Raw genomic sequence first — 57,671 nt, forward strand, 5'->3', positions numbered from 1 at the left:
CCGGCGACAACAAGAGCGTCGGCGCCCCCGCCCTCCGGGCACAACGCACAACGGCACCTCCGCAACGGTGGAACCGTCCCAGGCCCTGTGACCTCCTCTTATGGGGAATGCCTGGGATGCCGTCCCGGGACGGCAGGCGGGGAACCGCAGTTGTGCGGCGCTCGCACGGCGCCAGGGCGTGAACGCCCACCAGAGGAGGCCGCCGACCCCGCGCCCCTGGCACAGGCGCCGTAGCGCGGCTGTCGTGACCGCGACCATCGCCTCTGTGGGTTGCCTGTCCCTGCTGCTGTCCGGGCACTCCCGGACCGCCCGCAGCCGACGCGCCCCTCACCTGGTCCGCGAACTCCCGGCTCTGGGCTATCGGTTGCGATCACGACCACGTCATCGGCAAGGCACCCCCGCAGGACGGCGGCCCATGGGCGCGTACGCAGGGAGCGGTTCACGGCGGCCGGACGCCGGTGGGCATCACCGCGTCCTGGAGGCAAGGGCATCGTCTGCGCCGCAGACCAGGGCTGCGGCAGCGACATGCGTCCCCGCTCCTTCGCCGTGGACCTGGACAGGGACCGGCCGGTCGCCTGTCCGGTGCCCGGCATCAAGAACGGCGCCGGAACCGGGTGTCCCTGAAGGACCCCGAGGTGCTGCCGGCCGACGGCCGCAACGGCCGGACCCCGCTCACGAACCGGGCAGGGCCGACACCCGTCCCACCGGGCCCGCGCGTCCGCACGAACGATCTAGCCGCGGCCGCGGGGCGCGTACAGCACCGCTCCGTCCACGGTTCCGACCCGGGTGTAGCCGTCCTGCGCGAGGAGGTCGCGGAACTCGGGGACGGCGGCGGCGCCGTACGGGGCGCCGCGCGAGTCGTCGACGACCAGGGCGGGGGCCGCCGCGGCGAACTCCTCGCGCAGCACGTCCCAGGCCCCGGGGACGGCGTAGCGGGCGCCGACCCGGGCACCGCCGCGGCCGCCGCTGAAGTTGGTGAGGAAGCCGGCGGTGAGATAACGACAGGCGGGGGCGCGGTCGGCGAGCCAGTACTGCTCCGGGTGCATGCCCCACAGCAGGACGGTGTCCTGCGGGCCGCTGCGGTCGCGGACCGCCGCGGCGACCGCCTGGGCGTGGTCCAGTTCGGCGCGCGGCGCGGCGAGTCCCCAGGCGGTGAAGACGGCCGCCGCCAGCAGCGTCCAGGCCGCGGCGAGGCGGCGGGCCGGTCCCCGCGAGGGCAGCCCGCGCACCGCCGCGATGCCGATGAGCACCAGCGGGGGCAGCAGTTGCAGGTAGTAGTGGCCGTAGAACTGGAAGCCCGCGACGACCGCGCACGCCGACCCCAGGAGCCACACCCACAGGTCCCCGTCGGCGAAGGGCCGCCGCAGTGCCCACCACAGCGCGGGAACCAGCAGACCGGCACCGGCGGCGAGCAGGATCGCGGCGTTGCCGAGGCCGCGCCCCGCGCCGAGGAGCCAGGCGCCCTGCGGGGACATGTAGGTGCTGGAGCCGGTGAGCGTCCAGAAGACGAAGTGCCGTGTCCCGGTCGCCGCGGCGACCACCGCGACGGGCAGCACGCATCCCGCCAGCAGGCGCGCCCAGGCGCCGGCCGTCCCGGCGGTGTACCTGCCGAGGGCTCCGCCGTACGCGGCTCCCTGTCCTGGGCGCGGCAGGACACCGGGGCCGGCCGCCGCGCGCAGCAGCATGCCGTCCGTGCGGCCCGCGGCCCAGGACGGGGTCAGTGTGCGCAGCCGCAGCCCCGAGGCCGGGGGCGGGGCCTCGCGCCCGGCCCGCCAGAGCGACCAGGCGGCGGGCAGCAGCACCGCCGCCCCGGTCTGCTTGGTGAGTGCCGCCCCGGCCACGGCCAGCCCCGCGAGTCCCCACCGCCGCCGGTCGGCCAGCAGTACGGCGGCGGCGGTCCAGGGCAGTGTGAAGACCTCGAAACTGGCGGCCTGGGTGTCCTCGGGGGCGAGGCCGACGGAGAGCAGCACATAGGCGGCGCCCGCGGCAGCGCCCCACCGGTCGCCCCAGCGGCGGCGCGCGAGGGCGGCGAGCAGCGCGGCCGTCACCACATGGGCAGCGACGGCGGCGCAGCGCAGGGACCACAGCGAGTCGTCGCCGAAGAACGCGAAGGCCCCCTGGTAGAGCCATGGCAGCAAGGGGGGCTTGCGGTCGACCACGGTGTCGTAGAGGACGCCGCCCGCCGCCAGCATCCGGGCCTGTGTGGCGAGGAAGCCCTCGTCGGGGTTCCAGACCGGGCGCAGGAAGGACGGCAGGTGCACCAGGGCGGACAGGAGCGTCAGCAGCGGGAGGAGCGGCAGCCAGAACCGGTCACCCGGGAAGGCCCGTGCCGGCGCGGCGGGTCGGGCGTTGCGGGGACGGCTGGGCACGCGCCCCAAGCTACCCCACGCGGGCGGCCGCCCCCGGGCCCGTCTCAGGCCGCCTCTCGGCGGTCCTGCCGCGGCGCCGCCAGCCGGCTGTGCCGGTGCCCGTAGGCGAAGTACACGACAAAGCCTGCCGCCATCCAGATCGCGAACCGCAGCCAGGTCTCGGCGGGCAGGTTCAGCATCAGCCAGAAGGTGGCCAGCACCGACACGGCCGGCAGCCACGGCACGAGCGGGGTGCGGAAGGCGCGGGGCAGTTCGGGGCGGGTGCGGCGCAGCACGACGACGCCGATGGCGACGACGATGAACGCGAAGAGCGTGCCGATGTTCACCAGCTCGGCCAGTTCGGAGATGCTCGTGCAGCCGGCGACGACCGCGACGACGACGCCGAGCAGCAGGATCGAGCGGTACGGCGTGCCCGCCGTGGGGTGCACGCGGGAGAAGAAGCGCGGCAGCAGCCCGTCGCGGCTCATCGCGAAGAACACCCGGCTCTGGCCGAGCAGCAGGATCATGCACACGGTCGTCAGGCCGACCGCGGCGCCGAAGCTGATGAGCCCGGCCCAGAAGGGGTGGCCGACCGCCTTGAACGCGTCGGCGAGCGGGGCGTCCACGGACAGTTCGGTGTACCTCTGCATGCCGGTGACGACCACGGACACCGCGACGTACAGGATCGTGCAGATCAGCAGCGACCCGAGGATGCCGCGGGGCACGTCCCGCTGGGGGTTGCGGGTCTCCTCGGCGGCGGTCGCGACGATGTCGAAGCCGATGTACGCGAAGAAGACGACGGCGGCCGCGGTGAAGATGCCCATCACGCCGAACTGCGCGGGCTGGTAGCCGGTCATCAACTGGATGAGGGGCGCCCCGAGACCGGCCGCCGGGCCGGTCACCTCCTTGGCGGGCGGGATGAACGGCTTGTAGTTGCCCGCGTTGATGAAGAACGCGCCCACGACGATCACGACGAGCACCACGGCGACCTTCACGGCCACGATCACGGAGGTGACACGGGCCGAGAGCTTCATGCCGGCCACCAGGATGCCGGTCAGCACGAGGACCAGCAGGAAGGCCAGCAGGTCGAAGTGGAACGCGGTGTCCGTGCTGCCGGACAGGGCGGTCGGCAGCTGCCAGCCCCAGTTCTCCATCAGAGAGCGGATGTAGCCGGACCAGCCGACCGACACCACCGCGCATCCCAGGGCGAGTTCCAGTACGAGGTCCCACCCGATGATCCAGGCGGGCAGTTCGCCGAGGGTGGCGAAGGAGAACGTGTACGCGGAGCCGGCGACCGGCAGGGTGGAGGCGAACTCCGCGTAGCACAGGGCCGCGAGGGCGCACACGATGCCGGAGACGACGAAGGCGAGCGCCACGGAGGGGCCCGCGTTGTCCTTGGCCACCTTGCCGGTGAGCACGAAGATGCCGGTGCCGATGACGACACCCACGCCGAAGACCGTCAGGTCGAGCGCGGACAGCGACTTCTTGAGCGCGTGCTCCGGCTCCTCGGTGTCCTTGAGGGACTGTTCGACCGATTTCGTGCGGAAGAAACTGTTCTGCCGCTTTCCGGCTGTCCTGCCGCCGTCATCGCCCAGATCCACCGGCGCACCTCCACGGTTGTTCCTGCATCACAGCACCTGGAGGTGCTTGTGACCGGAACAGGCGCGCCTACACCTGCGCAGACGGGCCGGGCGATCACCCGTAAGGATGGCCGCCCGGCCCGTCGCCGGCGGTGCCTCAGTCGCCGGCCGGCTGCGGGGTGGGCTCGTCGGCGTAACGGCCCTGCAGCCGGGAGACCAGTCCGGTCACCTGGCGGGCGATGTCCGGGGCGGTCAGGCCGATCTCGGCCATGACCTCCTTGCGGGAGGCGTGGTCCAGGAACTGCTGCGGGATGCCGAAGTCCCGCAGCGGAACGTCCACGTTGGCGTCGCGCAGCGCCTGGGCGACCGCGGAGCCGACGCCGCCGGCGCGGCCGTTGTCCTCGACGGTCACCACGACGCGGTGGCGTGCGGCGAGGCCCGGCAGCTCCGCGTCGACCGGCTTGACCCAGCGGGGGTCGACGACGGTGGTGGTGATGCCCTGGGCGTCGAGCAGGTCGGCGATCTCCAGGCACATCGGGGCGAGGGCGCCGACGGAGACCAGCAGCACGTCGTGCGCCGGGGCGTCCGTCTCCCCCGCGGGCTCGTCGGTCCTGGTCGTCGCCTCGCGCAGCACGTCCATGCCGCCGACGCGGCCCACGGCCTTGACCGCCGGGCCGACCGCGCCCTTGGAGTAGCGCACGACGGTCGGGGCGTCGTCGATCTCGACGGCCTCGCGCAGCTGGGCGCGGACCTGATCGGCGTCGCGCGGGGCGGCGATCCGCAGGCCGGGCACGACCTGGAGGATCGACAGGTCCCACATGCCGTTGTGCGAGGCGCCGTCGGTGCCGGTGATGCCCGCGCGGTCCAGGACGAAGGTGACGCCGCACTTGTGCAGCGCGACGTCCATCAGCACTTGGTCGAAGGCCCGGTTGAGGAAGGTCGCGTAGACGGCGACGACCGGGTGCAGGCCACCGGTGGCCAGACCGGCGGCCGAGACCGCCGCGTGCTGCTCGGCGATGCCGACGTCGTACACGCGGTCGGGGAAGGCCTTGGCGAACTTGTCCAGGCCCACCGGCTGGAGCATCGCGGCCGTGATGGCGACGATGTCCTTGCGCTCCTTGCCGAGCTTGACCATCTCCTCGCCGAACACGGAGGTCCAGTCGGCGCCCGAGGCGGCGATCGGCAGACCGGTGTCGGGGTGGATCTTGCCGACGGCGTGGAAGCGGTCGGCCTCGTCCTCCAGGGCCGGGGTGTAGCCGCGGCCCTTCTCCGTGAGGCAGTGCACGATGACCGGTCCGCCGAAGCGCTTGGCCCGCTGCAGCGCGGACTCCAGGGCGGCGATGTCGTGGCCGTCGATGGGGCCGACGTACTTCAGGCCCAGGTCCTCGAACATGCCCTGCGGGGCGATGAAGTCCTTGAAGCCCTTCTTGGCGCCGTGCAGCGTCTCGTAGAGGGGCTGGCCGATGACCGGGGTGCGCTCGAGCAGTTCCTTGGTGCGGGTGAGGAAGCGCTCGTAGCCGTCGGTGGTGCGCAGCGTGGCCAGGTGGTTGGCGAGGCCGCCGATGGTGGGCGCGTAGGAGCGCTCGTTGTCGTTGACGACGATGACCAGCGGGCGGTCCTTGGCGGCGGCGATGTTGTTCAGCGCCTCCCAGGCCATGCCACCGGTGAGGGCGCCGTCACCGATCACGGCGACGGTGTGGTCGCGCTTGCCGAGGAGCTCGTTCGCCTTGGCGATGCCGTCGGCCCAGCCGAGCACCGTGGAGGCGTGGCTGTTCTCGATGACGTCGTGCTCGGACTCGGCGCGCGACGGGTAGCCGGACAGGCCGCCCTTGCCCTTGAGCCTGGTGAAGTCCTGACGGCCCGTGAGCAGCTTGTGGACATAGCTCTGGTGACCGGTGTCCCAGAGCACCTTGTCCTTGGGCGAGTCGAAGACGCGGTGCAGGGCGATGGTCAGTTCGACCACACCCAGGTTCGGGCCCAGGTGCCCACCGGTCTTGGAGACCTCGTCGACCAGGAAGGTACGGATCTCGCCTGCCAGCTCCACCAGCTGCTCTGGAGCGAGCCGGTCGAGGTCGCGCGGTCCCTTGATACGGGTCAGCAGCGCCACCCGTGCCTCCTTGCTGTCGCTTGCCGGGTTTCCCGAGTGTATGTGGTCGTGTTCCGGGCCCCGCACACACCTGTGCCCGGCGCTGGGATGATCTTCCCTGCGCCGGGCACGTCACGCCACTGGTGCGCGGTGCGGACTAGCCGCGGCCGGCCGCCTTCTGGCTCCGGCGGGACACCGAGTCGATGACCACGGCGGCGAGGAGGACCGCGGCGGTGATCATGTACTGCAGTGCGGTGTTCATGTTGAGCAGGTCCAGACCGGTCTGGATGGACTGGATGACCAGCATGCCGAGCAGGGCGGACCAGACGTTGCCGCGGCCGCCGAAGAGGCTGGTGCCACCGATGACCGCGGCCGCGATGGCCAGCATCAGGACGTTGCCGCCACCGGCGCCCAGCGTCGCGGTGAAGGTCTGCGCGGCGAAGAACATGCCGCCGAGCGCCGCGAAGCCACCGGCGATGGCGAACACCGAGATACGGACCAGCGCGACGTTGATACCCGCACGGCGGGCCGCCTCGATACCGCCACCGACCGCGAAGACCTTGCGGCCGTAGGAGGTGCGGCGCAGCACGAAGTCGGTGATGACCAGGGCCGCCAGGAAGACCACCAGGGCGTTCGGCACGCCGCTCGCCTGGTTCAGCACGTAGGCGGCGACGAAGGAGACCACCGCGAGGGCGCCGACGCGCAGCACGATCTCGCTGGTGGGCCGGAACGGGACCTCGGCCGCGCGGCGGCGGCGCTGGTCGATCAGCGAACCGGCGAGCATGGCCGCGGTGCCGAGGCCGGCCAGCAGGTAGGCACCGGCGACGTCCTGGTCCAGGAAGAAGGAGCGCTGGCCCAGGATGTGCAGCGGGCCGTCGTCCGGGATGGAGAGGCTGCCGCTGTCGCCGAGCAGCTGCAGCATCAGGCCGTTCCAGCCGAGGAAGCCGGCGAGGGTGACGACGAAGGCGGGCACGCCGATCTTCGCGAAGAACCAGCCGTGCAGCGAACCGATCAGGACGCCGGTCACGATGGTCAGGAGCAGGGCGAGCCAGGGGTTCATCCCGTGCTTGGTCACGAAGATGGCGAAGAGCGCCGATGCCAGACCGCTGACGGAGCCCACCGACAGGTCGATCTCGCCGAGCAGCAGCACGAAGACCAGGCCGATGGCCAGCATGCCGGTCGCGGCCAGGAAGAAGCCGATGTTGGCCAGGTTGCCCGCGGTGAGGAACTGGCTCGACTGCGTCTGGAAGATGGTCCAGATGATGATCAGGCCGATGATGACCGGGAGCGAGCCCAGTTCACCGCCGCGCACCTTGCGCTTGAACTCCGTGAGGTAGCCCTTGAAGCCTTCCTCACGGACCAGAAGTCGCGGGTCGACGACGGGCACGGCCGCCGAGGACGGGTCCTCGACCGACGCAACCGTCTCGTTCTCCGGCTTGACGGTCTTCGACGTGTCGCTCACTTCGCAACCTCCGTGCGCCGCGCCTGACGGCGGGTCACGGCGTTGTCCGTGGCACCCGTGATGGCGGAGATGATTTCTTCCTGGGACGTGCTCTTGACGTCGAAGACGCCGTTGTTGCGGCCGAGACGCAGCACGGCGACGCGGTCGGCGACGGCCTTGACGTCGACCATGTTGTGGCTGATGAGGATGACGGCGAGGCCGCGCTGACGCAGCCGCTCGACCAGGTCGAGGACCTGGGCCGTCTGCTCCACGCCGAGGGCCGCGGTGGGCTCGTCGAGGATCACCAGCTTGGGGTCGCCGATCAGCGCGCGGGCGATGGCGACAACCTGCCGCTGACCACCCGACAGGGCCGCGATCGGGATGCGGACGCTCGGAATGCGGATCGACAGGGTGCTGAGCAGCTCCCGCGACCGCTTCTCCATCGTGACCTCGTCGATCACACCGGCGCGCTTGAGCTCCCGGCCGAGGTAGAGGTTGGCGACGACGTCCAGGTTGTCGCAGAGCGCGAGGTCCTGGTAGACCGTCGCGATGCCCAGACCCTGGGCGTCGTGCGGCCGGTTGATGCTGACCGCGTTGCCCTCCCACTCGATGACGCCCTCATCGATGGGGTGCACACCGGCGATCGTCTTCACCAGGGTGGACTTACCTGCGCCGTTGTCGCCGACAAGCGCGACGACCTCTCCGGCGTGAACCTCCAGGTCGACATCGGTGAGTGCCTGGACCGCACCGAATCGCTTGGAGGCTCCGCGCAACGCCAGCACGGGCGTAGCGGACACGTGAACCATCTCCTTCGCCGCCTGACCGGCGGGGATGCCGCGCTTGGACAGGCGCGGAGTTTTGTGCGAGTTGCACTGCCTTACATGATGACAACAGAGTGTCTGTCCGGTGCCCGCCCCGTCAGCGGGGTCTGTGGACGGGGCGGGCACCGGACAGGTCTGTGCGGCGGCCTCCGGTGGGAGGGCCGGCCGTGTTACTGGATGCCGGCAGCCTTGCAGGCCGCGGCGAACTCGGCGGTGCAGATCTCGGAGGCGCTGTAGAGGCCGTCCTTGATGACCGTGTCCTTCACGTTCGCCTTGGTGACGGAGATCGAAGGCACCAGCTGCGAGGGGACCTTGTCGCCGGAGCCGCTGGTCAGCGTGGTCGTGGCGAGCGAGGCGATGTCCTTGCCCTCGAGCAGGTTGACCGCGAGCTGGGCGGCGGCGTCGGCCTCCGGCTTGAACGGCTTGTAGACCGTGCTGGACTGCGTGCCCGCGATGATGCGCTGGATGCCCGCGAGCTCGGCGTCCTGACCGGTCAGCGGGATGCCGCTGATGCCGGCGCCCTTGAGGGCGGTGGCGATGCCGCCGGCCATGCCGTCGTTCGCGGCGTAGACGCCGGCGATCTTCTTGGCACCGAGCTGCGTGATGGCCGCCGTCACCTTCTGGTTGGCGACGGTGTCCTTCCACAGACCGCTCTGCTCGTAGGCAATCTTGACCTTGCCGTCGAGGATCTTGTGGGCGCCCTGCTTGAACAGCGCGGCGTTCGGGTCGGCGTCGTCACCGTTGATCATGACAACGTTCGCCGACGGCGTGGCCTTGGAGCCGAGCGCGTCGAGCAGCGCCTGGCCCTGCTGCTCGCCGACCTTCTCGTTGTCGAACGAGACGTAGGCGGAGACCGGACCCTGGGCGAGGCGGTCGTAGGCCACGACCTTGATGCCCTTGTCGACAGCAGCCTGCACGGAGGACTTGATGGCCGCGGCGTCCTGCGAGCTGATCACGATGACCTTGACGCCCTTGGTGATCATGGTGCTCACCTGCTGCGCCTGCTTGGCGGCGTCGCCCGCGGCGTTCGCGTACTGGACGTCGCAGTCGGCGCAGAGCTCCTTGACCTTCGCCTCGAAGAGCGGGTGGTCGAACTTGTCGTACCGCGCCGTGACGCTGTCGGGGAGCAGCAGACCGATGGTCTTGGAGCCGCCGGCGCTGCTGCTGCCGCTCGCGTCGTCCTTCTTGTCGTCGCCGGCCTTGCCGCACGCGGCCACGGAAAGGGCCATCGAAACAGCCGCGGTGCCGATCACGACGCGCCGCATCATTGCGTTCATGTGGGGTTGCCTCCCTGACTGGGCCGCAACACTGCGGCCGAGGTGGACGTGAGTCAACTCGGCAACAGACTTGACGTCAAGAAGTTAATACTTAACGAGATGGCAACGGTGCGTTTCGTTATGTAGATGAACGCAGCGTGATCCCTAGGACACGCCCGCGACCAGGGGTACAGAAGCGTCCAAAAGGGACGAATCTCCGACCTCGCTGAGGGCCAGCGCCAGCGCCCCGAGCACCTCCGCGCGGCCCCCAAGGGCCCCTGAGACCACGGATAGACGGCGGGCGGCACTGGGGATCGCGTACCGGGCCACGGACTCCCGTATGGGCCCCAGGACCAGCTCACCGGCCTCGGCGAGGTCACCGCCCAGCACGACCCGGCTGGGGTTGAGGAGGTTGGCCAGACTCGCCACGCCCATGCCCACGTGCCGGCCCACGTCGCCGATGACGCGGCGGCACCCCGGGTCGCCCTCGCGGGCCAGTTGCACCATCCGCGCCGGCGTGAGGTCCGGTCCGTGACTGCCGCGCAGCAACTCCAGAACATAGCGGGCCGCGGTGAAGGTCTCCAGGCAACCCCGGTTGCCGCAGCGGCAGACCGGGCCCGACTCGTCCAGCGTGATGTGACCTATCTCGCCCGCGGTGCCCCCCGGGCCCCGGTAGATCCGGCCGTCCATCACCAGGCCGGCGCCGACGCCGCTGGCCACCTTGATGTACGCGAGGTCCTTGACGCCGCGGCCGCTGCCCCAGACCAGTTCGCCCAGCGCGCCGAGGTTGGCGTCGTTGTCGACCTGCACCGGCATGCCCAGCCGCTCGGCGAGCTCCTGCCGGGGGTTGAGGCCGCCCCAGCCCGGCAGTATCGCGGTGGAGCCCAGGGTGCCGGTCTCCACGTCGATCGGGCCCGGGACGCCGAGGCCGACCCCGATCACCTTGTCCGCCCCGACGCCGGTCGACTCGATCAGCCGGGTCACCAGCTGCTCCGCCCGGTCGAAGCCCTCGGAGGCCTCGGTGTCCACGTCGAAGGGCTCGGACTGCTCGGCCAGCACCTGGTGGGCGAGGTTGCCGACGGCGACGCGCAGGTGCGAGTGCCCGAAGTCGACGCCGACGACGATGCCGGCGTCGCCGGACAAGGTGACCGCGCGGGCCCGCCGGCCGCCCGAGGAGGTCGGCGTGACCTGGACCGTCCCGCTGTCCCTCAGTTCACGAACGATGTTGGAGACTGTTGCCGCGGACAGCCCCGTCGACCGGGCGATCTCCGCCTGCGTCAGCGAGCCCGCCAGGCGTACGGCCCGGACCACTCGCTCCAGGTTGGCCCGGTGCAGCGACGACTGCGATCCCGGAGTCTCCACGACCATCCCACTCCCGACGACCGGACGGGACCGCACCGATGAGACCCCGTCGTCTACAACATGTGAACTCTAACTTGAGCCTTTGGGCCTACTTCCCGTCAAGGGGGAGAACAACACAGCTGGCGGTATGCCCGAAAACTCCGGAAGCGGCCCCGTCATGTGACGGAACCGCTTCCGGTTCGGGCGGGTCGGCAGCGCAGCGTGCCGGTCCGGTTACTTCAGGGTGCCGGCGGTCAGGCCGGCCTGGACCTGGCGCTGGAAGCTGAGGTAGACCACCAGCACGGGCAGCATGGCGACCGTCATGCCGGCGAAGAGCGCCGGGTAGTCGCCGGAGTAGCCCTGCTGCTGGGCCAGGTTCACCAGGCCCTGGGCGAGCATCGAGCGGTCCGGGTCGCTGCTGCTCTGCTGCTGCATGAGGGTCATCGGCAGGATGTACTGGTTCCACTGGCCGAGGACGTTGAAGATCCCGACGCTGATCAGACCCGGCTTCGCCATGGGCAGCATGACCTGGAAGAACGCCCGGGTGTGCGAGCAGCCGTCGATCATCGCCGCCTCGTGCACCGCCGTCGGCAGCGTCCGGAAGAACGAGTGCATGAAGAAGACCGTGAACGGCAGCGAGTACGCGATGTAGACCAGGATCAGGCCCTGGTAGGTGTTGAGCATGCCCAGGTTGTTGACCATGAAGAACAACGGCACCAGGGCGAGGTACACCGGGAACATCGCGCCCCCGACGAACAGGTAGTAGACGGCCCGGTTGCCCGGGAACTCGTAGCGCGCCAGCACGTACGCCGTCATCGCGCCGAGCAGCATCGTCAGCGGCACCGAGAAGACCAGCACGATCACGGTGTTGACGAAGAACTCACCGATGCCCTTCTCCCAGGCCCGGGAGAAGGCGTCGAAGGACCAGTGCGCGGGCCAGGACCAGGCGCTCGCGCCGATCTCCGAATTGTTCTTGAACGAACCGAGGACGATCCAGCCCAGCGGCAGCAAAATCATCACGCCCCACAGCACGAGGAATCCGTGCGAGAAGACGTTGATCGTCGTGCCGCCCTCGGCGGAGCGCGTCCGGTCCGGGTCCCTGCGGCCGGTCGCCGGCAGCGGGTTCATGAGGGGCACCGGCGTGGGCTGCTTGATGGGAGTGGCCATGGGATGCGCCCCGCTCAGAATTCGACGCGCTCGCGGCGGGTGGCCCGCAGCGCGATAGCGGAAAGGATGAGGGTGAGGAAGAGGATGACGACGCCCATGGCGCAGGCGTAGCCGCTCTTTCCGAAGGTGAGGAAGTTCCTCATCAGATAGGTCGCCATGACCTCGCCGTGGTAGTCCGGGCCGCCGCCGAAATTCGACCCCGGGGTGAGGGTGGAGGCGAGCGCGAAGAAGTCCATCGCGGCGATCGCGAGATAGACCCAGGCGGTCTGCACGCTGTCCCACAGCAGGGGGAGCGTCACCTTGAAGAACGTCTGCAGACGGCCCGCGCCGTCCAGCAGGGCGGCCTCGTAGATGTCCTTGGGAATGGACTGCATGGCCGCCGAGAAAAGCACCAGGTAGAAGCCCACGCCGGCCCAGATCTGCACGCCCAGCAGGCACCAGATGACCAGGTCGGGGCTGTTCAGCCACTCGATCGGATTCTGCGCGCTCTCCAGGTGCAGCTTGATCAGCACGCCGTTCAGCAGGCCGGATCCGTCACTGCGGTAGATCGCCTGGAAGAGCACGATGAGAATGGCGACCGACAGCACCTGGGGGAAGAAGAACACCACCTTGTAGAAGGCGGAGCCGCGGATTCCCTGGACGCCGGTCGTGCCGCCGCGGCCGCCGACATTGAGCATGAAGGCGAAGAACAGCGCCAGCAGGATCGTGATCACCGGCAGGAACACGAGCAGCAGCGCGTTGTGCTGCAGCGCCTGCAGGAACACGTGGTCGGTGAAAAGCGTCGTGTAGTTCTTCAGACCGACGAAGTTCATCGTCTGCGACTGACCCGACCAGTCCGTCAGCGAATAGCCGAAGGTCTGCAGGTACGGCCAGATGACGAAGACGATGTACAGGACGAGCGGAAAGAAGAGAAACCCCACGATGAAGGGGTACTTGCGGTATCGCATGGCACTGCTCCTGCCATCGGACAGACCGTCGCACCGGGGTCCCGGCCCCCCTCGTCCATGAGGGGGGCCGGACTCCCGGTGCGCGAGGGCTGGTGGACGATTAGCCCTTCTTGGCCTTCTCGGCCGCGGCCTTGACCCGCTTGAGCCAGTCGGCCGGCTTGATGCGCTTGGCCATCAGCTCGGCGCTGGCGTTCTGCACGTCCGTGTCGAAGGCGCTCTGCGTGTTGGGGTAGTTGTAGTTGAAGACGTTGGTGCCGGCCGCGCTGAGCGCCGTCACGGTGGACTTGGTGCCCGGGCGGAGCTCGACGTCGGAGCCGACGCCGTCCTTGAGGACGGTCAGCGAGTTCGCGGTCTGGGCGAACTTGCTGGAGCCCTCCTTGGTGAGCATCAGCCGCAGGAACTCCAGGCCGCCGGCCTGGTTCCTGGCCTTCTTCGGCACGATGAAGGGCTCACCGGCGCCGGCGCGGATCGACTCAAAGGGCAGCTTGTCGCCGTCGAGGGAGGGGATCGGCATGAAGGTCATCTCGAAGTCCGAGGGAGTGGCCTTCAGCTGCTCGTTCTCCAGCCACGAACCACAGGGGATGAAGGCGGCCTTGCCCTCGTTCCAGGCGGTCTGGGACTCGATGTGGGTCATGCCGTTGGTGCCCGGCAGCAGGAAGCCCTTGTCCGGGATCTGGTAGACGGCCTCGACGGCCGCCTTGGCGGCGGGCTCGTCCCAGACGGTCGGGTCGAGGCTGTCGATCCGCTTCACCAGGTCGGGACCGCCCTGCTTGGCGATCAGGTCCATGACCACGATGTTGATGTAGTACGGGTACTTGCCCTGGTGGCAGAAGGGGGCGATGCCGGCCTTCTTGATCTCCGCGGACAGCGACATGAAGTCGGCCCAGGTCTTCGGCGCGGTCCAGCCCTTGTCCTTGAAGAGCTTGCCGGAGTACCACAGGCCCCACACGGTGTAGATGTAGGAGAGCTGGTACATCTTGCCGTCGTCAAAGGTGCCGGTCTCGATGGTGCCCGGCTGGAGGACGTCGCGGACCTTCTTGGTCGGGTCGTCGATGTACGGGGCGTCGAGGAGCGGGGTGAGGTCGGTGAGCTGGCCGCTCTTGTAGAGGACGTCCAGCTTGATCTGCGCGGCGCCGGAGTCGTCCACGACGTCCGGCGGGGTGCCGGCGTTGAAGCGGGGCTGGAGCTTGCCGGTGATCTCCTGGGTGCCCAGGTGGCTGACCTTCGCCCCGGAGAACTTCTTCTGGTAGAGCTTCTCGAACTGCTTGGCGTAGTCGTCGCCGTAGCCGCCCTTGAAGATCACGACATCGAGTGCGGCGTCGTTGGCCACGCCGAACGGATTGTCCTTGGACTTCTCCCCCTTCTCGGGGGCGTTGCTGCCGCCACCGCTGGACGCGCACGCGCTCAGCAGTCCCGCGGACGGGGCGGCCAGCAGGCTCACGGCCGCTGCCCGCTTGATCAGATCGCGCCGGTTGACGTCGGATCCCATGCTCAAGTCCTCACCTTCTCCAGGACCCAGGCAGTGCGGAGTTTTTTTCCAAGCACGGGCCACACGCCCGCCGTTCCCCCCGCGCGAGCCCGTGTTGGCGGGCCCCCTGGACGCGCACAGGTATAGTCCACTTCCCGCGAAGTGGGCAAGGTCATGCGCGCGTTTGACGGACAGCTTTCCCTAGTTGAGACCTCGCGGTAACGCGAGTGGGCCCGCATCCCGTGCCGGGATGCGGGCCCACCGTGGCCTTGCGTACGCCTTGATCCTTACTTACGGATCAGCGAACGCAGGACGTACTGCATGATGCCGCCGTTGCGGTAGTAGTCCGCCTCGCCGGGGGTGTCGATCCGCACCACGGCGTCGAACTCGACGCCGGTGTCCGTGCTGACCTTGACGGTGCGCGGGGTGGTGCCCTCGTTGAGCTCGGTGACGCCGGTGAAGGAGAAGGTCTCCTCACCGGTGAGGCCCAGCGACTCCGCCGAGGCGCCCTCGGGGAACTGCAGCGGCAGGACGCCCATGCCGATCAGGTTCGAGCGGTGGATGCGCTCGTAGGACTCGGCGATGACGGCCTTGACGCCGAGCAGCGCGGTGCCCTTGGCCGCCCAGTCGCGCGAGGAGCCGGAACCGTACTCCTTGCCCGCCAGGATGACCAGTGGGGTGCCGGCGGCCTGGTAGTTCTGCGAGGCGTCGTAGATGAACGCGACCGGCCCGCCGTCCTGGGTGAAGTCGCGGGTGTAGCCGCCCTCGGTGCCCGGCGCGATCTGGTTGCGCAGGCGGATGTTGGCGAACGTACCGCGGATCATGACCTCGTGGTTGCCGCGGCGGGAGCCGTAGGAGTTGAAGTCGCGGCGCTCCACACCGTGCCCGGTGAGGTACTGGCCGGCCGGGGTGTCGGCCTTGATGGCGCCGGCCGGGGAGATGTGGTCGGTGGTGACCGAGTCGCCCAGCTTGGCCAGCACGCGGGCACCGGTGATGTCGGTGACCGGGTCCGGCTCGTGCTTCATGCCCTCGAAGTACGGGGGCTTGCGGACGTAGGTCGACTGCGGGTCCCACTCGAAGGTGTTGCCGGTCGGGATCGGCAGCGACTGCCACTGGGCGTCGCCGGCGAACACGTCCTGGTAGGAGGTGCTGAACATGTCCTGGCCGATCGCGGAGGCGACGACCTCGTTGACCTCCTGCTCGGACGGCCAGATGTCCTGGAGGTAGACCGGCTTGCCCTCGGTGTCGGTGCCGATGGCGTCCTTGGTGACGTCCACCTTCATGGAGCCGGCGATGGCGTACGCCACGACCAGCGGCGGGGACGCCAGGTAGTTCATCTTGACGTCCGGGTTGATCCGGCCCTCGAAGTTGCGGTTGCCCGACAGCACCGAAGTGACCGCCAGGTCGTGCTCGTTGACGGCCTTGGAGACCTCGTCCGGCAGCGGGCCGGAGTTGCCGATGCAGGTGGTGCAGCCGTAGCCGACGAGGTTGAAGCCCATCTTGTCGAGGTACGGGGTGAGGCCGGCGCGGTCGTAGTAGTCCATGACGACCTTGGAGCCCGGGGCGAGCGTGGTCTTGACCCACGGCTTGCGGCTCAGGCCCTTCTCGACCGCCTTCTTGGCCACCAGCGCGGCGGCGACCATGACGTACGGGTTCGAGGTGTTGGTGCACGAGGTGATCGCGGCGACGGTGACGGCGCCGTGGTCGATCTCGTACGTGGACCCGTCGGGAGCGGTGACCACGGTCGGGCGGGACGGGACCCCGTTGGTCGCGGCCGGGGCGTCGGAGGCCGGGAAGGACTCCTTGCCCGCCTCGTCGGCGTCGTCCACGTAGTTGCGGACGTCGCTCTTGAACTGCTCGGCGGCGTTCGCGAGGACGATGCGGTCCTGCGGGCGCTTCGGGCCGGCGATGGAGGGTACGACCGTGGAGAGGTCGAGCTCCAGCTTCTCGGAGAAGTCGGGCTCGGCGGCCGGGTCCAGCCACAGACCCTGCTCCTTGGCGTACGCCTCGACGAGAGCGAGCTGCTGCTCCGAACGACCCGTCAGCTTCAGGTAGTTAATGGTTTCTGCATCGATCGGGAAGATCGCCGCGGTGGAGCCGAACTCCGGCGACATGTTGCCGATCGTGGCGCGGTTGGCGAGCGAGGTGGCCGCGACGCCCTCACCGTAGAACTCGACGAACTTGCCGACGACACCGTGCTTGCGCAGCATCTCGGTGATGGTCAGCACCAGGTCGGTGGCGGTGGTGCCGGTGGGCAGCTCGCCGGTCAGCTTGAAGCCCACGACGCGCGGGATCAGCATGGAGACCGGCTGGCCGAGCATCGCGGCCTCGGCCTCGATGCCGCCGACGCCCCAGCCCAGCACGCCGAGGCCGTTGACCATGGTGGTGTGCGAGTCGGTGCCGACCAGGGTGTCGGGGTAGGCCTGGCCGCCCCGGACCATGATCGTGCGGGCCAGGTGCTCGATGTTCACCTGGTGGACGATGCCGGTGCCCGGCGGGACGACCTTGAACTCGTCGAACGCGGTCTGGCCCCAGCGCAGGAACTGGTAGCGCTCCTTGTTGCGGCCGTACTCCAGCTCCACGTTCTGCGCGAACGAGTCCGGGGTGCCGAACTTGTCGGCGATCACGGAGTGGTCGATGACCAGCTCGGCGGGCGCCAGCGGGTTGATGCGGGACGGGTCGCCGCCCAGTTCCTTCACGGCCTCACGCATGGTGGCGAGGTCGACCACGCACGGCACGCCCGTGAAGTCCTGCATGATCACACGGGCCGGCGTGAACTGGATCTCCTGGCTCGGCTGCGCCTGGGAGTCCCAGCCGCCGAGCGCGCGGATGTGGGCGGCGGTGATGTTCGCGCCGTCCTCGGTGCGGAGCAGGTTCTCCAGCAGCACCTTCAGGCTGTAAGGGAGGCGCGCGGAGCCCTCGACCTTGTCCAGCCGGAAGATCTCGTACGACTCGTCGCCCACCTGCAGGGTGCTGCGGGCGTCGAAGCTGTTCGCCGACACGACAGTCTCCTTCGTAACTTTGCGCGTACCACCGCATGCTGCCGCTTCGACTCATGGCCGATCCGCTAAGGTAAGACTTAGTTAGGGTTGCCTTACCCGTGGCGGCAGCGGTGCGCCTCGGCAGATATCTCGATGTCGAGATAACTCTAGTACATCACCGCCGCACGGTCATGCGCTGGGCCGCCCCCGCGACCGTCGCGGACGGGCCGCCGTGCCGCCCGCCCGGTCGCCAAGGCCCCTGGAAGGACGGCAGCCCGCCGCGGACGGCGCCACGGGCCCGCCCCGGCCTCCTGGGCCAGGTAGCGGCCCGCAGGCGCCTGGGACGCCCGTCAGGCCGCGCCGCGGGGGTGTTGCGCAAAAGCGCCGGTGGGCGGGGCCGTTGTCACGGCCCCGCCCACCGGCGGTCTCACTGCCGTTCGACTCAGCTCGGGTCGGTGACCTCGAAGCGCAGCCGGACATGGGTCGCCGACTTGTCGCCGGCGAGCGTGACACCGGTCGTCCCCGGCTTGGCCGTCCCCGGAACGCTGATGGTCACGCCGGAGATCACGCCGTCACCGTTCGCGTGCACGGTGAGGGAGGACAGGCCGTCACCGAAGCCGATGGCGACGGCTTCGTTGGGCGCGAACCCGGAGGCGTTGACGGTGATCGCCGTGGCCCGCGGTCCCGAGGTGGTCGACAGCAGCACCTCGGGCCGGTACTCCGGCGCCACCGCCTCGTCCGCCACCTTGACGGTGGCCGTCGCCGGCGTCCGCGAGGACGTACCGGCGGCGGTGAGGGAGTACCGCCCGGGCTCGGCGTCGTCGGACGACTCGATCGACGCGTGCACCGCACCCGTCCCCGAGGCCGCGACCGTCACCGTGCGCGCCGGGCTGGTGCCCAGCTTGACGGTCACGCGCTCACCGGCGGCGAACCCGCTGCCGTTGACGGTGATCGGGTCACCGGCCAGGACCCCGGACGACGCCGAGATCGACGGCTGGAGATCCGCCGTCCCCACGGTCACGGTGAAGGTCCTCGTGGCGCTCGACCGCGAGTCCCACGCCGTCACGTGCACCGTGTAGGTGCCCGCCTGCACATAGGTGTGCTCCCCGCTGATCGCGCCGGAGGCGTCGACCGCGGCGTCGGCGGGAACCGTGCCGTCACCCCACTGGACGCGGGCCTGGTAGCCCGTCGCACCCGGGGCACCGCCGGTCACCGAACCGAGGTCCGCCGTGAAGGCGTCGCCCGCGGTGGCCGTCCGGTCCTTGGGGGCCGTGGTCACGAGCGCGGCGTCGGGCGTGCCGTCGTGCGCGATGGCGAACACGTGGATCCGGCCCGCGGAACCGGCGTCGCCGGTCTGCTTCGGCAAGGTCACCGAGACCAGCGTCCTGCCCGCGGGGATCTGGTACGGCGTGGTGGCGAACAGGAACGGCTGGGCACCGTCCCGGCTCGTGCCGAGCAGCCGGTACGCGGCCTTGGCGACCACGATGTTGCCGAAGGCCGGCGTGCCGCCCGGGTTGCCGCCCAGCGTCCAGTCGCTCAGCTGGACAGGGACGGAGGCGGTGCTGCCGTCGCTGAACGTCGCCGTGGCGGTGGTGTTCTGGTTGGCCTGCGTGCCCACGCCGATGAACGAGATGCTCTTCGCGTCGTCCGGCAGACCCAGCGCGATGGTGCTGCCGTTGCCGGTCGCGTTGTCCGGGCGGCCCGCCGGGACCGCGGGCAGGGTGAAGCGCAGCCCGGTGCCCGGGACTCCGTGCTCCTGGCCCTGGGTCACGCCGGCCGCCTGGAGGGCGGAGCGCGAGTACGCCCACGACTTGCTGTCGCAGTTGGCGGCGAGGACGCCCTCGTCGCCGATGCACTGGCTGTCGAAGGCCGCGGTGAGACCGGAACTCGGCGCGTAGTCCACGTCCGCCCCGACCGTCGCGACGCCCTGGACGCTGCCGTCGGTCACCGTGACGCCGGCCTGGTAGTAACCGGGCTTGGCGTAGGTGTGCGTGCCGGTGACGCCGTACACGCCGCGCGAGCTCAGGGTCACGGTGCCCGTGGTGACCGGCGTGCCGTCACCCCAGTCGACCGTCGCCTGGTACCCGCTCGCGGTGCCACCGGTGACGGTGGCCAGCGACGCCGAGACCGGCAGGCCCGAGGTCGCGTGCACGCCGCCGGTCGCGCCGGTCACCGTGAGGTCGCCGCCGCCGAGCTGGACGTCGCCGCCCGCGAGCAGCTCGACCTCGGCGAGGTTGGTCTGCGCGGCGCCGGCCGTCTCCTTCACGACCAGGCGGAACCGCGTGAACTTGCCCGGGTTGCCGATCTTGAACGCCCGGGTCTGGTTGCGCGAGGGGAACACCTCGCGGTGGCGGGAGTCGAGCGTGGTCCAGGTGATCCCGTCGTTGGAGGCCTGGAACTTCCAGTCCGCCGGGTCGCCCTGGCTCGCCCCCGAGGTGAGCGTGTAGTACGACGGCGTCTGCCCGCTGCCGCGGAAGACCCAGTCGATCTGGGGCTCGTCCGTGGCGAAGGTCATCTGCGTGGTCGACGAGTCGTCGAACAGCTTCGACGCGTCCTGGCCGTCGCTCGTGGTCGCGGTGCCGAGGCCCGGACCGGTGGTGTCCTGGAACGGCTTGGGCACGTCCGTGCCCTGCGTCAGCGACGGCGGGGCGTCGTTCTTGCCGGTGCCCCAGGACGACGGGCTCGCACCCATCTGGAAGTCGATGGTGCCGCCGTTCGCGAGCACGGAGGAGTCGATGGACACCCCGCGCTGCGTCTTCCCGTTGACCTTCACGCTCTGCACGTAGACGTTCTTCGTGCTGTTGCCCGGCGCGTTGACAACGATGTCCCCGCTCTCGCGGTGGACCGTCATCCCGGTGAACTGCGGCGATCCGATGGCCCAGTTGGAGGAGCCGGCCTGGAGCGGGTAGATGCCCAGCGAGCTGAGGATGTACCACGACGACATCTCGCCGTTGTCCTCGTCACCCGGGTAGCCCTGGCCGATCTCGTCACCGACGTAGACACGCTGCAGGAGCTCCCGCACGATCGCCTGCGTCTTGGACGGCGCACCGGCGTAGTCGTACATGTACGGGATGTGGTGCGACGGCTGGTTGCTCATGCCGAGCTGGCCCATGCGGACCGCCTGCGCCTCGAGCATTTCGTGGATCGTGCCGTTGTACCCACCGGGGTGGTCGGCGTTCTCCGGGGTGGAGAAGAACTGGTCGAGCTTCTGCTCCAGCTGCTTCTGGCCGCCGTACAGGTTCGCCAGTCCCTGGCCGTCCTGCTGCGCGGTGAACGCGAAGTTCCAGCCGTTGGTCTCGGTGTAGGCGTTGCCCCAGTCCAGCGGGTTGGCGGTGAGGAAGTTGCCCTTGGCGTCACGGCCCTCGAAGAACCCGGACTTGCTGTCGAAGAGGTTCACGTAGTTGCGGGCGCGCTCCAGGAAGTAGTCGGACTCCTCCTTGATGCGCTTGCGGTCGTCCTTGGGCACCGAGGTGTCCTTGGCCAGGGCCGCACCCATGTTGCCGATGCCGTAGTCGTTGATGAAGCCTTCCAGCGCCCACGACACCGACTCGCCGGTGGAGGTCGGCGTGTACCCGAGGAACAGGCCGTTCTCGATGCCCTTGCGGCCGACCGCGCTGCGTCCCGACGCGACGGTGGCGTCCTTGACGGCGGCGTTGTAGGCGGCCAGCGGGTCGGGCACCTTGACGCCGTTGAGGTAGGCCTCGGCCAGCGCGACGTTCGAGCTGGTGCCGGTCATCAGGTCGGCGTAGCCGGGCGACGACCAGCGGGCTATCCATCCGCCGTCGCGGTACTGCTGGACGAAGCCGTCGGCGATCCTGGCCGCGACGTCCGGGTAGAGCAGCGAGTACGCCGGCCACACGGTGCGGTAGGTGTCCCAGAACCCGTTGTTGACGTAGATCTGGCCGTCGACGACCTTCGCGCCGGTCTGCGTGGCGGTGGAGGTGCCGGTCGGCGCCGACACCGGGCTCGCGTACTGCCAGCGCGGCGCGGCGGCTGTGCCGGTGTTCTCCGACTGCGAGTTCGGGTACAGGTTCAGCCGGTAGAGGTTCGAGTACAGCGTGACCATCTGCGTCTCGGTCGCGCCCTTGACGTCGATCCGGCCGAGGCGGTCGTTCCACGCGGCGGTGGCGGCGTCGCGGATCTCGTCGAAGCTCTTGCCGGTGACCTCGAAGCCGAGGTTCTTGCCCGCCTGGTCGACCGAGATGAACGAGGTCGCGATCCGCAACGTCACCTGCCGGCTCGCGGAGGTGTCGAAGGTCGCGGACGTCGCGGAGGTCGCGGTCGGCGCCCGGTCGAAGGCACCGGACACGAACATCCGGCTGCGGCCCGCCGACAGCCCGCTGCCGTTGTCCACCCAGCCGGTGAAGGTGCCGTCCGTGCCGATGGTGAACGTGCCGTTGTAGAAGACGAGGCTTCCGCTGTTCCCGCCGGACGGGAAGGTGAACTGCATGATGCCACCGTGGTCGGTGGGCGACATCTGCGCGGTCAGCCCGCTCTGCGTGGTGACCCGGTAGAGGTCGGGCCGCGCGGTCTCGTCGGTGTGGCTGAAGGCGAGCGCACGGGAGCTGGGCGCCCCGGTGAGCGAACCGCCGGCCGCCACCGGCATGACCGACATCTGGTTGCGGTCACCCATCCACGGGCTGGGCTCGTGCGAGATCGCCAGTCCCTGCAGGGTCGGCAGGTTGGCCGCGTTGTTGCCCGCCTGGTAGTCGTACTCCCAGGAGTTGGACGCGGCGTTGGTGACCGGCGTGAAGAAGTTGAAGCCGTTCGGCACCGCCGAGATCGGCAGGTTGTTGCCGCGCGAGAACGAGCCCGACGCGTTGCTGCCGCGCCGGGTGTCGACGTAGTTGGTCCGGCTGGAGCCGTCGATCGCCGCGGGGGTGCCCGTCACGGCGACGTCGTCGAGCCAGCCCTGGAAGCGGGTCGCGGCCGTCGCCTTGGGGTCGTCGTAGGCGAGCAGGACGCGGTCGATCGTCTTGCCGTTCGCGACCGCGCCGATGTCGGACTGCACCGCGTTCCACTGGTCGGCGTAGAGCACCTTCGAGTCGCCCTGACCGGCGGCCGTGAGCGCGTAGCCGTGCTGGTCCACGGGGGAGAGCCCGCTCAGGTACGTGCCGTCGGTGAAGTGCAGGTCGACGGCGGCGTAGGTGGACGGGTACTGGGTGTCCTTGGCCGTGAACTCGGGGAAGATCTTGTACGACAGCCGGGTCTGCGGCCCGACCGGGATGTTGACGTCGAACAGCTTGTCCGTCGCGTAGGAGCGGCCGTCGGCCCGGGCGCCGCCCGAGTAGCGCAGCGAGGCCGTACCGGTGAATCCGGCGCCCGGCTTCATGTTGTAGCCGCTGACCGGGCCCGCGCCGGCGACGCCGACCATCGGGGTGGCCGGGGGCAGCGCGTCCGAGCCGTCGCTGATGTTCCAGTCGGCGAGCTGGGTGATCGAGTCACCGGAGTTCGCCGTCACGTTCAGCCGGTAGTACGTGTAGGCCGTCGTGTTGGTGAAGCTGTACGTGTTGGTGGCGAACCGGCCGCTGAAGGTCACACCGGTCCGGGTGTCCAGGTCGGTCCACGAGTCGCCGTTGTCCGACCCCTGCACGGTGAAGTTCTTGGGGTCGCGGCCCGGCGCGTCGTTCGCGGAGGTCAGCGAGTACTTGACCACCGCCGCGGGCTTGGCGAGCCGGTAGGTCACCCAGCCGGTCTTGTCGAACGCCAGCCACTTGGTCGACGGATTGGCGTCCTTGAGGTTCGAGGCGACCTCGCCCGGCGCGTTCTCGGCGCTGGCGGTCACCGCGCTGACCTGGTCCAGCAGGCTGCCGGGCAGTCCGGTGGAGCTGGCGCCGCTCAGGTTCCCCTGGACCGGCTTGCCGCTGCCGTCGACCTCGACGGTGCTCGCGGCGGGCTGCGGGTCGGCCGACTCGAACGAGGAGCTGAAGCTGCCGGGAGGAGCCGCTGCGCTCGCGACGGGCGCGACGGCGAACACCCCCACGGGCAGCGACAGTGCCGCGGCCGCGCTGATCCATCTTCGCAGGGACAAATGGCGTGCGGAGGAAGGTGACACGGGGAGACCTTTCGTCATTGGAGGCCGTGTGCATCACGTCGGGACGAGGGACCTGGCCGGGGTGGCGGAGCGGCCGCGGCGGGGCGCGAGTGCGCCTGACGGGCACTCGGCGGGCCTGCCGCGGGCAGGGGTCCTCAGTGAGCGGGGGTGCCGGGCGGGTTGCCGTCGGGGGGCGGCAACCGCAGTGCGGAATCGGGCGAGTCGGGGCGTATGCCGTGAACCATGCGGAAGCTCCATACGGGGATGGTGGACTCGTGGAAGGGCACACCCGGCGGTAGATCGCGGTTAGCCTGTTCCTTAACAGACAACGTTGTCAAGGGTGATGGCGTAACCTGGTCGAAAGAGCGCGTTCTCATTCCCCGTTCACCCGGAGCGACCGGGCGGACGACGCGGCGTCCGCCCGGTGCGCGCACTCACCCCCGGTCGCTGATCAGGCACTTCGTGACCGCACGCGGCCCACCGGGCCCGGCGCCCGGCCGTACCTCCGCTCAGCCCTCCGGGAGCATCAGGGCGTTGAGCTCGCCCCAGGGGATGCCGCCGGCGAGGGCGGCGTAGGTGCCGCTCGTCAGCAGCTCGCGGGCCGCCCGGTCGACGAGGGCGTAGGCGGCCTCCGCGACCGCGCTGCCCAGGCTCACCCGAGCGGCACCGGCCGCGGCGAGGTCGGCGACGGGGGGCGCGCCCGGGCCGCCGAGGACGCCGAGGGGCGCGTCGATGCCCGCCGCGAGCTGCGCGACGAGCGCCGGGTCGGTGACGCCGGGGACGAAGATCCCGTCGGCGCCGGCGGCCAGGTAGGCGGCGGCCCGCTCCAGCGTCTCGGCGACGTCGCCGGGCCCGCGCAGGAAGGTGTCGGTGCGCGCGTGGACGAAGAGCGGCACCCCGGCCTCGTCGGCGGCGCCGCGCGCGGCGGCGATGCGGGCGGCCTGGTCGGCCGGGTCGCGCAGCGGCCGCGGGCCGCCGTCGTACGAGTCCTCGATGTTGACACCGACGGCGCCCGCCGCGAGGACCGCGCGCACCGTGCCGGCGACGCCCTCGGGGTCGGCCGCGTAGCCGCCCTCGATGTCCGCGCTCACGGGGACCGCGACGGCCGCCGCGACCCGGGCGGTGAGGGCCAGCGCGAGGGACGGCTCGACGTGGTCGCCGTCGGCGGTGCCGAGCGTCCAGGAGACGCCGGAGCTGGTGGTGGCGACGGCGGCGACGCCCGCGCGCTCGGCGACGCGGGCGCTCGCGGCGTCCCACGCGTTGGCCAGCAGCAGGGGGCGGCCCGGGACATGGAGCGAGCGGAACAGTTCGGCCTTGGCCTTGAGTTCGGGATTCACGCAGGGCAGTCCATCAGGCGCGCGGGGTGCCCGTCCGGCGGATTTCCGACATGGACGTCCCGCCCCCTCGATGTCGGAATCTCGCTAGCCTTCGGCCCCGGGCGCACGGATGCTGGGTGATGTGCATGAGGACTTCGAGCGCTGTGTGCGCGCCGTGCAGTCGAAGGACTCCCGTTTCGACGGGTGGTTCTTCACCGCGGTGCTGACCACCGGTATCTACTGCCGTCCCGGCTGCCCGGTGCACCCGCCGAAGCCGGAGAACATGACCTTCTACCCCAGCGCCGCCGCCGCGCAGCAGGCCGGGTTCCGGGCCTGCAAGCGGTGCCGCCCGGACGCCAGTCCCGGCTCGCCGCAGTGGAACGAGCGGGCCGACCTGGTCGCCCGCGCGATGCGGCTGATCGCCGACGGGGTCGTGGACCGCGACGGCGTCCCGGGCCTCGCGGGCCGGCTGGGCTACAGCACCCGCCAGGTGGAACGGCAGCTGCTCGCCGAGCTCGGCGCGGGGCCACTGGCACTGGCCCGGGCGCAGCGGGCGCAGACCGCCCGGCTGCTCATCGAGACCTCGGCGCTGCCGATGGGCGACGTCGCCTTCGCCGCCGGCTTCTCCAGCATCCGCACCTTCAACGACACCGTGCGCGAGGTCTTCGCCCTCACGCCGACCGAGCTGCGCGCGCGGGCGGCTCGGCGCAGCCCCGGCCGGGGCTGCGGCACGGCGTCCGACGTCTCAGGAACGCTGTCGCTGCGCCTGCCCTACCGCACCCCGCTCACCCCCGGCAATCTCTTCGGGCACCTGGCCGCGACCGCGGTGCCCGGGGTGGAGGAGTGGCGGGACGGCGCGTACCGGCGCACGCTGCGCCTGCCGTACGGGCACGGGATCGTGGCCCTGCGGCCGGAGGCCGGCCACATCGGGTGCCGGCTGTCGCTCACCGACTGGCGCGACCTGTCGCACGCCATCAGCCGCTGCCGGTGGCTGCTGGACCTGGACGCCGACCCCGTCGCGGTCGACGGGCTGCTCCGCGAGGACCCGCTGCTCGCCCCCCATGTCGACGGGAGCCCGGGCCGCCGGGTGCCGCGCACGGTGGACGGCGCGGAGTTCGCGGTCCGCGTGGTGCTCGGGCAGCAGGTGTCCACGGCGGCCGCGCGCACCCTGGCCGGGCGCCTGGTGACAGCGCACGGCGAGCCGGTGGCCGACCCCGGCGGCGGCCTCACCCACCTCTTCCCGTCGCCCTGGGAGCTGGCCTCGCTGGACCCGGAGCGGCTGGCCATGCCGCGGGCGCGACGGGCCGCGCTGACCGGCCTGGTGGAGGCGCTCACCGGGGGCGGGCTCGACTTGGACGTCGGCAGCGACTGGGACAAGGCGCGCGCACAGCTGGCCGCCCTGCCGGGCTTTGGCCCATGGTCGGTCGAGGCCGTGGCGATGCGCGCGCTCGGCGACCCCGACGCCTTCCTCCCCACCGATTTGGGTGTACGGCTCGCGGCGGATTCCCTGGGACTTCCGACAACCCCCGCCGCCCTGGTCCGGCGCTCCGCCGCATGGCGTCCCTGGCGGGCCTACGCCGTGCAGTACCTGTGGGCCACCGGCGACCACCCGATCAACGTCCTCCCCGACGACAGGAACTGAGCAACTGTCATGTCCCTTTGCACACACGCCCTGACCGACAGCCCGGTCGGACCGTTGACCCTGGTCGCGACCGACGGCGTCCTGTCCGGTCTCTACATGACCGAGCACCGGCACCAGCCGCCGGCCGAGACCTTCGGCGCGCGCCGCGACCCCGCTGACGCCCCCTTCGCGGCGGTGACCGAGCAACTGGAGGCCTACTTCGCGGGCGAGTTGACCGACTTCGACCTGCCGCTGGCGATGCGCGGCACCCCGTTCCAGCAACGCGTCTGGGCGGCGCTGCGGGAGATCCCGTACGGCAGCGTCATGACGTACGGCAAGCTCGCCGCCGAGCTGGGCAGCCCCGGCTCCTCGCGCGCCGTGGGACTCGCCAACGGGCGGAACCCGATCAGCATCGTCGTGCCCTGCCACCGGGTCATCGGCGCCTCCGGAAGCCTGACCGGTTACGGGGGCGGACTGGGCCGCAAGAGGTACCTACTGGACCTGGAACGCGGGTTGCCATCTCATATGTGAGATACCCTCGCCCCATGGGAGACGACTACCTCGCACGTATCGGCAAACTCATCCGTGACGCCCGCCAGCACCGGGGCTGGACACAATCGCAGCTGGCGGAGGCGCTCGGCACCAGTCAGAGCGCGGTGAACCGTATTGAACGCGGAAACCAGAACATCAGCCTTGAGATGATCGCCCGAATCGGTGAAGCGCTCGACAGCGAGATCGTCTCCCTCGGGTACGCGGGCCCGATGCACCTGCGCGTCGTCGGCGGGCGCCGGCTGTCCGGCGCCATCGACGTCAAGACGAGCAAGAACGCGTGCGTGGCACTGCTGTGCGCCACGCTGCTGAACTCCGGGCGGACCACCCTGCGCCGCGTCGCGCGGATCGAGGAGGTCTACCGCATCCTGGAGGTGCTGAACAGCATCGGGGTGCGCACCCGCTGGATCAACGACGGCAACGACCTGGAGATCGTCCCCCCGGCCGCGCTGGAGCTGGACTCCATGGACATGGAGGCCGCGCGGCGCACCCGCAGCGTCATCATGTTCCTCGGCCCCCTGATGCACCGCACCGACCGCTTCCGCATCCCGTACGCGGGCGGCTGCGACCTCGGCACCCGCACCGTGCAGCCGCACATGACGGCCCTGCGCCACTTCGGCCTCGACGTCACCGCCACCAGCGGCATGTACCACGCGCGGGTCACCCCCGCGGTGACCCCCGGACGGCCCATCGTGCTGACCGAGCGCGGCGACACCGTGACCGAGAACGCGCTGCTGGCCGCCGCCCGGCACAACGGCGTCACCGTCATCCGCAACGCCAGCTCCAACTACATGGTCCAGGACCTGTGCTTCTACCTGGAGGAGCTGGGGGTGCGGGTCGACGGCATCGGCACCACCACACTGACCGTGCACGGCGTCGCCCACATCGACCGGGACGTGGACTACGCGCCCTCGGAGGACCCGGTGGAGGCGATGAGCCTGCTCGCGGCCGCCGTGGTCACCGAGTCCGAGCTCACGATCCGCCGCGTGCCGGTGGAGTTCCTGGAGATCGAACTCGCCGTCCTGGAGGAGATGGGCCTGGACCACGAGCGCACGGCCGAGTACAAGGCCGACAACGGCCGCACCCGGCTGATCGACCTCACGGTGCGCCCCTCCAAGCTGCGCTCCCCCATCGACAAGATCCACCCGATGCCCTTCCCGGGCCTCAACATCGACAACGTGCCCTTCTTCGCGGCGATCGCCGCGACCGCGCAGGGCTCGACCCTCATCCACGACTGGGTCTACGACAACCGCGCCATCTACCTCACCGAGCTGACCCGCCTCGGCGCCAACGTCAAGCTCCTGGACCCGCACCGCGTCCTCGTCGAGGGCCCGACCCGCTGGCGCAGCGCCGAGATGATGTGCCCGCCCGCGCTCCGGCCCGCCGTGGTCACGCTGCTGGCGATGCTCGCGGCCGAGGGCACGTCGGTCCTGCGGAACGTGTACGTCATCAACCGCGGCTACGAGGAACTGGCGGAACGGCTCAACTCGATCGGCGCGCAGATCGAGACGTTCCGCGACATCTGACCGGCGTGGTGTCGTGCCCCTTGGAGGGCAAGGGGCACGACACCGATAGGACCCCTGACCTGTGAATTTACCGTTTCACTACCCACCAGTGATCATCGATGGTTTTCAACGCCTTGTGCAACGCAAGTGCAATGTGATCTTGATGTCCTGATGGGCCGTCAGCGATGACGGCCTTCCGTGCAGCGGTTACGCGCGGTGATGGCGGATTCGTTCGGTCATTGCCGTGACAGCGATGCCTGCATCTTTTCGCTCGAACGGCATGGACCACGTTGACACGAGGGGGTACAAGGAGACGGCGCGGGGCGGGCCCGCGGTGAACGTCATCGACGTGCTAGGGGAACAGGCCCTGACCTGCGAATTCCCATCTTCCGCAGCTGTCAGGGCCTTCCCTGTTTGCACTGCGGAAAGCCCCTGGGAAGTGAAGTCAAGGTCAGCGCAGCGGCACACGCGGCACCACCAGCGCATGGGAATCGTCCGCACGCAAGCCGACCGCGACGCCCCCGGTGGCCACGTCCCCGGGGCAGGGCGGCCGGCCACCGGCTGGCCACCGAGACAGGCACCGCGGGTGGCAAGGAACCGGATCGCCCATAGTCGCGAGGAAAACATTACGCTTCAAGCGGGGCACCGGTGTCATCCTGTGCTGGTGGACGTATCTCTTCCCGACCAACTGGGCACAGTTGAACGAGAGTCCCGCGCGGCTGCGCGAGAGGTAATCCGAAAGCTCAATCTTTCCGCGCCTCCTGAGCAGATCGCAGGACAGCAGGAAGTCGCCTTTGTACTGGTGACCCGCACGCAATGGAGGACGGCGCTGAGGGACGCCGACCTGTCCGGGCTTCAGCGGGAGACCGACGAGAAGGTTACGGAGATCCTGCGCCTGCGGACCGCTTCGGGTCGAATCGTCGGGAAGCAGCTTCCGAAGTTGTTGCGGAGTGTCCACGCGTCGGTTGTTTCCTTGGGTGCTGTCGCAGAAGAGGTGTCCCGCTTCAGTCCGTCCCGTACGAGCACAGCAGAGCGGCGGTTGGCGACTGACTTGGCGCGAGCGAATCGGAACGAGGTTCAGGCGCTGTTCGCCTGCCTGGACCAGGGATGGGCGGAGTCCGCTTGGTCTGCAGTACGGAACTATGCTCTCGCGGCTCAGGCGGCCGGTCGAACTCTGGAAGCTGCCGCCAGGACTGATCACGCCGATCTTCCTTACGAGGACATCTACCAGCGAACACTCGGGGTGTCTGCCGAGCAAGTGGGTCCCGGGTCGGGTGTGGCGTCGCGGGCCCGCCTTTTGGCCGCTTGGGCGGAAGCCCCGCAGATACTCGATCATCGGCTGCGCCGGAGCATGAGACACCTGATCGATGACTCGCTGCCCCTAACGGTGATGCTTCTTCATCACCTTGCCGTCCTGGCGGTCTCCGATCGCCCCTTGGTCACGCACCGCGCTGCCCTCCTGGGACGTGACCTGGTGACGTTCTATTTGAAGTCCGATCCGGAACTGGCATGTTCAGTTATGGCACGACACGTCGCTCGAGAACCGGAGATGGTGGCCGCCCATCGAGGACAGATTGCCTACCTCGACGCTTATTACGAGGAGGAATACCAGGAAGAAAGAGCGCGGGCGGTCATGGACCTGCACCGGGCCGTGCTGGAAGCAGACGTCAGGCGCACGGCTGTTGTGGTACTGGAACTGCTGGGAAGAACGGTTCCGCAGGGGGCCCCGCTCGCCATCGTCCGGGATCTGCTGGCAGCTCAAGGGAACCAGCCGCTGAGCAAGTTGCTTGCCTCGACGATCCGCTCCGAGTGGCGCAACGCAAACGCCCACGAGGATTTCCACTGGGACCCTGTCAACGACACACTCCGCGTGGGCGGGCAGCCAGCCGATCTCGACGAGATACTGGACGCAGCGCTCCGCGCTCGCGCCATTTGTCGCGGGTTCGAGCACGGGGTGGCAGTGGCCTACGCACAGAACGCAGCGCTGGTCATCCGGGGCGCGGAGGACTCGAACTACGTCGGCCGAGACCTCTCCATACTCACAGCAGGAGGAGAAGCCAGGTTCCCGGTGCTGGATATCCGGCGCCGTGGCAGTCTCGTGCGGCTGGACGTGCCCGACGTCTCCGTCGAGAGCCTGAGAGAGGCGTTTCGTGCGATCCTCAGGGCCGCCATCGCGGACCCCCGCGTCGAGCGCTGGGAACTACGTCAGGCCTCTCCTGACCGGCCTCTGCTGCACGTGGACCGTACGGGAATACATGCCGGGCTCCAGGTCGCGGAGCCCCTCTGGGACACTGCCGACCCCCTGCCTTTCGCCACTCTCCCCCTGCTTGCAAATGCCCTGGCCAACGCGGGTGAACCCGCCGAGACATCAGCGTCAACGGTTCTCTGCCTGGCAGCTGCCCACGTCCTCGGTGAACGAGACCGCCTGTCGCCTGCCCTTGCACACGGGGATCCAGCCGCCAAGGACGAGTTGATCAGCACCACGAAGCTGATCAGCGACGGCGCCAAGGCGGCAGCGCACTTGATGGAGGGAGCAGCCCACCGCAAGTTGCTGGCCTTCGCTGAAGTTCTTGCCGGAGAGTGCCACCGGTTGAAGAGCGCTCCCCCCTACGTACTTGTCCACGAGTTCGTGCCGGCGTACCGGGCCCTGCGGAGGCATGGGCCAGCTCACCTCCCATGGACCACAGGACTCCACGACTCTGCCGTCTGAGATCTCCGGTCGGGCTCAGATCACGCTTCAGAATCCAGCGCCCGGGCGAGATGGCCAACAGGCTGACCATCCCGGCCGAAAATCAGGACTGCTTGGCGTCCTTCGTCGTGGTACGAGGGCTCGGAACCGAGTTCGGGTCCGGGGCCTTCCCCTTTCCGTCCAACCCAAGGGACTGCTTGATGTTCTCGAAGTCGACGACCGGGGTGCCGATCCTGGCCACTGTGTGCCCGTGCGAGGTCAGCATGGCCTCGGCGAACGGGCTGTCCAGCGTGGCGACGCGGGTCCACGAGCGGACCTCTGCCAACGGAACAGACTGCACGATCTCGAAGTCGACCAGAAGGTCCGGGATATCGAGGTACTTGGGCAGAATCCGGTAACGGGCGTTGTTGTCGCGGAACATCTCCAGAGCCACGTTCCGCTCCCGGCTCCCCTTGCCAGGGGATCCTGCCTCGATCCAACGAGCGATCAAGGGCGCTTCGCTCAACGGAACCGCCTTGGCGAGACGCACGTACTCGGCCTTGGCCGCGCGATTGCCGGCGCCGGGCAGGTCCTCGTAGAGGTCGCACGCAGGGGTGAGGACAAGCCACCAGCTGTCCTGGGGGTCCCGTAGAACGTCTGCCGCGGTCACGTGCTTCGTGACCGGCGGCATCAAGTACATCCGGGCGGTCGACGCGTGTCCCATCACAGGGTCCCCGGAGGAACCTAGCGCTGCTCCGAGGGCCTCGACCGCGTTCTCCTTCAGCCAGGCCGCTAGGCGGTGCACGAGGACGGGGGCGATCTGGGCACGGTCGACCACCCCGAGCCGGTCCCAGTTCGGGGCGATCTCGTCCCGCAGGAATCCGCGTACGTGCTCGTCCACGAGGGCGGTGATGTGCCGGGTGAGGACCGGGACACCGGACTCAAGGCCCTCCCGTATCGCGGTGACGGCCTCCTCCAGCCGGTTCTTCGGCACCACCTGGATGAGCGGTGGCTGCGCCAGGTCGCTCACCTGCTCCGCGAGGCCGGTGCAGAACACAACCGGCACCCAGCGGGTCTTAGCTATCCGGTCGTACAGTTCACGGCCCTGCAGGTTGGGGTGCGCGGCGGAGCCCCGCCGTGTCGCGTCCCTGACATCCAGAACAACCATATCGAACGCCTGGGCTTCTAGAAGGCGTTCAGCCTCATCGAAGTCGTTCTCAACGTGGATGTCGAGCGTTCCGAGGTCCGAGAGCTCCTCCACGAGCATCTCGGACAGTTCCTCCGCGATGTCCACCTCGTCCTCGACGATCAAGACCCGGTACACCGCGCCCCCCTCCGTCACCCAACTCTCCTTCGCAGTCTCGCCCTGAACGTGGCTCCGGCGAGGGGCCCTGGCGTCACCAGGGACAGATCGCCGTCGTAGAAGTCCTTCACGACGCTGCCGGCGATACTGAGGCCCAGCCCGATGCCGTCCTCCTTGTCGCTGAAGTACGTGTCGAAGATCATCTCTTGGATCTCCTCACGTACTCCGGGGCCGCTGTCGCTCACGTCGATGTCGACCTCGTCCTCGGGCGTCCGCCTCGTCTCGATGAGAATGGCGCGCTCCTTCCCCTTGGGCAGGGTGGAGAGCCAGTAGATCGAGTTCCCCACGAGGTTGTGGACCACCTGGGAGATGTCACCGGGGTCAGCCGTCACTGTCACGTCCTCGCCGCTGACGGTGACGGTGATGCCGTGCTTCTCCAGCGTGCCCTCGTGGACGGCGACGGCCTCGTCGATCGCGGCCTGGAGGGACAGGGCGCGGGGGCGGCCTCGCCGCCGGCCGCTCAGCGGCTCGACGCGGGTGAAGAGCCGGTCCAGAGCCTGTTCCTGCGCGGTGAGGTCCACGTGCATCTTCGTGAGAGCGGAGGCAAGTTGTTCGTCCTCGTCGCGCTTGCGGCCTGCCAGCTTGTTCAGCCGGCGGAGGACGTAGGCGATGCGCGTCAGTGCCGTTCGCCCGTCGTGCAGTACGACGTCGACCAGGGCTCCCAGAGTCGCGAGGCGGGAGAACTGTGAGAGGACCTCCTGGACCTTCTCGACGCTCTCGTCGATCGTTTCCTGAGCCTCCTCCAGCGCGCGGCTCAACTCGGTGTCGTCCGGGTACTTCGCGTTGAGAACGTCCCGGACGGGCGAGAGGGTGAAGTTCTGGAACAGGCCGTGACGGTCGCTTCCAGCACTGGAGGGGGTGTCCACCGTGATCGGACCGGACTTGCGGTCCTCATCCTTCGGACGGCGCAACCCGTAGCGCCAGGTCTCGAGCCGGCTCACAGCCTGGGTCAGGACACCCTTCAGGTCCTCGTACTCGGGAGAGTCGATGAGCCCCTCCCGGTGCGACCGGTCCCGAAGCCCGGGGTTACCGTCCGCCGATATGTACACGAAGCCCGCGACCTGGTTGTTGGAGAGCCGCATGGTGGGGTTGTTCACGCGGCGGAGGTCGAAGCCCAGCCAGTCGAAGTCGACCTCTCCGAAGGGCTGCACCCGGAAGCCGTCCCGGTATAGGGCGACACCGCTGTTGTCCTTGATCAGCTTGCGGACCTCGGTGATGTTGCGGGCTCCGAGGTCGATGTTGAGCATCTCCTTGAGGGAGGCCGAGTCGAGGTCCCAGGTACGGAGGTCGAGCTTCAGGGGGCCGCACTTGGGCGCCTTCCCGTGCGACGGGAAGAGGTACTGGTTCAGGGTCTCCGACTGACCGGACGTGAGGTTGGTCATGGTCAGGTCGGCGAGACCGTTTTCGTCGATGGTCCCTACGAGGCGGTAGTGCGGATGCGCCAAGGCTTCGCTGGCCCCCACGAAACCGGTGTGGTGGTCCAACGGCCCAGCCGGAAGCGAGAGGTAGATCGCGAACTCCGGCTGGTCGGGTACGTCCAGCTCCACAGGAGGAGGAGGAGGGAGGAGTCGGGACAGGGACCGCTTCAGGCTCTCCACCGACTCGGCACCCCAGTCCTGCCGAAGCCCTTCGAGCCGGACGAGGGTGCCGTGAGAGCCCGTCCAGGCGGCCTGTTTCTCGCTTGCGCGGAAAGTACTTGTCACCTCGTCGAAGAGGCGTCGCGCTTCGCCGTTGTCGGCGAACACCTCGGGAGCGCCCACGTTCCACTGGACCGGTACCTGGTCGAGGTAGGCGTTCTCGGCGGCGAAGTCGCTCCAGTCGAGTCGGATGTTCACCTCGGGGCCGCCGGCCTTGCGGCTCCTGATCGCGGTCACGGCGCCGAGGCGGGCTGCGGAGAAGCGCCCGATTCCCTTTGCACCGAGAACCCTTCGCCCGAACTGCTCACTGCGCGGGGCACGGTGCCGGAACGGTGTGGCAATCTCCATCCAGGTGTCCCGGACGGTCTCGGGGGACATACCGTGTCCGTCGTCCCACACCTCGATGGAACCGTAGCCCTCCTCCAACGGCCCGTTGAACCTGATCACAACCAGGCTTGCATCGGCGTCGTAGGCGTTCTTGACCAGCTCGGTGAGCGCCACCCGCTCGTTGCTGATCAGTTCCTCACCGAGTGTGCTCATGAGGCGCGCACGGGGACGCAGGAACGTCTGTGTGTTCTCGGAGTCCACGCTCGCCCCTCTGACCGCTTCTCACCCGCACCCCCGCCCGAGGAGTACCCGCTGCGATCTTAACGGCGGAGAGGGCTCCGGAAACGCTGCTCAGGAGATTTGGGCAGTAGGTGCGCCGGGACGGGGGTTCACGGTGGTTGCGGCACCCGACGCTCGACGAACGGCGTGCAGCCCTGTGATCGAACGTGTCTTCTGGTCCAAGCGTTCGTTGAGACAGGTGACGTTCGTGGACGTATCACAACCAGAACAGGGAGTCCCGAGGAGTAGCCCAGGGGGTGTCCTCTAACATGGGGTGGCTCAAGAGTAGAACACTGCTTCAAGTTACCAATGGGGCACGGTGAGTGAACAGCAGTGTTCACCAGGCAGGTCACCCGCGTGACAGACGAGGCTTTGCGGCGGCGTTGACCGGCCGGAAGCCTTGCCTCCGCAGCGTCGTGCGTGATCTCCTGGAGGTCGTTCAGGTCGTCAGGTACGGAGGAGTGGGTCGTGGCGAAAGAGAAGGGGGCAAAAAGCACGTATGGCGTGCCCCTGGAGCGGAGCGACTACCTCAAACTGGACAAGCACAGGCACCACTGCGAGCCGGACGATTTCAGGAAATGGGTCCAATCCGGCTACGGAAAAGATAAACGCCTGGCTGTCGACCTCTTCTCGGGCGCCGGCGGGCTGAGCCTGGGCCTTGAACGGGCCGGATGGACCACCGCTGCGGCCGTGGACTTCGACGAGCGGGCCCGCGAGACGCATGCAGCAAACTTCCCAGGAATGAGTCTTTGCGTCGACCTCGGCGATGACGACCAGCGAGGCGAATTCGTCCAGCAAATCCTGGACTCCGGCGCCGATATCGACATCGTGGCGGGAGGCCCTCCCTGCCAGCCGTTCAGTCGTGCCGGACGCAGCAAGATCCGACACTTGGTCGAATACCACAACCGTGACCCGCACGATCTCCGAAAGGAACTCTGGCGCGCCTACGTCGATGTGGTGGAGCGGCTCCTTCCACGTGCCGTACTCATGGAGAACGTCCCCGACATGGGGCTCGGCGATGACTTCAGCGTGATCCGCATCATCGAGGCAAAGCTGGAGAGTCTTGGGTACGTGACCCAGGTGCGTCTCGTCGATGCGTGGAACTACCGCGTGCCGCAGCACAGGAAGCGTCTGATCCTCCTCGCACGGAGAGACGGCGGCGGCTTCGCGTGGGGCGAGCCGAAGAAACAGACCAAACTTCGGGATGCCATCGGCGACCTTCCCGCACTCAATCCGGAGCCTTTGAAAGCGGTGGGTGCCCGAGTCGCCGACTACGACGAGCAGCAGGAGTCGACGCTCTCTTCTTTCGCCAAGGAAATGCGCAGAAAGGCAGACAAGGGTGTAATCCACGACCACATGACGCGGCGGGTTCGCGAGGACGACTTCCGGATCTTCACGGTCATGGATTCCAAAACCCTCTACTCCGAGCTCGAAGAGAAACTGGAAGAGGACGAGAAGGATTTCCAGCGGTACGACTCGGAGCAATTCACCGACAAGTACAAGAAACTGGACTGGGAGGAACTGAGCCGCACGATCACCGCGCACATCGCCAAGGACGGTTACTGGTACATCCATCCTGAAGAGGCGCGAACGCTGACCGTGCGTGAAGCCGCGAGGATCCAGACCTTCCCGGACCGCTTTCGGTTCGCGGGCACGCGGAGCGACGCCTTCCGCCAGATCGGCAACGCGGTTCCCCCGCTGTTGGGCGAAGCCGCGGCCCGGGTTCTCCAGCCGCAAGATGTTCCCGCCGAAGACGAGGCCGCGGACAAGTGGCCGAAGGTGCGTGAGGAGCTGACCCGCTGGGCCAAGGAGCAGCGTGCGGGCAAGCAGTGGTACCAGTTCCCCGGCGGCCGGAAGATGAAGCCGCTCGGGGCTCTCGTCATGGCGGTGCTCTCGGGAAGCAAGCTGCACCCGAAGCAGCTCTCCGACGTGATGGACGAGGTCGCTGGGCACAGGGAACTGACGCAGGACGTCTATCTCGCCCTCGTGAACGCGGCGCCGACAACAGCACTCCGCAAGCGTCTGGAGGGCAGGCTCAGTCCGGTCGTCGGCAAGCCCGAGGTCTGGCTGAACGCGGATTCGGTTCTTGATCACAGCAAGGTTATGGGGCTCAAGCCGGCTGAGCTCGCCTTGTTCAGGCTGCTGGCCGGCGGCGACATAATGCTGGTCGGCCAGAGTGCGTTGCGGGTGGCTGCGAGGGTTCAGAAGAACGAATCGCACCTGACCAACCGACTGACCGAGGGTCGGCTCAACCTCATCAAGCTTCTCGGCGCCGGCCGGGACGCACCGGTGCGCATGGCCGCCATCAGGTTCATCGGCGAGAACCTGTGTCGTGACAAGCAGCCCGTCTGCGGAAGCTGCCCGCTGAGCGACTACTGCCCGACCCGTCCACAGGAGGACGAGGGAACCGCAGCCACCTTGGATGTTGCGGTAACCGCAGGCTGACAGGGCCCTCCCGGGAGAACCGGGACGCTGCGATGTGCGGCGTGGGCGATGTGCTCGGCGGCCCGACCGGCGTCGGCCCTGACCTCACACTCCCAGATGCGCACCACGGTCCATCCGGCGTCTCTCGCCGCTTCGGTGTTCCTGGCGTCCCTTTCCATGTTGGTCGTGATCTTGGCTTCCCAACGCGAGGCGTTCGGCCCTCGGAAATGCCGTGTGCCGTGGAAGGGGCAGCCGTGCCAGAAGCAACCGTCGACGAAGACTGCGACGGAGTACCGGGGCAGCACGAAGTCCGCCGTGCAGCGGGGAGCGACCTTACGGTGCAGCCGAAAGCGGAGCCCGAGGGCGTGGACGGCGCTCCTGAGTGCCTTTTCCGGTTCGGTGTCCCGGACGCGTCGGCCGCGGAGCTGTGCGCTCCAAGGGGTGCTCACCCATCCTTCGTGTGTGCTCACGAGGCCATGCTTCCACCTTGGGCGGTATGCCGTGGGCGTGGGTGGCAGACTTAGCTAGATGATCCGAGAACCCTCAGAACTCAACGTCGACGAGGCAGGCCGTGTGGAGCTCCCGGTCGGGATCCTCGCCGAAGCAGGCATCAGCCCGGGTACCAAGCTGCTCGTGTTCAGTGACGGGGACGGGCGCATCGTGCTGAGGCGGGCAGAAGACGCGATCAACGACCTGTTGCGGGAGGGAACCCTGTAGCGGCAGCCCGGCTACCGAGGACTGCCGCTCTCACTCGGTGGCGTGGTCGAGGCCTACGGCTCGGGGTGGAACCCATGCCGCTGAGCCTCTTCGTAGACCTCCATCGCCTGCCTGGCCTGGGTCCCGGTGACCCGCCGCCCTTGGGACAGACGCTGCGCGACACGGTCGGCGAGCTGCCTGTCCACGGCGCGCAGAGCCCGGCCTTCGCGGGCCCAGTCCGCTAGAGCCTGCCACTCCTCGCTGGGGATGTCCTCGACGGCGGCTTCGGCCTCGTCGGACTCGGTGCTCTCGGGGGAGGCGATCTCAAAGGGCTCGGCTGTGAGCTCGGCGGCCAGCGCGTCGGGAAGCGTCCACGGGATGCGGGAAACCTCGTCCCAACAGTCGGGTTTCTTCGCCCACTCCGACACGTGCCGGTCGCCGGAGATCACCGTCTCCATGATCAAGGGACAGAGTTCGTCGAGGGCGTCCTCTAGGGCGTCCGTGGTGCCCTGCTCGTTCCAGATCCTGTCGAGGTCGATCCGCTTCTCGGCGGCGAGCGAGAGCCGGGCGACCGTGTAGGTCGTGATCAGTCGTTTGTGGCTGCCGGCCGAGTGCGCACGGGCGATCCGGTCGGCAGCCTGGAAGAGGAGTGCAGTGGCTATGGCGCGCTTGCAGTACTGCACGTCCACGACGGGATCGGACTTCTCGATCCGCTCCATGAAGTGGGCGAAGTTCTTCTGGGCGCCGCGACTCACCCAGTACGGGAGCTGCTCCCAGGAGTGCACGAAGGTGGCCAGGTCGGACTTGCTGAATCTCTGCCGGCTCGGCGTGATCAGCTTGAACTTGCGCTGGGCGGCTCGGGTCTCGTGCTCGGCGGACTTGTCGGTGTACTGGCCCCGCGCCCGCTCGTAGAACCATCGCGTCTCCTGACCGCTGCCGTCGGTCGCAGGAGCCCACAGGCTGCGGGAGATACGCTCGAAGACGACGTGGAACTCGTGGTTCGAGCTGAAGTCGACCAACGTCACCTTGTTCTGGGTGTTGGAGTACTGGGAGATCCTCGGAACGATCTCGGACAGGTAAGCGGGATCGACGATCGTGAGTTTCATCTGCACGTGGACCCCGTCCAGATCCCGCTTATCATGCGTCAGGACGTGGTGCAGCGAGGCGGTGGTCTGGCCGCCGTTGACGATCTGGAGGCCGGTCATACTCCTGATGGCGACGGGGCTGCCGTGCTCGTCGGTCTCGAAGTCCACGTCGGAGGCAGTGGCGGTCACACCGTTGTTGTAGGCGAGGAAGCGGCTCGGATCCTTCAGCAAGGTGTCGCGGATGCCCTTGTTCACGCCACCACGGGTCTGGAGGAAGGACCGGACGTTGAGTTCGAGCAGCCGGGTCCGGTGCTCCTTGTACAGTTCGGCAAGCTGTCGGCCGGGGATGACGGCCAGGACGACCGAGTAGTTCGGCTCGTCGCTGTGCGCCGCCAGGCACGGAAGAGGACGCTCAAAGGTCACCTTGATGGGCTCGCCGATGCTCCCAGAGGTCTCGTGTCTGTGGAGCCGCGCAAGGTCCCAGAGCTCGTGTGTGACAGGAATCCCCTCGAACTCCCCGGGTCCCGGGGCACTCGTCGTGCTGACCCGGTTGCTGAGGAGAAAGAGACGGATCTTCGGAACTTCCGACAGCGCCTTCTCCACACCGACGCACATGTCGTGCACGTCGGTGTTGTCCTCCTGGTTGGGCCGGATGGCCGCGTGCTTGCCCAGGAACGCGAACAGCCTGCGGAAGAGCCTGTCGGACTCGGCCTTGGTCAGCTTGCTGCTCATCGGGGTCAGGTTGAAGTCGGTGGTGTAGAGATCGAGGCTGGACCCGTCCTCGGGCAGACCGTAGCCGTAGATCTCCAGCCCCCGGGAGGAGTGGTAGGCGAGCGCAGCGTCGGTGACCACCCCGGCTTCCTCGAGGATCTCGAGTACGTGCTGGGTGAACGTGTTCGGGATCGAGCCGCCCTCGGCGTCCGCCAGCGCCTGGATGTCGGTCACCAGCGCGCGTGAGTAGTCGTGGAGGTCGTGCTCAGCCATGGGTTCCTCGGATCAGGTCAACAAGTGTCTCGGCGGTCACGCTGTGGGCGGTCAGTGCCGACACGTCGATGGTGTAGGTGCAGTTGCCCACCCCGGGCGGCAGTTCGGCCTCGACAATGCGGGGGAAACCCTCCCCGACCGTCCAGAACTCGCTGCGACGCAGGGTGTAACGCTCGTGGTCGTAGAGATCCCGCTGATTCGGCAGATAGCCAGCTTGGACCAGCAGACTCTCGAAGCGCTGGGCGGCGGACGGTGAGGTCAGACGGGCCCGTATCTCGTCCACCAGGGCGTTCAGACTCCTGCCGAGCCCACTTTGCCGGTCGTCGAGGACGACATGAGCCAGTGCGAGGGGCGTCGAGTCGGCCGTGTCCAGCTGCCGCTCGCTCGCGATCTGGACCGTCCTGGCAGAGCGCAATGTGGTCGCCTTCACCTCGACCGCGGCGCCGGGCAGCTGGAAGTCCTGGTTCGTCTGCCGGGGGCCGGTCCAGGAGCTGACGGCTGTGTGCTGGTCCACAGCCGGAAGCACGTACTCAAGGAGGAAGTGGAGTTCGCCGAAGAGACCGCACCGAGCCTGTCGCGACAGGCCGTCGCGCGACACTGAGCGCAGCAGCTGCTGCCACCGGACGTAGCGGCGGACCGCGGCCTCCGCCGCCGTCTCGCTTGTCGGTGCGTCCCGCACCACTTCTGCGATGTCGGTGACGAGCGGGGTGAAGACTTCGGTGAGTTCGTCGTCGGTGAGCATCACTTGGAGCTCGTAGTGGTTGCCGGACACCGACGAGAGGTTCAGCTGCAGGCCGCCGGTGGCCGGCAGTTCGTGGATCTCCTGACGTACGGTGTCGGCGGTCCTGGCGTCTGTGCCGAGCAGCAGCATCCGCCGGTGGGCAGGGTGCGTCACCGACACGTGGATGTCGTACGGGGAGTCGGGGTGGAGCCGCCGGGTGGACCTGCCCGGGGTCTGCTGGTGGGCCTCCAGCTCCTGCCACACGCTTTCGTCGATCACTCTTCGTCCTCGAAGTCGTCGAAATCCATGTCCTGCTTGAACCAGATGTCGTTCACCACGTACTCGGTCTTCAACTGGTGATGGGAGAACGGGAAACTGATGGCAAACCCGACCAGCGGAGCGACCGGCTCGGCGTTCCCCGACGACTTGGCCACCTCGGCAGGGCTGAGGGGATACAACAGAAGCAACGGCTGGTCAGCACGACGCTGGTGACGCAGAGGCCGACCGCGAGGGGTGTCGGGATCGAGCGGTTCGCCCTTCCTGTTGAGCTTGCCCTTCGCGGCCTCCTGCGTGGCCTTCAGTGCACGGTCGTACTGTTCCGGAGTCAGGTCGCAGAGCTCGTCGGCAGGGCTGAGCACGCGCTTGATCGTGTAGCGGCCGGAGACGAGCTCCGAGGACTTGGAGTGGCTACGCTTGATGAGGCCGATGGAATGCCCCGCGATCTCGGCCGGCGCTCCCTCGGTCAGTCGGCTGGCCAGACGGATCGTCCAGTTGCCCAGCTCACCCTGCTTAGCGCACTGGCGTACGTACTCCGCGATGAAGGCCGGCCGCACCCGCTGGGCCTGCCGGTCTGTGAGATAGGAGTCAAGGAAACCCTCGGTGACGTCCGAGGCTGCGACACCGCTCCAGGTGATGCTCCCGCTCCGCTCGTCCACATCCCCCGCGGAGAGCGCGTCGAGGCGTGAGACGAACGACTCAAGGGTCTCGTGGTTGTTACGAACCGCCTTCTCGGAGAGGTCGAAGATGGTCGTCTCGGGAAGCTCGCCGGAGTAGCTGAGGCGGACGCGCGTGCCCTGCCTCATCTTGTTGGAGGCCGTGATACCGAGGCCGAGCGACGAAGTCCTGACCTTGAGACCGTACTCGCGGGGGGTGAGGCCCACCGCGGACATCTCCTCTACGTCGCGCCGGAGTTCGTCGGTGGCCGCAGTGATCTCCGCGTACTGGCGCTGTAGCGTACGTGTCGTGTACAGGCGGCACAGGTCTTCGTAACGGGGCCGGTAGCCGAACCAGCGCCCCATCTGCAGCAGAGTGTCGTACGTCTTGGAGGCACGCAGGTAGTAGCTGACCGACAGCCCTTCGAGGGTCAGACCGCGGGAGAGCTTCTCGCCGCCTACGGCGATGACCGACAGGCCGGTATCCCGGCGCTCGTAGTACTGGAGCGCGTCCTTCGCGGCACCGTTGACAGCCATGACGGTGATCTTTCCGAGGGCGGCGTGGAGATGCGGTTCGACGTCCTCCCAGTCGAGCCTGCCACCGGTCATGTCCTCGGTGCAGGTGACGAAGTCCTCGCCCCAGAGCTCCCGCAGTTCTTCCTCAAGTTCTTCGCGGGCACTGCTGAACCGGTCTTGGAGGACGTCGAAGAGCAGACGCACATGGGCGTCGATCTGGTCGCGGACCTGCTGCTGTACAGCGGTGAAGCGGGTCACGTGCACCAACATGGAGTTGTGCACAGCGACCTGCCCCCGTGCTCGACGTGCCGCGCAGGTCAGGACGAAGGACCGGATGGCACGCTGCAGCGACTCAGGCAGGAAGTCGGGAACCCGGTGGTACGACCTGTGCTTGTCCGGCACCCAGAGGTCCGTGTCCTTAATATGCCTTATGAGCGGCAGCGGCTCGATGTCCTCCTCATCTCCGTCGGTCTGCAGACCGAAGACCCGCTCGGGTCCGAGGTAGTTGGACGGCGCCCGCAGCGTGCGGATGAAACTCTCCGGGAAGAGGTCAGGGCCCAGCTCATCGTGGTCCGTGTCGGGATTGATGTAGATGTTCGCGAAGGGGGTCGCGGTATAGCCAACGTAGGACGCCTTCGTGAAGCTGTTGACCAACCGCCTGATCGCCTTGTTGATCGCCGACGGGTTGGTGTCGGGGTCCTTGGAGGTGTTCACCCCGGCGTTGTCGGCCTCGTCGTCGATCACGAACAAGGGGAGGTCGGGCACGACCATCCCGCCGGTCTCCGGGTCCTCCACGCCGTGGTTGTCGATCACCCAGTCCCGCAGGTTGTCGATGATCCGACGGTTCTTCTTGACCACGAGGACCACCGGAACACTGCCCACCGGCACGTTCGCGGACACCGCCGTCTTCCGGGCGAAGTCCCCCTTTTCATGACTTGTAGTGAGCGACGCCGCCTTCAGACGCTTGCCGTGCGACATCGCGCCGACCCCGATATGACGATGCGCGTCGTCATCCGAGCGGAACTGGTACTGGGTGTCGAACCCGAGGAGCCCTTCGTCAATACGGAGCTGGGTCTGGCTGCGCAGGTCGTTGTGAATCCCGGCGAACACCACGATGAGTCGGTAGCCAGCGTCGGCTGCCTTCGCGGCGAGCCCGATGAACTGCCCCGTCTTGCCGGACTGGACCTGTCCAATCACGAGCCCGGTCCGGCGCCACGCGCCTTCCCGCTGAGGGTCTTCCAGCTCGCCGAGGACGTCGTCGGTGCTCTGGTCGAGTCGGCGTACGACCTGCGTCGGGAGCTTGGAGACACTCAGGAGGTAGCGCCGGTAACGGTCCCAGAAGTCCCACTTCCGGTCGGCCTTCGCGTCGGCAAGCCAGGGCACGTGGCCCTCGTCGTTCTTCATCGCGGAGGAATCAGCCTGGAACACGGAAGCCCGTGCCTCGAGCACCTTCCGTACGAGATCTCGCTCCACGGTGATCCCCTGGGCAGCGAGGATGCTGACCGCGGTGTTCACCGCAAAGTCCACCTCAGCCGGCGTTGCCTGACGGTCGCCTGGCAGGAGCAGCACCGCGGTCTGCTCGGCCTTCTCGAGACTGTCCTCGGGGGTGGTGCTCACAGCGACCTCCTGCGGCCGGGTCGGTTGGGCGTGGGGACTACCAGGTGGGTCAGGAGTTCCAGAAACCTTGTTGCTCGTCGAAGGGGGACATGGAGCTGAGTACTCCCCGGGCGTCCTCAGGCGAGCGGCCCTGCCCAAGAAGTGCCTCGTACACCTGGCGGGCGATGTCGACGGTCTCCGGATCGGCCGGCCCCGGACCGCCGAACGGTTCGGGGTCGTCGACCGTGTCGGTCTCGTGGAGCATGCGGAGCGCCGTGACCGGGACCGTCTCCTCAAGGAGGCGGATCATCGAGCGGACGACGTCCGGGTTGCCGCCCTGGTCGTCCATCGCCGCTTTCACCAAGGGGTGTTTTCTGTTGATGCGCAGAACGATCCGGCCGTCGTGGCGCTTCACGTTCCAAGCGAACTTCAGGGGGTCACCGTGCGCCCGCGACACGACCTGACCACGCTGTCGTGCGGAGCGGGAGGCCACCTCGCGCGTGTACCTGGCGATCCTCTCCAGGTGACGCCGCAAGGAGACGGGTGGAACGACGCTTGCCTTGCGCACGTCCACACCCCAGTCGGTGTCGGCCTCCGCAGGGATGTCCACAGCGATCCGCGCGAGGTTGTACTTCTCCTCGCGCCGGAGGCCGCGGATCCCGAGCCAGTCACCAGCCAGGATCAGACGGTCACGGCGGTAGACATAGAACCCCTGCTGCCCCAGCCATCCCTTCTGCCCGGCAGCCGACTCGTATTCGCCTGCTGAGAGCCGCTGCGCCGTCGGGAGGACGAACGGCTCCACGCGCACCGACTCCGATCCCAACGGCAGAGGCTCCCAGGGGATCCGCTGGACCGACGGGTGCTTGGACAGAAACGGGTCCCACGGGGAGAGGTCAGAGCCACGCACCCGGATCCGGCACCGGGCCGGACGCTGCAGGAAACGGGCGAAGACCATCGCAAGATGGGCTTCGGTACGCTCCGCCTCCGCGTAGAACTGGGCCTGCGTCTTTTCGTCGTCGATAGCCACGGCGGTGTTGTGGTAACCGGAGAGCTGCTCCCACAGGACGACGGTCCCGTGCTGCATGCTTCCCGCGATCCGACGCAGGAGAGCGGTGGTCGTGTCGCCGGGGTCACGGAGGAGCCGCCACTCCTTGAAGTGCTCCACGACGCCGAGGTCCCACGTCCGGACGTGCCAGACCCCGTCCCTGACCGTGGCGACGGTGAGCTTGCGGCACTGGGAGAACGAGGCGGACTTCAGCCCCACACCGAAACGGCCGAGGTCTGTGACACTCCGCTCGGCTGACGGGCCGCGGGCTGCCACCGTCATGGCGGTCACCAGCTCGGGCTCCGTCATCCCCCTGCCGTCGTCCGTCACAGCGATCCAGGAATGCTGCCCGTTCCATGTGAAGTCGACGTCGATGTTTCGGGCCTCAGCCGAGACACTGTTGTCCACAAGGTCTGCGAGGGCGGCGGGAAGCGAGTAACCGAGCGAACTGAGCGACGCCACCATGCCAGCAGGGTCGGGAGCGGCAACGTCGAAGTCCATCTTCACGCTCCGTACCCGGTGTACCCGGTCAGTCCTGTGCGGTCGGTTCGCCTGTGTGCTCCGGGGAGCGGCATGCGGCAGGACTTCTCAGGCTTCGCGCGGTGAGTGTGCCGCTACTCGTCCCACGACAGCCGAAATCCCCCGTTCGGAGCATCCTACCGAACGGGTCTCGTCTGACGTAGGTGATCTCTGTGGAGGGCTGTCCGCAAGCTTCGCGAGGCACAACACACTCGACTGACGTCCCGCCAACCGCGGCGTCGTCGACCTTGGCATCCCCACAATCACTGCCCTCGCTGTTCCATCACGCACAGACCCTGACGGCAAGTTCAGAGAGGTCAACCGCGTCGCGGCGGCTCATAGTCCATCATTGCTGGCATGGACCTTGCTGGAATCGCGGCGATCTTTGCCCTCGCGGGAATACCGGTGAGCGTGCTTCTGGGGCGATGGCAGATGCGCACAGCCCTGGCTCAGACAAGAGAGAGCCACCGCACAGCCATTGAGCTCGCAGAGGCGAACCACCGGCACGCGTTAGAACTCGCCCGCCGTGGAGCCGAGGATGAACGTGATCGGTGGCTGCTGGAAGTCCGACGTGCCGAGTATCGCTACTTTCAGAATGCGTTGGGACAACTCCGACGAGCATTGTCCTCGCAAGCCACTACCCATGAAGAGCTACGAGCAGCTTACGACGAGGTCCATGACTGTAGTCACCGCATCGCAGAGGTCGGCCCGGACGAGGTCCACGACATCGTCAATGTCATTCGCCGTCAGTGCTACACGATTCCGATCTCGTGGCCGGGCTCGGCGGAGCAGCGGGTGGCTCTATGGACAGAGACCATCGGCCCCCTCCGCGACGAACTTGATACGGCCGTACGTTCCGCCGTGGGCAACCCGCGTCCACCGGCACACGGCGGTAACTTGATCCTACGTCGTCCTTGAAGCGGCCTCCGGAAGCCTTATCTCGATGGTGTCCTGTCGCAAGCGGTCTCCTACCTGTCGCGGGGGGACTCCGCGTGTCACGAGTTCGAGGCGCTGGTCAAGGACAAGCTGGGCTCCGAGGCCGCCGAGTCGATCGACTGGCGGAACCCTCGGATGGTCCGCATCGCCGCTGGCTTCTCGCACCACGCGACCAAGTCGCGGTGCACCGTCTGCGCGAGCGGGTCGACTTGGTGAGCTACCGCGTCTTCGAGGGTGGGCCGCTGAGCCTGCTGCTGATCCACGCCCGGATCCACGAGACCGATCTCGGATCGTCACCAGAACCGCGAGCAGGAGTTCACAGCTGGTGCCGTCGGCGGAGACGGGAAGACGTCCGCTCAAACTGCCGCCGCGGGCGCGGTTCCTGGCTGCCTGCAGTGCCTGTACGCCGAGGACGAGCCCCTCACCGCCTGGGGCGAGGTCGAGGTGGCTCAGCTTCGGCACTACATCGCCTACCGCCGGATGGTGAACGTGCCTCCCACCCGAAGCACGAAGCGATCCTGGTCTACCTCAAGGTCGACCCGGACACGGTCGAGAAGAGGAGGGCTTCTTGCACGACATGCGCGGTACCGGCCACCTCGGGACCGGCGACTTGGAGGTGCGGATCGCCTCGGCGGCCGACCTGGAGAAGGCGGGACCGCTGATCCGGCGGGCGTTCGAGACGGCCTGACGCAGCAGGAAGGGGCGACTGGTGCATCGGTTTTTTGATGCACCAGCCGCCCTTTTGCGTCTACAGTCCGTCGGCCCCGGTCTGGTCGCTCTCACGGTCATGCCTCCGGTCCTGCCAAAACGAAGTCGTCCTGGGCCAACTCCGCTCGGAGCCTTCGCTCAGCGACGTCGGCATAATGCGAGGACAGCTCGACCCCCACGAACTGCCGGCCCTCGCGCAAGGCAGCGACGCCCGTGGAGCCACTGCCGGCGAACGGGTCGAGGACGGTGCCGCCTTCGGGGCAGATCTGTACGAGCTGCTGCATGATCTCGACGGGCTTCTGGGTGATGTGCACCCTGTCCTTGCGTGGCTGTGAGGCGATGAAGTGGCCGGGCAGGTAGAGGTCGCGGTCCTTATCGAGGGTGCCCTTCACGCCCCAGATGATGAACTCGGCCGACTGCTTGAACCCGCCCTTGCGGGGTCGGCTGGCGGGCTTGATCCAGGGGATCGTGCCGCTCCAAGTCCAGCCCGCCATCTGTAGGGCGTCTGACGTGGTCGGTTCCTGGCGCCAGTCGGAGAAGATCATGGCGACGGAGTGCTCGGTCGCGGCCCGGTACGACTCGGTGAGCAGCGCGGTCAGCCAGCTTCGATAGCTCCGCTGGTCGCGATTCTCGCCGGGGAAGTTCTGCAAGTCGTGTGCCGATCCGGCCGTGACGTACTTGGCGCGGGCGGTGCGGGCGGTGCGGTCCGAGCTGGTGCGCCCGCCGGAGTTGTACGGGGGATCGGTGACGACGGCGTTGACGCTCTCGTCCGGGAGGGTCTTCAGCACGGTGAGGGCATCGCCTCGGTGCAGCGTGTAGCTCATGTGCGGGCCTCTTTCAGAGCAAGGCGGGACTGGGCCAGCTCCGGACGGCGGTCAACAGCAGGCGGTCGGAGCCGGGTTGCGCCGGAGGTTAACCGTGATTTCCGGCCGCACCTAAGGAGACTGTGCCGTGGTTCGGACCCGGTTCGGCGGTCATTTGGTGCGGCCGGAATCCCGATCTACTGTCTCGCCACGTCACCAAGGCGGAGTCCGGCTCGCCCCCCTGACCTGTGCTGATCCGCGTTATTGCGTCCAAAGACGCGACGCGGGAGGCGCATTGCCTCTCCCGTTCCCGAAGCCGTCAGGAGATCCGGTGTACCGCCTGAGATTACGAGCGCGGCTGGCTGCCGCGCATGACCTGAAACCGGCATCCGGGAGCTACCAACTCCCCTGACCCGGGCCCGCCCTGAAAGGCGGATGCACATCGGCACGGTGCCGGCGGCTTTGCACGAGAAGTCGGCACCGCGCCTCCTACGAATCGCGAGGAGCCCCTGCGATGCAGCACGTCCTGATACACCCACACCCTGACCCAGCTCCCCTGCCCAGCCGGGCTGTCCGCCCCGGCGAACGGCGGCGGCGATGAAGACCACCGGAGCAGTCGTCGGTCTCTTCGCCTCCGGTCCGCTTCTGCTGGCCGTTCCGATCCTCGCCGTCGGGACCGGGACCGCGACGGCCTCCTGCTCGAACGGCGCTACCCAAGCCGTGGACACCTCAGCCGTTGCCGCACAGGTGAAGGCGATCCTGGACGGCGGCGGCAAGGGCACGGTGTCCGTGCCAGGCCTGGAAGGCCCTGCGGAGCAGATCCCCAATGCCAAAATTATCCAAGCCACTGGCGTCGCGATGAACATCCCGGCCCGGGGCCAGGTCGTGGCCCTGGCGAGCGCCCTGCGGGAGAGCAGCTTGCGGAATCTGACGTATGGCGACCGCGATTCACTGGGCCTGTTCCAGCAGCGGCCGTCGCAGGGATGGGGAACCGCGAACGAGATCCTGGATCCGGTGCATGCCTCGATGAGGTTCTACGCGGCGCTGGAGAAGGTCTCGGGCTGGCAGTCCCTGTCTGTCGCCCAGGCCGCCCAGGCGGTGCAGAAGTCCGGTTTCCCCGAGGCTTACGCAAAGTGGGAGCCCCTGGCCACCGCCTTGCAGCAGGCGATCGAGCCGCTGTTGTCGAAGGCCGGCGGCACGTCGCCGCGTCCCTCGCCGTCCGGCTCGGGCAGCACGGCCGGTGCTCCGCCGAGTGGCGCGGGCAGTTGTACGGTCGGCGGGGACGGCACCGGCTTCGGGGTCATCCCGCCCGGTGCTGTGCCGGCCGGATACCAGATTCCGGATGATGCTCCGCCAAAGGTCCGGACGGCGATCCGTTGGGCGCTCGGCCAGCTCGGCACTCCGTACCAGTGGGGCGGGAGCTGCGTCGACTCGCACGGGCTCGATCCGATGGGGCGCTGCGACTGCTCTTCTCTGATGCAGCAGTCGTACAAGGCCGCGGGGGTCACTCTCTCGCGGACGACGTACACGCAGGTCAAGGAGGGCAAGCCGGTGTCGGTTGGCGCTCTCCGGCCCGGTGACCTCGTCTTCACCGAGGGGACTGTCGAAGTCCCCGAACATGTCGGGATGGTCGTCGGCCAGGGGTTGATCGTGAACGCCCCGCACACCGGCGACGTGGTTCGCCTGGCGACCCTCGCGTCCTGGAAGCCGCAGATTCTCGCAGCCCGCCAAATCGTCTGACAGGCGCTTCTCCCCTCCCCCGTTTCTGTACCGGCGCTTCGCCCCCTCGGGCTTTGGCCTGCACCGAATCAAACTGGAGTTCACAATCATGTACCTCGCCGACAAGGTCATCCGGCTCGCTTACGACCCCGGGATCAAGCCGAACGAAGGTGGTCTGCCGGGTCTGGCGGTCCTCAAGCAGGTGATGGGCTCGATCAACCTCTTCGGGATCATCGCCGTGGTCGGTGCGCTCGCCGTCAGCGCGGGTGTGTGGGCCTGGGGCCACCACTCCGGCGGCCACCAGGCCGAAGCAAACGGCAAGAAGGGCGTGCTGGTCAGCGCTGGCGCGGCCCTTCTGCTGGGTGCCGCGAACGGTGTGGTGGCGTTCTTCAGCACGCTGGGGAGCCAGGTCCACTGATGTTGCCCCGTACCACGAACCCTGGCGGCGGATCCCGCGTGCGCCGCCGAGCGCTGCTCGGCACCGCCGTCCTGGTGGTGCTCGTCACCCTCGCCGGTCTGGCCGCCTACCTCACCCGCGACAGCAGGGCGTCCTCCAAGGCACCCGCATTGCACGCGAGCGCGGCTTCCCCCTCCTCCCCGACCGCTTCCGCCTCCGCTTCGTCACCCTCACACGGAAGCCGCGGCGTCCTTCCCGTTCACCCGTCGACGCACGACCCGATCGCCTTCGGGAATGCGACAGCCGCAGCGCTGTGGTCCTACGACACCCGGGCCTACTCCCAGCCCGAGTGGATGGTCGCCCTGCACGGGTGGATGACCAGCGAGACGAAGTACGCCGACACCGCGTCGGTCGACGCGCTGATCCCCTCGCGCACGCTGTGGAAGCGGATGGCCGCAGGCGGCCAGTTCGCCACCGCCAACGTGAGCGAGGCGCACTTCCCCGGCGCGTTCACCCAGGCCCTGCAGGCGGACCCCGGGGCGCTCACCACCGCGTACGTCTACGCCGTAACGGTCTCCGGCAAACAGTCGATCGCCTGGAACGGCTCGCCCCACGGTGGCGCCGAGAACCGCGTCACCACCCTCGCGGTCCAGTGCCGCCCCTCCCGACCCTGCGCCCTGGCCGGTGTCCTGCCGGCCGTCGCGCCCTGACCTCTATTCCGGAAGGGAGTTATTGCCATGGGAGTCTGTGACCTTCCGCTGATGGACGCTGTCTGCGACGCCGTGGACTTCGCGTCCAACCCCGCGGGTACCGTCACCGACGGAGTCGGGGCGTGGATCGCGAAGTCATCGGGTGAGCTGGCCGCCAGTGCGGCCGCACTCGCGGCGAAGGCCGTCAACGACGCCACTGCCATCGATCTCAACGCTGGTTGGTTCCGCGACAATTACGAGCTGCTGCTACCTATCGGGCTCGCCCTGACGGTCGGCACGTTCTGTCTCCAGTTGATGTTCGCGGCCTGGCGTCGCGACGAACGAGCGCTCTATCGAGCTGCGATCGGCACCATGACGGGCGTCCTCTTCTCGTTCTGCTCTGTCGCCTTCACCTCCGTGGCCGTCACAGTGGTCGACGCCCTGTCCGACGGCCTGTTCCAAGCGGCCAACAGCTCCGTGGACGACGCGATCCGCCGCATCATCAAGGTCAACCAGCTGGGAGCGATGTACGGGCTCGGCTGGGCCGTTCCATCCCTGGTCGCCCTCGGCTGCGCGATCGGCGCGTTCCTGTACTGGGGCGTGATGGTCGCCCGCAAGGTCGGCGTCCTGGTCATGGTGACGCTCGCGATCTTCGCCGGGGCCGGAGGCGGCTGGGAGGTCGCCAGCAGGTGGCGGCGTGGTTGGGCCGAGGCCACCGCCACCCTGATCGCCTCCAAGCTTCTGATGACGGTTGTCCTCTTGACCGGCGTCACGGCGGTCGGCCAGTCCGACGCCAAGGACGGCCTGTCCGCCCTCGCCGACGCGATGGCCGGCCTCGTCATCGTCGCCCTGGTGCTGCTGTGCCCCTTCGTCACCTACAAGTTCGTCCACTGGGCCAGCGACGGCGGCGCCCACAGCGACCTGCACCGCAGCGGCATCGCCGGCCTGGCGATCGCCGCAGGCGCCGCGAAGACCGCGGGCAGCCTGGCGATACAGGCCGGTACCGGAGCGCCGGCTCCGCAGGGGCCGAGCCAGGTCGCCGGCGCGGGCAGCGATGGCGTCGCCTCCGGTATCAACGCCACCGGCGGCACCCTGAGCAAGGACGGCATCGACGCCGGCCCTCCGGAGCCGCGAACCAGCTTCCGCTACGGCGAGGCCCCGAACGCCGCCGGCGACCAAGGCCGTGCCCTGATCCAGCACCCCGGCATCCCCGCGCTGATCACCCGGCCTGCCGACGCCGAAGCAGCAGGCTCCGCGGAGAACGGTCCTTCCACTGCCCAGCCCGCTGGTGTGTCGCTTCCGGGCGGCAGCTTGACCCGCGTGGGTGCCGTGCCAGCCGCTGGTCCTGTCGCACCGCCGCCCTCCACCGATCCGTCGGCGACCGGCTCCCCCACCCCGACGAGCTGGGTCTACCCCAACCAGCCGCCGTCCGGGTCCTGACCCACCACCACCCGGGGGGCGGGCTGCTTCCTTCCAGCCCGCCCCCCTTCCCCGAATCCACGGGACGGAGTCCTGCGACGGCCTCCAGCAGAGCGCCACGCCTCCCCCTCTCCCCGCCCGATCCCACCGTCTGGAACCGCCATGTCTGACAACGCCCAAGCCGAGGCCACCACGGCCACCGTGAAGTTCCCGCACCGCAGCAGGCGCGGCATCCTGCTCGGCCTCACCGCCCCGCAACTGATCGTCGTGGGCCTGGCCGGCCTGCTCCTGCTCTCCGTGATCCTGGCCCGTGGCGTGGTCGGTGCTCTCGAACTCATCCCGCTGTGGGCCGCCATCGCGGCGCTCGTCCTCGTCCGCCACCAAGGCAGGGCCCTGGCCGACTGGGCTCCGATCCTCACCCGCTACGCGCTCCGCCGGATGCGGGGCCAGTTGATCTGGCTCGCCCGGCCCTCCCGCCGCCCGGTCCGGGAAGGACTCCTCCACCTGCCCGGTACCGCCGCCAGCCTGCGCGTGGTCACCGCACCCGACCGCCGGTACGGCGCGGTCCACAACCCCCACACCGGCACGCTGACCGCCGTGGTCAAGGTGTCCTCCCGCGCCTACGCGCTGCTCGACCCAGGCACCCAGAACGCCAACGTCAGCGGCTGGGGGCGCGCGCTGGCCGCACTGGCCCGCACCGGTCAGGTCGCCCGGATCCAGGTGATCGAACGCACCGTGCCAGACTCCGGCGACGCCCTTCGCCGTTACTGGGAAGAACACGGCCGGCCCGATGCCCCGGTGGCCGGCCAGATCTACAGCGAGCTGATCCGCAGCGCGGGCCCGGCCGCGGCTCCGCACGAGGCGTACGTCGCGATCTCGCTGGACGCCAAAGCCGCCAGGCGCCTGATCAACCAGGCCGGAGGCGGCCTGACCGGGTCCTTCAGCGTCCTGGGGCAGTTGACCTCGACCTACGACCAGGCCGCGCGCACCGCCGGGCTCAACCCCACCGGATGGCTCACCGCCCCCGAGATCGCGGCCTTCGTCCGAACGGCATACGACCCCAAATCGCTGGCCGCACTGGACCGCTGGTCCTCCGCCGGGCGCCCCGAGGCCGACCCCGCCGCTGCCGGCCCGGTCGTGGTCGTCGAGAAGTCGGACCACATCGCGACCGACTCCGCCGTCCACTCCACGTACTGGGTGGAGAACTGGCCTCGCACCGAGACATCGGCGGGCTTCCTGCACCAGCTGCTGTTCACTGCCGGGGTGCGGCGGACCCTGTCGCTGTCCTACGAGCCGAAGGGACTGGACGCCGCCCTGCGTGATGTCCAGCGCAAGAAGGCCGGCGTGATCGCGGACGCCGCCGAGCGGGCGCGGCGCGGCCAGGTCGACTCCGAAGCGGACTCCATCGAGTACCAGGACATCAAGTCCCGGGAGCGGCAGCTCATCGCGGGCCACGCGGATGTTTCCCTGACCGGCCTGCTGACCGTCTCGGCCGACTCCGAGGAGGAGCTTCGTTCCGCCTGCGCGGTCGTGGAGACCGCGGCGGTCGGCGCCCAGCTCGACCTTCGGCCGCTCATCTGGCAGCAGGCCGAAGCGTTCACCGCCGCCGCCATGCCGCTCGCCCTCGCCGTCTGATGCCGGCCCTCCTCCCTTCCGAAAGAGCACCGCCATGTCCCGTACCGCCAGCCCGACCACGCAGGACTTCGTGCCTTTCGCCACCGCCGCGCTCGACTTCCACCGCGCGCTCAACGTGCCGGGCGGGCCTCTCGTCACCACCCGGGCCGAGCTGGACGCCCTGCACGCCCACCTCGTCTCGCTGTACGGCCTGCTCGACGCCCACGCCACCCGCACCGGCCAACTCGTGCCGATCGAGGGCGACCAGCTCCGCGCCGCCCGCACACGGATCTGGCAGGCCGCCGACCACGTCCACGCCGCCTACCACGCGGCCCCCCGGCCCGGCTCCAGCGAGGTCCCCGACCGCGAAGCGTGCCAGGCCGGCCTGCCAGAAGGCGCACCTGAACTGACCATCTGCCAGCGCCACCAAGCCGCCGCCCACCTGGTCCGACGCCGCACCACCCCGGCCGACCTGCACACGCCGTTCACCGGCCTCGTCCGCTATTGACCCTGCCTCCGTCTTTGGAGAATGTTCATGCCCCGCACCCGCGCCACCGCCTCCCACCTGTTCGTCCCCCACAAGACATCACGTGCCGAGCAGCACGCCGCCCGCGCCGGTTTCACCGAGGCCCGGCGCCAGGCCCGCCTCGCCGGAGCCACGCCCAAGCGCCGCAACGAGGATGCCTTCGACGCGGAGCTGCGGCCGGCCTATTCGCCGTCCGGTCGCCCCGGCTCCTCCTCGGCACGCGGCGGCAAGCTCCGCCTGCCCACCCACCGGATGACCACCGCCACTGTGTCCGGCGCCTATCCATTCCTCGCCGAGGGCGGCCTGGGCGCGGAGGGCATCTTCATCGGCCGCGATGTCCACGCGGAGGCCGCGTTCTGCTACGACCCTTTCTCGCTGTACGGCAGCGGCCGGATCGAGGGCTTCACCAACCCCAACGCGGTTCTGGCCGGGATCATCGGCATGGGCAAGTCCGCTCTGGCCAAGTCCATAGCCACCAGGGCGATCGCCCACGGCTACCGCGTCTATGTGCCCTGCGACCCCAAGGGCGAGTGGACGGCCGTCGCGCAGGCTCTCGGCGGCTACACCATCGCGCTTGGCCCCGGACTCCCAGGCAGGCTGAACCCCCTGGATGCCCCGACCCGGCCCGCCTCGGTGAGCGAGGACGACTGGTCGACCGAGGTCCGCAAGCGCCGCCTCCTGCTCCTGGCCGGCCTCGCCCGCACCGTGCTGAAGCGCGATCTCCAGCCGATGGAACACACAGCCCTCGATCTCGCGCTGGACCTCGTCGTCGCCGAAGCCGAGGCAGGTGGCACCGTGCCCCTGCTCGGCGAGATCGCGCACACCCTCGGCTCGCCCGAGCGCCTCGACCGGGCCCTCGGCGACCAAGACGGGCACATGGGGCCTGCCGCGCAAGACCTCGCGCACGCCCTGCGCCGGCTGGTCCACGGCGACTTGAGCGGCATGTTCGACGCGCCGTCGACCGTGGCCTTCGACCCGACCGCCCCGATGCTGTCCATCGACCTCTCCCGGCTCGGTGGCTCGGGCGACGACACCGCGCTGGTCCTCGCGATGACCTGCGCGAGCGCCTGGATGGAGTCCGCACTCGCAGACCCAGACGGCGGCCAACGCTGGGTCATCTACGACGAGGCCTGGCGCGTCATGAGGCACGTCGGCCTGCTGGAGCGCATGCAGAGCCAGTGGAAGCTCAGCCGAGGTCTCGGCATCGCCAACCTGATGGTCATCCACCGCCTCAGCGATCTACTGAGCGCCGGCGACGCCGGCTCGCGCGGCCGAGTGCTGGCCGAGGGCCTCCTCGCCGACTGCAGCACCCGCATCATCTACCGCCAGGAGACCGACCAACTCGCCGCTGCCGCTTCACTCCTTGGCCTGACAGGCGTCGAGACCCAGGCCGTCGCCGCCCTCACAAAGGGCCGAGGCTTGTGGAAGGTCGCGGGCCGCAGCTTCATCACCCAGCACATCCTGCACCCGGCCGAGCGCGAGCTGTTCGACACCGACGCCCGCATGGTGACCAAGATCAACTGGCGATCGTAGAAGCGAGTCCAGACAGCCCATGTATCCCAATCGACCCCCGGTCCCTCTCCAGCCTGAGGACACACCCATCACCGTACGCATCAGCAACCCTCTCCCCCGACAAGCAACTGCCGGCACCTCAGAACCGGAGCACGGATACGGCCACCTCGCCGCACTCCTTCGGCAGCGCGGCCTGGTGTGCACTGTCGAGTACGGCCTCAGCGACTACATCGTCCACGCCGAGCTCCCCGACGGCAGCTCGTTGATCATCTCGCCACCCCAGGAACCGCCGACCGACCACCCGCCCGGGCATCCCAAAAGCTGGCTGGTGACCCGCGGGCACCCCGACGACTCCGCCGTCCACGAAGTGATCTACGACTCGGAACCCGACGGCCCCCACGCCCAGCACGGCGGCAGTCTCCCCAGTCTGCTCGTCGCCATCGACGCCCGTCTTGATCAGCTCGGCATTCTGTCCGCCGACCCGCACTCCGTCCCGGGGATGACCGACGGGCTCACCGAGACCGCAACACCCCATGAAGCCACCGGAATCACCGAGGAACTCAGCGCAGCCCTGCTCCGGGCACTCCCACAGCTGACCGAACTCGTCGCCGCAGCGGCCACCTGGATCCAAGCCCGTCTGGCATTCGAGAACCCGCACAACAACCCGACGTTCGAGACGCGGACACGGCTGGCCACCGCTACCCGCCTTCTGCGGGACGTCCAAGAGCAGCTGGAGGTCGCCGAGAACACGATCGCCGCGTGCCCTGGGGAACCCAGCGACCCCAAGTGCCACGACAAGGTGCCTTTCCCGCGGGCCGGGGACCTCAGCGGCGCCCTCGCCAGCGATGCGATCACAGACACCAAGCCTCCCGCCGCCCCGAGCCCGGAAGCTGAACGGCAACGAGCCGCCCGCGGTACTTCCCCTCACGCCGCCATCCAGCGGACCACGCCCTCCCGCGACCGCGACGCCCCAACGACCGACCAGCGCCCCGCTACCCCGATACCGCGCACTCGATGACCTCGGCCTGACCTCGACCGCGCCCCCTTCCCGGAACAGGAGCTGCCCCGATGACCAGCAGAAGAGCACCGCGCGGCCCGCCTCGCCCTGTCCGCTCTCCTCCTTGGATCCGCCATGCCCGCTCCGCGTACCAACGTGCCTTCAACCACCACCGGCTCCGACGCGCTCCTCCACCTCATGTTCGGAGTCTTCGGCGCCGCCATGGGCTTCGGCTCCCTGGCCTGGCTGACCGGCAACCTCACCAACGCTCTCCTCGGCGCCGGACCCTGGGTGCCGCTGAGGCCCACCGACGCGCTGCTGCACCCCGACGTACTGTGGCCGCACCTGAGTTCCACCACGCTGCTGATCGGCGTGCGGCTCGTCCCGGGACTACTCTCGGTCGGCCTCAGCATCGCCGGCCTGGTTGTGTGGCTGCGGATGCGCGGCGGTGCGAAGAACAGCCTCGCCCGCAAGCAGGATCTCGCCCCGCTGCTGGACAAGCAGATCACCGCCAGGGCGAAGAACCTGCGGCCGAGCCTGTCTGATCTCAAACCGAAGAAGGTCGCTCCCGCCGACCGCGGCATCCTCCTCGGCACGCACCCCCCAAGCCGAGCCGAGGTCCACGCCTCCTGGGAGGACGTGATCGTCGCGATCATGGCCCCTCGCTCCGGCAAGACCTCCGGACTGGCGATCCCCGCGATCCTCGCCGCTCCCGGCCCCGTACTGCTGACCTCGAACAAGGCGGCGAACGACGCCTTCACCGCGACGGTGGAGGCCCGCGCCAAGGCCGGAACGATCTGGACGCTCGACCCGCAGCAGATCGCCCACCACCCTCGCGAGATGTGGTGGGACATCCTGGCCGACGCCCACGATCTGGCCGGGGCGAAACGCCTTGCCGGGCACTTCGTCGCCGCCAGCGTCGACGACTCCAGCGGCTCCGACTTCTGGTCCACCGCCGCGAGCAACACTCTGGGCGCACTGTTCCTGGCCGCCGCCAGCCACCGCCGCCCGATCACCGACGTCCTGGCCTGGCTCGCCTCCCCTGCCGACCGCACGCCGGTGGACCTCCTCACCGATGCCGGCCACGAAGCGGTCGCC

General features: G+C 68.7%; 38 protein-coding genes (1 of these 38 running past the window's edge). 16 read left to right on the top strand and 22 right to left on the bottom strand.

Translation table 11 applies throughout. The annotated features are described in order from the left end of the window. Positions 1-731: 731 nt before the first annotated feature. The 13 genes from ABZ883_RS12725 to ABZ883_RS12785 all read right to left on the bottom strand — a co-directional run bounded on the left by ABZ883_RS12725 (position 732) and on the right by ABZ883_RS12785 (position 24,807). Entirely contained in the window at positions 732-2,369 is a 1,638-nt protein-coding gene (locus tag ABZ883_RS12725; protein ID WP_360905619.1) for a glycosyltransferase family 39 protein, read from the bottom strand. Positions 2,370-2,413: 44 nt separating this feature from the next. Beyond that, the gene (locus ABZ883_RS12730; protein WP_360905620.1) at positions 2,414-3,949 is read right to left on the bottom strand and encodes an amino acid permease; all 1,536 of its coding nucleotides are present in this window, start codon (positions 3,947-3,949) and stop codon (positions 2,414-2,416) included. Positions 3,950-4,085: 136 nt separating this feature from the next. Beyond that, positions 4,086-6,035: a 1-deoxy-D-xylulose-5-phosphate synthase gene (dxs, locus tag ABZ883_RS12735; protein WP_360905621.1), complete on the bottom strand. Its 1,950-nt coding sequence runs from the start codon at positions 6,033-6,035 to the stop codon at positions 4,086-4,088. A 136-nt stretch (positions 6,036-6,171) separates the two neighbouring features. Beyond that, positions 6,172-7,476: a sugar ABC transporter permease gene (locus tag ABZ883_RS12740; RefSeq protein ID WP_360905622.1), complete on the bottom strand. Its 1,305-nt coding sequence runs from the start codon at positions 7,474-7,476 to the stop codon at positions 6,172-6,174. Beyond that, positions 7,473-8,261 carry an ATP-binding cassette domain-containing protein gene (locus tag ABZ883_RS12745; protein ID WP_360905623.1) on the bottom strand — a complete coding sequence of 263 codons (789 nt, stop codon included), beginning with the start codon at positions 8,259-8,261 and terminating at the stop codon, positions 7,473-7,475. Before ABZ883_RS12745 ends, ABZ883_RS12740 begins: the two co-directional genes overlap by 4 nt. Positions 8,262-8,446: 185 nt before the next feature. Next, entirely contained in the window at positions 8,447-9,553 is a 1,107-nt protein-coding gene (locus ABZ883_RS12750; protein ID WP_360905624.1) for a substrate-binding domain-containing protein, read from the bottom strand. A 144-nt stretch (positions 9,554-9,697) separates the two neighbouring features. Further along, positions 9,698-10,894, bottom strand: coding sequence for an ROK family transcriptional regulator (locus ABZ883_RS12755; RefSeq protein ID WP_360905625.1), 1,197 nt, complete (start codon positions 10,892-10,894; stop codon positions 9,698-9,700). A 213-nt stretch (positions 10,895-11,107) separates the two neighbouring features. Continuing rightward, positions 11,108-12,040 carry a carbohydrate ABC transporter permease gene (locus ABZ883_RS12760; RefSeq protein ID WP_360905626.1) on the bottom strand — a complete coding sequence of 311 codons (933 nt, stop codon included), beginning with the start codon at positions 12,038-12,040 and terminating at the stop codon, positions 11,108-11,110. A gap of 14 nt (positions 12,041-12,054) precedes the next feature. Continuing rightward, on the bottom strand, positions 12,055-12,987 hold the full coding sequence (locus tag ABZ883_RS12765; RefSeq protein WP_360905627.1) for a sugar ABC transporter permease: 933 nt from the start codon (positions 12,985-12,987) through the stop codon (positions 12,055-12,057). 100 nt (positions 12,988-13,087) lie between these two features. Further along, positions 13,088-14,476 (bottom strand): N-acetylglucosamine/diacetylchitobiose ABC transporter substrate-binding protein, encoded by a 1,389-nt coding sequence (gene ngcE / locus ABZ883_RS12770; protein WP_360905853.1) that lies wholly within the window; start codon positions 14,474-14,476, stop codon positions 13,088-13,090. Positions 14,477-14,742: 266 nt separating this feature from the next. Then, the gene (gene acnA, locus ABZ883_RS12775) at positions 14,743-17,457 is read right to left on the bottom strand and encodes an aconitate hydratase AcnA (RefSeq protein WP_360905628.1); all 2,715 of its coding nucleotides are present in this window, start codon (positions 17,455-17,457) and stop codon (positions 14,743-14,745) included. A gap of 421 nt (positions 17,458-17,878) precedes the next feature. Beyond that, positions 17,879-23,491 (bottom strand): GH92 family glycosyl hydrolase, encoded by a 5,613-nt coding sequence (locus ABZ883_RS12780; RefSeq protein ID WP_360905629.1) that lies wholly within the window; start codon positions 23,489-23,491, stop codon positions 17,879-17,881. A gap of 488 nt (positions 23,492-23,979) precedes the next feature. Then, the gene (locus ABZ883_RS12785) at positions 23,980-24,807 is read right to left on the bottom strand and encodes an isocitrate lyase/phosphoenolpyruvate mutase family protein (protein WP_360905630.1); all 828 of its coding nucleotides are present in this window, start codon (positions 24,805-24,807) and stop codon (positions 23,980-23,982) included. Between the two features lie 121 nt (positions 24,808-24,928). Here ABZ883_RS12785 and ABZ883_RS12790 point away from each other — a divergent pair, with 121 nt between their 5' ends. The 4 genes from ABZ883_RS12790 (at position 24,929) to ABZ883_RS12805 (ending at position 31,171) form a co-directional block, all read left to right on the top strand. After that, positions 24,929-26,428 (top strand): AlkA N-terminal domain-containing protein, encoded by a 1,500-nt coding sequence (locus tag ABZ883_RS12790; protein ID WP_360905631.1) that lies wholly within the window; start codon positions 24,929-24,931, stop codon positions 26,426-26,428. A 9-nt stretch (positions 26,429-26,437) separates the two neighbouring features. Further along, a complete protein-coding gene (locus ABZ883_RS12795) occupies positions 26,438-26,938 on the top strand; it encodes a methylated-DNA--[protein]-cysteine S-methyltransferase (RefSeq protein WP_360905632.1) in 501 nt (166 codons plus the stop codon). Between the two features lie 14 nt (positions 26,939-26,952). Next, positions 26,953-28,482 (top strand): UDP-N-acetylglucosamine 1-carboxyvinyltransferase, encoded by a 1,530-nt coding sequence (locus tag ABZ883_RS12800; RefSeq protein WP_360905633.1) that lies wholly within the window; start codon positions 26,953-26,955, stop codon positions 28,480-28,482. 643 nt (positions 28,483-29,125) lie between these two features. After that, entirely contained in the window at positions 29,126-31,171 is a 2,046-nt protein-coding gene (locus ABZ883_RS12805; RefSeq protein ID WP_360905634.1) for a hypothetical protein, read from the top strand. A gap of 82 nt (positions 31,172-31,253) precedes the next feature. Here the strand turns inward: ABZ883_RS12805 and ABZ883_RS12810 are convergent, their stop codons facing one another. Then, on the bottom strand, positions 31,254-32,471 hold the full coding sequence (locus ABZ883_RS12810; protein ID WP_360905635.1) for a hypothetical protein: 1,218 nt from the start codon (positions 32,469-32,471) through the stop codon (positions 31,254-31,256). Next, the gene (locus ABZ883_RS12815; protein WP_360905636.1) at positions 32,468-34,717 is read right to left on the bottom strand and encodes a sensor histidine kinase; all 2,250 of its coding nucleotides are present in this window, start codon (positions 34,715-34,717) and stop codon (positions 32,468-32,470) included. The genes ABZ883_RS12810 and ABZ883_RS12815 overlap by 4 nt, the downstream gene beginning before the upstream one ends. A gap of 486 nt (positions 34,718-35,203) precedes the next feature. On the opposite strand from ABZ883_RS12815, the gene ABZ883_RS12820 reads away from it, so the two are divergent. Next, entirely contained in the window at positions 35,204-37,180 is a 1,977-nt protein-coding gene (locus tag ABZ883_RS12820) for a DNA cytosine methyltransferase (protein WP_360905637.1), read from the top strand. On the opposite strand, the gene ABZ883_RS12825 is transcribed toward ABZ883_RS12820, so the two are convergent. Further along, a complete protein-coding gene (locus tag ABZ883_RS12825; protein WP_360905638.1) occupies positions 37,108-37,629 on the bottom strand; it encodes a very short patch repair endonuclease in 522 nt (173 codons plus the stop codon). The two genes, ABZ883_RS12820 and ABZ883_RS12825, sit on opposite strands and share 73 nt — an antisense overlap. 58 nt (positions 37,630-37,687) lie before the next feature. On the opposite strand from ABZ883_RS12825, the gene ABZ883_RS12830 reads away from it, so the two are divergent. Beyond that, complete coding sequence (locus ABZ883_RS12830; RefSeq protein ID WP_360905639.1) at positions 37,688-37,876, top strand: AbrB/MazE/SpoVT family DNA-binding domain-containing protein; 189 nt, start codon at positions 37,688-37,690, stop codon at positions 37,874-37,876. A 53-nt stretch (positions 37,877-37,929) separates the two neighbouring features. Here ABZ883_RS12830 and ABZ883_RS12835 read toward each other — a convergent pair whose 3' ends face one another. Genes ABZ883_RS12835 through ABZ883_RS12850 form a run of 4 tightly spaced genes read right to left on the bottom strand, consistent with a single transcriptional unit; the run spans position 37,930 to position 45,235 of the window. Continuing rightward, complete coding sequence (locus ABZ883_RS12835; RefSeq protein ID WP_360905640.1) at positions 37,930-39,924, bottom strand: AIPR family protein; 1,995 nt, start codon at positions 39,922-39,924, stop codon at positions 37,930-37,932. Then, on the bottom strand, positions 39,917-40,924 hold the full coding sequence (locus ABZ883_RS12840; protein ID WP_360905641.1) for a PD-(D/E)XK motif protein: 1,008 nt from the start codon (positions 40,922-40,924) through the stop codon (positions 39,917-39,919). Before ABZ883_RS12840 ends, ABZ883_RS12835 begins: the two co-directional genes overlap by 8 nt. Further along, the gene (locus ABZ883_RS12845) at positions 40,921-43,710 is read right to left on the bottom strand and encodes a Z1 domain-containing protein (protein ID WP_360905642.1); all 2,790 of its coding nucleotides are present in this window, start codon (positions 43,708-43,710) and stop codon (positions 40,921-40,923) included. The genes ABZ883_RS12840 and ABZ883_RS12845 overlap by 4 nt, the downstream gene beginning before the upstream one ends. A 49-nt stretch (positions 43,711-43,759) precedes the next feature. After that, positions 43,760-45,235 carry an ATP-binding protein gene (locus tag ABZ883_RS12850; protein WP_360905643.1) on the bottom strand — a complete coding sequence of 492 codons (1,476 nt, stop codon included), beginning with the start codon at positions 45,233-45,235 and terminating at the stop codon, positions 43,760-43,762. Between the two features lie 375 nt (positions 45,236-45,610). On the opposite strand from ABZ883_RS12850, the gene ABZ883_RS12855 reads away from it, so the two are divergent. Further along, on the top strand, positions 45,611-46,171 hold the full coding sequence (locus tag ABZ883_RS12855) for a hypothetical protein (RefSeq protein WP_360905644.1): 561 nt from the start codon (positions 45,611-45,613) through the stop codon (positions 46,169-46,171). Between the two features lie 77 nt (positions 46,172-46,248). Here the strand turns inward: ABZ883_RS12855 and ABZ883_RS12860 are convergent, their stop codons facing one another. Together ABZ883_RS12860 and ABZ883_RS12865 are read right to left on the bottom strand one after the other, a co-directional pair. Then, positions 46,249-46,452, bottom strand: coding sequence for a hypothetical protein (locus ABZ883_RS12860; protein WP_360905645.1), 204 nt, complete (start codon positions 46,450-46,452; stop codon positions 46,249-46,251). Between the two features lie 522 nt (positions 46,453-46,974). Next, complete coding sequence (locus ABZ883_RS12865) at positions 46,975-47,721, bottom strand: site-specific DNA-methyltransferase (RefSeq protein ID WP_360905646.1); 747 nt, start codon at positions 47,719-47,721, stop codon at positions 46,975-46,977. 576 nt (positions 47,722-48,297) lie between these two features. Here ABZ883_RS12865 and ABZ883_RS12870 point away from each other — a divergent pair. The 9 genes from ABZ883_RS12870 to ABZ883_RS12910 all read left to right on the top strand — a co-directional run. Next, positions 48,298-49,440, top strand: coding sequence for a C40 family peptidase (locus ABZ883_RS12870; RefSeq protein WP_360905647.1), 1,143 nt, complete (start codon positions 48,298-48,300; stop codon positions 49,438-49,440). 88 nt (positions 49,441-49,528) lie between these two features. After that, entirely contained in the window at positions 49,529-49,837 is a 309-nt protein-coding gene (locus ABZ883_RS12875) for a DUF6112 family protein (protein WP_360905648.1), read from the top strand. Further along, the gene (locus ABZ883_RS12880; protein ID WP_360905649.1) at positions 49,837-50,526 is read left to right on the top strand and encodes a hypothetical protein; all 690 of its coding nucleotides are present in this window, start codon (positions 49,837-49,839) and stop codon (positions 50,524-50,526) included. The genes ABZ883_RS12875 and ABZ883_RS12880 overlap by 1 nt, the downstream gene beginning before the upstream one ends. A 27-nt stretch (positions 50,527-50,553) precedes the next feature. Next, positions 50,554-51,945: an ATP-binding protein gene (locus ABZ883_RS12885; protein ID WP_360905650.1), complete on the top strand. Its 1,392-nt coding sequence runs from the start codon at positions 50,554-50,556 to the stop codon at positions 51,943-51,945. A 141-nt stretch (positions 51,946-52,086) separates the two neighbouring features. Next, the gene (locus ABZ883_RS12890) at positions 52,087-53,559 is read left to right on the top strand and encodes an SCO6880 family protein (protein ID WP_360905651.1); all 1,473 of its coding nucleotides are present in this window, start codon (positions 52,087-52,089) and stop codon (positions 53,557-53,559) included. 34 nt (positions 53,560-53,593) lie between these two features. Further along, positions 53,594-54,046 carry a DUF6238 family protein gene (locus ABZ883_RS12895; protein WP_360905652.1) on the top strand — a complete coding sequence of 151 codons (453 nt, stop codon included), beginning with the start codon at positions 53,594-53,596 and terminating at the stop codon, positions 54,044-54,046. Between the two features lie 27 nt (positions 54,047-54,073). Next, positions 54,074-55,597 carry an ATP-binding protein gene (locus ABZ883_RS12900; RefSeq protein ID WP_360905653.1) on the top strand — a complete coding sequence of 508 codons (1,524 nt, stop codon included), beginning with the start codon at positions 54,074-54,076 and terminating at the stop codon, positions 55,595-55,597. A gap of 175 nt (positions 55,598-55,772) precedes the next feature. After that, a complete protein-coding gene (locus ABZ883_RS12905) occupies positions 55,773-56,594 on the top strand; it encodes a hypothetical protein (protein ID WP_360905654.1) in 822 nt (273 codons plus the stop codon). A gap of 114 nt (positions 56,595-56,708) precedes the next feature. After that, positions 56,709-57,671, top strand: the 5' portion of a protein-coding gene (locus ABZ883_RS12910) for a TraM recognition domain-containing protein (protein WP_360905655.1). Its footprint extends 825 nt past the window's final position; 963 of the gene's 1,788 nt are visible here — the first part of the coding sequence; its start codon is at positions 56,709-56,711; the stop codon falls past the right edge of the window.

Source organism: Streptomyces sp. NPDC046977 (assembly GCF_040644455.1).
GTDB lineage: Bacteria > Actinomycetota > Actinomycetes > Streptomycetales > Streptomycetaceae > Actinacidiphila.

Excerpts from the sequence above, each read along its gene's own strand:
- ABZ883_RS12880 (WP_360905649.1), top strand. The coding sequence starts at position 49,837 with ATGTTGCCCCGTACCACGAACCCTGGCGGCGGATCCCGCGTGCGCCGC.
- ABZ883_RS12830 (WP_360905639.1), top strand. The coding sequence starts at position 37,688 with ATGATCCGAGAACCCTCAGAACTCAACGTCGACGAGGCAGGCCGTGTG.
- ABZ883_RS12870 (WP_360905647.1), top strand. The coding sequence starts at position 48,298 with ATGAAGACCACCGGAGCAGTCGTCGGTCTCTTCGCCTCCGGTCCGCTT.
- ABZ883_RS12890 (WP_360905651.1), top strand. The coding sequence starts at position 52,087 with ATGTCTGACAACGCCCAAGCCGAGGCCACCACGGCCACCGTGAAGTTC.
- ABZ883_RS12875 (WP_360905648.1), top strand. The coding sequence starts at position 49,529 with ATGTACCTCGCCGACAAGGTCATCCGGCTCGCTTACGACCCCGGGATC.
- ABZ883_RS12745 (WP_360905623.1), bottom strand. The coding sequence starts at position 8,261 with ATGGTTCACGTGTCCGCTACGCCCGTGCTGGCGTTGCGCGGAGCCTCC.
- ABZ883_RS12835 (WP_360905640.1), bottom strand. The coding sequence starts at position 39,924 with ATGGCTGAGCACGACCTCCACGACTACTCACGCGCGCTGGTGACCGAC.
- ABZ883_RS12885 (WP_360905650.1), top strand. The coding sequence starts at position 50,554 with ATGGGAGTCTGTGACCTTCCGCTGATGGACGCTGTCTGCGACGCCGTG.
- ABZ883_RS12865 (WP_360905646.1), bottom strand. The coding sequence starts at position 47,721 with ATGAGCTACACGCTGCACCGAGGCGATGCCCTCACCGTGCTGAAGACC.
- ABZ883_RS12850 (WP_360905643.1), bottom strand. The coding sequence starts at position 45,235 with ATGGACTTCGACGTTGCCGCTCCCGACCCTGCTGGCATGGTGGCGTCG.
- ABZ883_RS12855 (WP_360905644.1), top strand. The coding sequence starts at position 45,611 with ATGGACCTTGCTGGAATCGCGGCGATCTTTGCCCTCGCGGGAATACCG.
- ngcE (WP_360905853.1), bottom strand. The coding sequence starts at position 14,476 with ATGGGATCCGACGTCAACCGGCGCGATCTGATCAAGCGGGCAGCGGCC.
- ABZ883_RS12800 (WP_360905633.1), top strand. The coding sequence starts at position 26,953 with ATGGGAGACGACTACCTCGCACGTATCGGCAAACTCATCCGTGACGCC.
- ABZ883_RS12795 (WP_360905632.1), top strand. The coding sequence starts at position 26,438 with ATGTCCCTTTGCACACACGCCCTGACCGACAGCCCGGTCGGACCGTTG.
- ABZ883_RS12895 (WP_360905652.1), top strand. The coding sequence starts at position 53,594 with ATGTCCCGTACCGCCAGCCCGACCACGCAGGACTTCGTGCCTTTCGCC.
- ABZ883_RS12750 (WP_360905624.1), bottom strand. The coding sequence starts at position 9,553 with ATGAACGCAATGATGCGGCGCGTCGTGATCGGCACCGCGGCTGTTTCG.
- ABZ883_RS12900 (WP_360905653.1), top strand. The coding sequence starts at position 54,074 with ATGCCCCGCACCCGCGCCACCGCCTCCCACCTGTTCGTCCCCCACAAG.
- ABZ883_RS12765 (WP_360905627.1), bottom strand. The coding sequence starts at position 12,987 with ATGCGATACCGCAAGTACCCCTTCATCGTGGGGTTTCTCTTCTTTCCG.
- ABZ883_RS12760 (WP_360905626.1), bottom strand. The coding sequence starts at position 12,040 with ATGGCCACTCCCATCAAGCAGCCCACGCCGGTGCCCCTCATGAACCCG.